This is a genomic window from Desulfovibrio litoralis DSM 11393, assembly GCF_900143255.1.
Classification (GTDB): domain Bacteria; phylum Desulfobacterota; class Desulfovibrionia; order Desulfovibrionales; family Desulfovibrionaceae; genus Frigididesulfovibrio_A; species Frigididesulfovibrio_A litoralis.
This window is the reverse complement of sequence record NZ_FRDI01000016.1, coordinates 1-57,671: the sequence shown is the minus strand read 5'-3', so window position 1 is coordinate 57,671 and position 57,671 is coordinate 1. Positions and strand designations below refer to the sequence as shown.

Below are 57,671 nucleotides of genomic sequence, written 5' to 3'. Positions count from 1 at the left end.
TCCAAGAAATAATCGAGCGTTCTGATAAAGCCAGTTCTGATTTTATATCGCCCTCTGACATTTCTTTAGCACCTTCTATTTTAATTTCTTTAATATAGAGGCGTTTCCCTTCAGTTATAGCGAGGTTTAAGATAACTCCGCCATCTTTGGTATCTTGCATACTTTGTTTTATTTCAACAAGATAAAATCCTTTTTTATGATATAGTTCTCTGATTTTGCGTAAATCGTCTGCCAGAACTTTGTCGTTTAATACTGAACCTTGGCGACTGGTCATAGCTGAGCTGACATCTTCTTGGTCTATTTCTGAAGTACCTGTAATATTAATTGATTCGAGGCGAGGTTTTTCTTTAACAGTATAAACAAGATAATGCCCGTCAGAGCGTGATTCTATATTTACGGAAACATCACTGAAATATCCAAGATCCCATATTTTTTTAACTTCACGGTCAATAGCGGCCGGGTCAACGGCGTCTCCCCTGCGAGAATTAATACGCATTAAAACGACTTCGGGGTCAATCGCTTTTGTTCCTCTTACTTCTACGCCTGCAATTGTTTCTTTGCTGACTAAAGTAGACATAACTTTTCCGGAAAGTTCATCAACTGCGTTTAAAACATTTTTATCTCCGCTTCTTTCTACAAAGAGCGGTTTACTGTTGATATTGGGGTTTGCACTCACTAAACGTGCATCTATACTGAAATTTGAGCCTATGGCACTAAAACTTCCGTAAACGGCGGCATCTGCTTTTGCTTGATTGGCTAAGCGTTTTACCGTATTAATATCTAAAGATTTAATATTCATTTTTTGTAAAAGCTCTACGGTTGTTCCGACGGGAATAACCTTAAAACCTTTCATAGCCAGACGTTCTTCCAACATATTTGGAATTTCCATATCTAGATTTTCAAATTCTGCACCGGCATTGATTTGAAACGGCACCATCATAATGATTGGTGCTCTTGCTTGTCTTTTAGCCTGAGCAAGCACACTGTTATCTTTACCGTGAAATAAAAACGGTAATGCCAGAACGATGAGCCAACTCAAAAGAAAAACTTTTTTGGCTGTTAACTTGGTTTTCATATTAATCTCCGACTTTTCATTTCGAGATGACGTTGCATAAGCACCGCTAGTTCTTGGTTGTGAGTAACAACTATTAGAGTCATACCTATTTTTTCATTTAATTTCAATAATAACTTTGCAATATGGCCACCGGTTTCTATATCTAAGTTTCCCGTAGGTTCATCTGCCAATAAAACTTTTGGTTTTAATAAAATTGCCCTGGCGATTGCCGCTCTTTGGCGTTCTCCGCCTGAGAGGGTTGTTACGTTATGAGTTAGCCTGTGTTCAAGCCCGACCAACTCTAAGGCTTCTTTTGCCAAGGCTTTGGCTTTATTTATGTTCATTCCTCCGATTAATGCCTGCATGGCTACGTTTTCAAGCGTATTAAACTCAGGTAAAAGGTGGTGAAACTGAAAAACAAATCCGATATTTTTATTGCGTATAGAGGCTTGTTCATTGGAAGAAAGCATATTTAAGTCTTTTCCTTGAAAATATACTTTGCCTGAACTTGGGTTGTCGAGTGAACCTAAAATATGTAACAAAGTAGATTTTCCAGAACCTGATGCACCAACAATGGCAATACTTTCTCCTTGTTGAATGGATAAGTCAATATTTTCAAGAATTCTTATTTTTTCTGATGGACCGGCATAGCTTTTACTGACCTGTTCCAATCTATAAAGTTCTGTTGTGTTATTAATCATTCTTGTCTTAATGCCTCCACAGGTTTTAGGCTTGAGGCTTGTTTGGAAGGGTATAAGGTCGCTAAAAAACAAATTAACATGGCTGAACCTGAAATAATAAGCACATCAGGGTAGTTGATCAAAATAGTAAGGTGGGTGGTGGGGTAGGCACCTTCGGGAAGTTTGATCAGTTGATATTTTTCTATGACGTAAGCTATACCGATTCCAAGAATATTGCCTAAGACGGTACCGATAAGCCCGATAATAATACCTTGGAGCATAAAAATATTACGCATATTTTGTTTGGTTGCACCCATAGACATTAAGATCGCTATATCTCGCTTTTTTTCCATAACTAACATAACTAAAGAGGTAACTATTGAAAAAGAACCAACTAAAACAATTAGGCTTAAAATAACGCCCATAGCCATTTTTTCAAGTTGTAACGCAGCAAAAAGATTGCCGTTCATATCCATCCAATGGCGAGAATACAAAGGGGAACTAAGCTCTTTGTTGATGTTTTGACTGACTAAATCAGCTTTATCAACGTTATCAGCCAAAACTTCCAGTCCAAAAACCTGATTGTCTGGAACTGATAAGAGTTCTCTGGCGTTTTCAAGCGAGATAAACGCCATGGAAACGTCGTATTCTATCATACCGGTTGAAAAAATTCCGGCTATTTCAAAAGGGGCAATTTTAGGTTGAAAACCGGCGGCATTTTTATTGCCACTCGGCGATAATAAAGAAACTCTGCTACCAACGCCAATACTTAATCTTTTCGCCAATTCTTTGCCTATAATTATGCGTGGAATAATTTTTTTGGTTTGGTTTGCTGTTGTATCATTATCGTTTTCAACAGGTGGAATTAAATCTTCTAGGCTTCCTTCCGTCATCAATTGAAAAATACTTAATACTTTACCGGCACCTTTAGGATCTATTCCTCTTAAAGCCAAGCCTTTTACCGAGCCGTGGGCGGAAATCATTACCTCTGAATAAATAAACGGAGTTACTCCGGCGACACCTTGGACATTTTCTACTATATCTATGGCATCATTATAATCTGTGATGTTTCCGGCATGAGAAAAAACTAAAATATGAGCATTTGCCCCAAGTATTTTATTGCGTAAATCAGTGGTAAACCCTGTCATAACTCCCATAACAATAATAAGAGAGGCAACCCCGATAGAAACTCCGGCGATAGAAAACGCCGAAATAATTGAAATAAAACTTCTGCGTTTTAAAGCAGATAAATAACGTAATGCCACAAAATTAACAAATGACATTATAATCTCTTGTTTTTAGATGGTTTTTCATTTGTTTTCCCGATGAGTACAAGTTGTTACAAAATTTCATTTTTCAATAGCGGAAATAAAATAACTTCTCTGATAGAAGCCGAGTCGGTTAAAAGCATAACCAAGCGATCTATACCAATTCCTTCGCCGGCAGCAGGAGGCATTCCGTATTCCAAGGCTCTTAAGTAATCTTCGTCCATTGGGTGGGCTTCGTCGTCTCCGGCTTTTTTTTCGGCAACTTGTTCTTCAAAGCGTACCCTTTGGTCAACCGGGTCGTTTAACTCAGAAAAGGCGTTGGCAATTTCACGCCCGGCAATAAAGAGTTCAAAACGATCAGTAACGCTAGGGTCTTCTTCATTTCTGCGAGATAAAGGAGATATTTCAGTTGGATAGTGATATATAAAGTGGGGCGTAATAAGTTTTGGTTCAACGTCTAGGTCAAAGAGTTTTGCCTGTAACTTTCCGATTTTTTCATCTTTTACGGCTTTTTCACCACGACTCTTGATAAAGTTTACCAATGCCTCATGGTTTGTATAAAATTCTTTTTTATGACCACCGATTATTTCTAAAGAGTCATAAAAAGTCATGCGTGTCCATTTTCCTATTCCAAGATCTATTTCATGTCCTTGGTATGTGATTTGCGTTGTTCCGCAAACTTTTTCGGCAATATAAGAAAAAAGCTCTTCGGTTATATCCATTAAATCAAGGTAAGTTGCATACGCCCAGTAAAACTCACACATAGTAAATTCCGGGTTATGTCTAACCGAAACGCCTTCATTGCGGAAGTTTCTATTTATTTCAAAAACCTTTTCAAAACCGCCTACCAAGAGTCTTTTTAAATATAACTCAGGGGCAATGCGCATATAAAGTTGCATATCAAGGGCATTATGGTGTGTCTTGAAAGGACGTGCGGTTGCACCACCCGGAACGGATTGCATCATTGGGGTTTCTACTTCCAAAAATCCTTTAGACTCCATAAAGTTTCTAAATTCTTTGACTATTTGGCTACGTTTATTAAAGATTTCTCTCGTTCGAGGAGTAGAAATAAGGTCAACGTAACGTTGACGATAGCGAGTTTCAACGTCTTTGAGTCCGCTCCACTTATCGGGAAGGGGACGCATAGAACGAGTAAGCAAAGTTAATTCAGAACATTCAAGGGTTAATTCTCCGGCTTTTGTACGAAATAAACGCCCTTTAACTCCGACAATATCACCTATATCAAGTTTTTTAAAGGTGGCGTATTGTTCTTCGCCAAGAATATCTCTGGCAACGTAACACTGAATTTTTCCGGTAATATCAAGTAAGTTAAAAAAGGCAACTTTACCCATTAAGCGATTAGAAATTATACGCCCGGCACACACAAAAACAGTTTCTAAGTTTTGAAGCTCTTCGTCTGTTTTATCGCTATATTGTAAAATATCCGTAGCGTGGTGTATTTTTTCAAAACCATTGGAATAGAGTTTGACATTATTGTCTAAAAGTTCGCAAGATTTACTTACGCGATTTTTTAAAACTTCGTTTAGCTCGTTACGCTTGGCAAAGTTTTGTAGCATAGGCATAAAATAAGATGCGTGTGGCGATTTTGTTGCTAATTTGATTTTATTGGAAGCAACATTTTTAGAATCTGAGGATTCAAAAGAATTAGAACCGTTATTAAATTGATTGTTTGAACTCAACTTTTTCTCCCAAATACATACCATAAAGCCAGTGTGTTTATTTATATAAAGAATATGAAACTTAAAGCAAAGCGGAGAGTATGCTACACTTTGTTTTTTAATTTAGCGCGTCAAAAATTATATTAAAACAAGACGTTAAACAATATATTAAAATATAATTTCTTTAGGATATAATTAAATTTAAGCTGTTTTGATGGTTTTTTGAAAGTTTTAGCTAGGTCTTAAAACTCTCAAACAACAAGCTTTAAGGTTATGATAAATCTTGTTTTGAGTCAAGCAAAGAGAAAAATAAGAATACATTTTGTGGCTTATTTTTTATGTTTAAACAATTCGGCAATATTTTTTTGGTAAGGATTCCTCAATACGCCGTTTTCTGTGATAATTCCGGTTATTAACTTAGCCGGAGTAACGTCAAAGGCAAAGTTAAAAACTTTTACGTTGTAGGGAATAAGCCTGTGTTCTCCGATATGACTAACCTCTTTTGAAGGTCTGGTTTCAATGGGAATATCTTCTCCGCATAACGTTTCAATATCTATTGTTGAACTTGGTGCGGCGACATAAAATGGAATTCCGTGTTCTTTGGCAATAATGGCAACGCCGTATGTACCTATTTTATTTGCAGTATCACCGTTAGCAGCGATGCGGTCTGCTCCGACAACAACGGCATCAACCAATTTTCTTTGCATTAACAAAGCACAAGCATTGTCGCAGGCGACGCTTACTTCGATTCCGTCTTTTGCTAACTCATAAGCGGTTAAGCGAGCCCCTTGAAGAAAAGGGCGAGTTTCGTTGGCGATAACTTTAATGTGTTTGTTTTGTTCTATTGCACCTCTAATTACGCCTAAGGCCGTGCCATATCCGGCTGTTGCCAAGGCTCCGGCGTTACAGTGTGTCATGATCGTCCAACCGTCTTGTAACAATTCTCCGCCGAAAAAACCCATTTTGCGGTTGTTTTCAATATCTTCTTGTTGAATAAGCCTTGCTTCTTTGAGCCATAAAGCCAAAAGATCTTTTGCCTCAATCGTATTATTTTCCAACCAAAGTTTACGCATTCTTTTGATTGCCCAACGTAAATTTACTGCTGTTGGTCTGGCGTTGGCGATATATTCCAAAAGGTGGGCTAAGGTAACACGCCAATCAGGAGTATTTAGGGCTTCATTTAAAGCAATGCAAGCACCAAAAGCCGCACTAACTCCAATAGCCGGAGCACCCCTTACGACCATAACCTGTAGTGCTTTCACTATATCGTCTGTGGTTTGGCATACAAAAAAATCTTCTTGAACGGGTAAAAAACGTTGGTCTAATAAAGTTAACGTTAAGGTATCATCAGAAAAATATATATGTTCAACCATAAAAGTTCCTCTCTGAGTTTATTGCAGGTAAATTTTTAATATAAGACCATTGCAAAAATACGTTTTGCGTACTTTTATCATCGTTTTATGTGTTGCACACACACCGCATAAAATGACTTAAGGCACAAAAAAATTCATTTCACAGGAAAAAATAAATTTTCCTTTGTTTTGAAGGATACCACCAAAGCCCCGCAAGCTTCTCAAGGTCCACGGCAGGCAAACCAGCCTATTGGCTTTATCCGTGATTTTTGGAGTGTCTTTCCGGAGTATCTTTCTGGCGAAAGCCACTTTGAAGCTATTGCACAATAGTCTCAATATAATTAAAACATTTTTAACGACAAGTAAAACCTAATTTTCAGATTAAAACAGCAAAAAACTTTTTATAAATCTTTTTTTCTTAAATTCGGCAAACTTGGCGGGTGATCACCATAAACAATTAATCTACCTTTTCCTGAAAGAGTAAGTTGTTTTTGTATTTTTCCAAACATTTTATCCATATTTTTCAAATGAATAAGATAATATTGTTCTTCTTGGCTGAAATTTTCTTGTTTAATGCCCAAAGGTGTAAAGTTTTCTTTGAAATATTCTTTTACTACATGCTCAGGCAGCCTGTTTTTTAACCATGGACCGTGTGCTTCCATTGTAATTACAAAACAAAACAGCGGATTTTTCGCTTGATTTATTTCAATGTTTATTAAATCAGCCAGAGCCAAATCGCTTATATATGGTCCAAATTTTTCAAGGTGATTTAATTCTTCCAAGGCTAAAAAACGTTCAAAACCAAGGTTAGGTATAACCAAAGAACGGTTAAAAAATTTTTTGGCATAAGGGTGGACACATAATGTTTCGTATCCTTTGTTTTTTAATTCTCTTGCAAAAGACCAGAGAGGGTGATTTTTTGCAAAAAGATAGGGGTTAAAAAAACAAGGGCCTAATTCTTCTTCTTTTAAACCGGTGAGAACGCTAAATTCGGTACGCATTGTATAAGCCCCAAAGGGGTTTGTTGTTAAACTTAAAACTCCGTTGTTTGTTTTTAAATTATCCCAATTAGGAAGCAGGTTTGTGTCTTTAAGATTATGAAAATAAGGGCGTATATCCCAAAAAGATTCGGCTTGAATTAAGATAAGATCTTCTTGATTATTGACATTTTGAGAGTTGAGGAATAGTTCTAACTCGTTAAGATAAATCGTGTTTTTAGGTTTTATCAACTCATTGTTGTTTTTAAATGAAGTAAAAATTTGTTTTTTAAAATTGCCACAAGCTATGGGGTGTATTAACGCCGCAGAGAAAGGTCCGTTGGTTTGGGCGTCTTTTACTGCGTTTGAACTAACCGGACAGCGTGATAAGATAACAGAAGCGAGTTTTGGCAATTTTGCATAAGACATCAATATTAATAATAAGATTGAAATAGTTACAACACAAAACGGTAATATCAGACTAAAAAATATATTTAAAGAGTAGAGCGGGGTTTCTAATAATATCGCCCAAACTAAAAATAACAAACTTACGCCAAGTAAAACAGATAATCTTTTTATAGGCAAAAATGGTAAATATAAATCGGGAAATTGCACGGCTTGTTTTAAAAGCCAAGCATCAGCCAAAACTATAGGTTCGTGTAAAATATTTTCTTTCGTCGAGTTTAAAATAACCAATAAACTGCCTATACCGAGAGTTAAAACTAAGGCACTGATCGGACGTTGCAAAAACAGAAAAAAGAAAAGAAAAAAAGAGATTCCGGCTAACCCCGTAAATATTTCTGCGAATAAAGTTTTGGGTTTGGTCTTGATAATTAAAGATAGAATATTGTTAAGCTTTAAAGATTGACTTTTTTCGCTTAAAATCATTGATATGCGTTGTAATACAATCATGATAAAAGCGGAGACTAAGCTAAAGCTAAAAAGATACAAAGTTTCAGACATAAATTTATTTTTTGGTTTTGTTCATGATTGATTCAGCATCGGGCTCAACGCTAAATTTGAAAAAATCCGCAAAAAAGTTGCTTAAAAAGTTTGGCATAAAGTTTAAACTCTTAATACCTAAGCTTAGTAAAAAAGGGAAGGAAATATGATCGTTATTTTTTTCCAATTGTTTTTTTATATAAAAAGCGGCTTTGTCGGCTGTCCAATAAAAAGGCTTAAACCCTTTAAGGCGTAAACTCATTGGTGTTTTGATATAGCCCGGACACGCAACACTTATTCTTATCGGAGTTTTTTTATAAAAGCTGTTCATAGCCAGAGCATAACTTAAAATAGCTGCTTTGCTTGCTGAATAAGCCGGCGATGAGGCGAGCGGAAAATATGCGGACAGGGAGCTGATAAACACAACTTGTCCTTTTTGTCTGGTGTTCATTTCTTTAAGTATTGTTGAACCAAGGGTAATGGAAGAAGTCGAATTTAGATGCATTAAACGATAAACGTCAGAAACCGCTTCCATTTCTCCATTTGGCAAAACTCCCGAGGAAATTCCCGCATTGATGAATGCCAAATCTATTGGCGTTTTAGCATCAATTTTTTTAATTGTTTCAATACTGTTTTCAATATCGTTTAAGTCGCAAAAAATACATTCGCTTTCTGCACCTTGTTGAGAACAAAGAAGCTTTACTTGGCTTAGGCGTTCCGTATTTCGCCCTAAAAGACTTAACTTAATATTGGGGCTTGCATATGCTTTTGCCAGAGCTGTTCCTAGTCCGCCACCGGCTCCGGTAATTAAGATATGTGTTTTCAAGGTGTTGCCCTATAGCTAAAAAGCAGATAAACGTTTTAGGCTTGGTTTTTGATTCTATTAAGCTGATATTTTGCTAAATAAAAAGATTATTAACAGGCTTTATATAACAAAACACCGCCTTCGTCGTGTCCTTTTATGGGAATTTCTTTTGCGGGAATTTCTTTATAAAGCTTAAAATTGTTCTTTTTATAAAAAGTTAAAGCTCTTTTGTTATCATTCCAACAAAACAAACTTATACCATTACAATTTTTTTCTTCCATATTTTGCAAAGCTCTTTTCATCAATAAGGCGGAGAAACCTTGACCTCTTAACTGTTCTTCAATCCAAATCGTATTAATATAGAGGCTGTTTGGTACAGCAGTTTCAAGAATAGGGCGTACGATTTTAAGGCGTTTATCAGAAATAAAATTTTCCATTAACAAAGGAATAAAATGATCTTTAGCCGGATAAGAAAACAAAAGGGCGATAATATTTTCTTCATAAGTTAAAAGAGTCATATTCTCCGATAAATATGGAGATTCTCCTTTCATTAAAGCCGTAGCTAAAATTTTTTCGGCTTTTAAAAAAGGGACTAAGTTTGAAAATAAATGTTCAACAACGCCTTCGCTTGTTTCGCTGATTATTTCGGCGAGCTTTTCTGCATCATCAGGACAGGCATAACGTATATTTAAAAAATCGGTTTCCAAGGCTACACTCTTTTTTTATTTTTGTACTTTCGGAAGTTCTTCCGCAACAATATCAAGAACTTTGATAATTTCGTCTTTTTGATGAACGGAAGATAAAAAGAAACGTAACCTTGCCAATCCTTCTTCCACAACAGGATAAATAATAGGCATTACATTAATGTTTCTATTAAATAGGTGAGTTGCCAAACGTCCGGCAATCAAAGAACTTCCTACAATAATGGGAATAATTCCATAACCTTGGGCATATCCGGTATTGAAATTGCGTTTTTTTGCTTCTTCCAAGAAAAATGAGCTGATTTCTTGAAGTTTTTGCACTCGTTCAGGTTCGGCACGCATTAAGTCAATAGCCTTGGCAGAAGCCGCCGCCAGCGGGGGAGACATTCCCACACTGTAAATAAAGCCTGCTGCACAAAAACGTAAAATATCAATTAATGTATTGCTTCCCGTAACAAAACCACCACAAGAACAAAGGGTTTTTGATAGAGTTCCCATCCAAATATCTACGTCAGATGGGTTAATATTAAAATATTCTGAACAGCCTCGCCCGCTTTTACCGAGTATCCCTAAAGAATGTGCTTCATCAATCATTAAAAAACTAACATATTCTTTTTTGAGCTCGATTAATTCATTAAGCTTTACGATACTACCGTCCATGCTAAAGATGCCTTCGCTAACGATTAAGGCTCGTTTATATTGAGAGCGAGTTTGTTTTAATAACTCTTCCAGTGCTTTGGGGTCGTTATGTGCATAAGAATAGCGTTTTGCACCTGATAACACAGCTCCCTGTATAATTGAGTTATGAGCCAAGGCATCGTGATAGATAACGTCTTCTCGTCCAAAGAGAGTTGAAATAACCGAGACGTTTGTGGCGTGTCCGCTAACAAAGGTTAAAGCGTTTTCAACTTTATAAAGTTTGGCAAGTTTTTCTTCAAGTTCTCTGTGGGGTGGGCGTTCGCCGGAAACCAAACGACTCGCTCCCGCGGAAGTTCCAAATTCTTCCATTGCCTTTATTGCGGCGGCATTAATTTGGGGGTGTCCGTTTAGTCCAAGATAGTCATAAGTAGAAAAATTGTAAAATTCTTGATCGTTAATTTTGGTCTTGTTTTTTGCCATAGTTTGATGACAGGCAAAAAAAGGATTTAAGACATTCATTTTTTCCGCAATTGCACGTTGAACTTGAAGTTGTTTAAATTGAGGCAATTCTTCAAATTGTGCGTAATTTGTCGGAATAGAGCTTGAACGTCTTGCTTTGGGTTGTAAATTTGTATTAAGTAAAGCTGGGTTTATTTTTAAAGTCTGAAGTAACTCTTGCTGTTTGTCCGAGCTAAGTTGATTTGAATTTTCCGGTTTTGAATTATTAGAAGTCGCCACTATTATGAATTCCTTAATATTTTCTCACGTTGTTGTTGGGTTAAATTAAGAGCATGTTGTTGATTTAGCTGTTCTAAAATCTGCTCTTCATTATTACTTTGCTCAACTTTTGCATGTTCTGTTTCGGTCTGTCCCGAGAGCATTTCATACATAGCTTTGGCAATACTTAAAGCTGTTGTTTTATCGTTTAACGCAAAAACATAATTATTAAGACCAAAACGTTGGTTTAGGGCTATTCCACACTCAACAGCCATTAATGAATCAATACCTTGTTGAACCAATGGGGTATCAATTTTAAAATAATCAACAGAAATCATTAAAACATTTGCTATTTCTTTGCAAACAATATTTGCAAATATTTGTAATGCTTCTTGTTGCGAAACCCCTTTAATCATTTCTTGAGGCGTTTTTTCCATACTTTGTTTGTTTTGTTTTTGTGAACTTAAAAATTCAAAGCGTGGCAAAGAAAAAAGATTTTCGCTTGATTTACCTTGCCAGTTGCAGGCAAAATAATGGCTTTGTTCAATCTGTTTCATAATACTGTTTTCAAGCCAATCAAGGGCTAGTTCTGATTTTAAACAATCAGCTCCAAGCATGTTGGTCAACATAAGCCTTGCTTTTGGATTATTTTCGAGCATTCCAACATCATCAACAGGACCCCAACCTATAAATTGAGCCGATAAATTTTGTTGTTTTCTTAAACCAACTAGGGTTTCAAGCATGCCGTTTGCGGCGACATAGGCGGCTTGACCCGGGTTTCCAAAGGCGGTTGTTGCCGAAGAATAAAGCACAAAGAAATCAAGGTTAGAGCTTAGGCTATAGTTGTGTAAGTTCCAAGCCCCGATACTTTTTGCAGATAAAGCATTTTCAAGGCGTTTGGGTGTAAGACCCGAGATTACGCCGTCTTCCAAAACTGCGGCGGCGTGGATAATGCCTTTAAGAGGTGGCATATTTTGTAAAGCTTCATCAAGTTTGGTTTGCAAAGCCTGATCATCTGAGACATCAGCCGAACAAATTTTTATCTTACAGCCTTTTTTGTTAAAGTCTTCAATAGTATTTTGAGTTTCAATATTTTTTACACCACTGCGACTTAATAAAATAAGGTGTTTTGCCCCTCTTTGAATAAGGCGTAAGGCTGTGGCAAAGCCAAAACCTGCCGTACCTCCGGTTACAAGATAAGTTGCATCAGAGTTTAGCGTGAGTTTAGCTTGTTTTTCAACAAGAGCTTTAATATCCTTTTGGGTTTCATCGCTCTCCATAGTAATGACCAACTTACCTATTTGACCGGCTTGTTGCATTGCTTGGAATGCATCAACGGTTTGGGTGCGTTTAAAGTTGGTATATGGTAAAGGTGTAAAGATTTTTTGTTCAAATAAAGTCATTAATTCTTGGAGCAGTTCTCTTGCCAAGATGGGTTTGTGTAATAAAAGTTGGTCAAGGTCAACACCGTAAAAGGTCAAGTTATTACTAAACGGTCTAAGACGTAAAGCAGAATCGGCATAAAAATCTCTTTTCCCTAGCTCTAAAAAACGCCCGAAAGGACGGAGCAAGGAAATGCTTGCCGAGATTGCCTCGCCCGATAACGAGTTAAGAACCGCGTCAACGCCTTCACCGTTTGTAGCTTCTTTAATTTGTTCCACAAAAGCTAAAGAACGAGATGAATAAATTCCTTTTATATTGAATTGTTTTAAGAACGCTTGTTTTTCCGTCGCTCCTGCGGTTGCGTATATTTCAAGCCCCAAATGTTGGGCTATTTGTATCGCCGCCAAACCAACGCCGCCGGCAGCACCGTGGATCAAAACTCTTTCTCCGGCTTTTAGCTTAGCAAGGTGTTTTAAACTATACCATGCGGTAGTAAAAGTTACGGGAATAGTGGCGGCTTCGGCAAAGCTGAACTGTGTTGGTTTTTTGATAATGGCATCGGCTTTCGTGGTTACTTGAGTTTGGAAACAAGAGGGGGCGAAACAAAGAACTTCGTCTCCGACTTTCCAGTCTTGCACATTTTTTCCAAGACTTGTAATAACGCCGGTACATTCTATTCCCATTCCGGGACCGGAAAAACCGTTTTCCAACGATTCATCAAGGAGCATTCCAAGGCTCCACATTACGTCTCGAAAGTTTAAGCCCACTGCTTTAACCAAAACTCCGACTTCGTCATCAGCAACTTGTTTTGCTTCGGTTTCACGCCAATAAAGGTTTTGTAAACGTCCGGGAATATCAAAGTCAAGCTTGGCACTTTTAATTGGTTTAGCTTTTTCTTGATAATTGTTAAGTTCTTTTATTCTCGGGCTAAGGCGTAAATCATCGGCAAAGACTAATTCACGTTCTTTACTTGGGGCTAAAAGTTCTTGCACAAGATTATTGATGCCTTGAACATTGTGTAGATCAAGCAAATGAACGTTTAAGTGGCGTAACTCAGACATTAAGACTTTAGTAAAACCCCAAACCGCACCTTGGGAAGGAATTAAACGAGATTGAGGAAGTTTTGATTTTGCAGTTTTGTAGTCTGTTAAACTTAAAGCTCCGCCTGTAATTACCCATAAACGCTCTTTAAATTTCAATTCATCAAGGGCGGTTGCCAAGGTTCCAAGGTTGTTTAAGTTTTCGGTTTGTTGTTTTAGCAACTCTGAAGGGTTATTAATAATATTTTCTTCAAAAGCGTTTAAAAACAAGATATTATAATTTTGTAAATCATAATTTGCCAATAATTGCTTCCAATCTTTTAGTTCAAATAAAGAACCAATATCTTTCTTTGTATTACTTTCTATGATTGTAACAGAAATATTGTTAATTGAGAGTTGTTCTTTTATCTGTGTGGCGAGTTTATATCCTGCTGTTTGACTGTCTTTTGTTAAGATTAGGTAATTTTTATTTTCCTGTTTTGCCTGTTCAACAATAAGTTCTTGTGTTGTCTCTTCGGGTTTTTGAGCTAATAAGATAAAGCCCGGTCCTGTTTGAGGGTCGTTTAAAGAAATTGTTTGTATGTTTTTAAACCCTGCTTGATTTAAGTGGGTTATCCATTCGTCTTTGCTTTGAAAACGTGAAACAGGGTTTTGATTATCGATGGAATCATTCCACCATTCCGGTTGAATTCCAAATATATAATCTGTAAAATTATCAGGTTCATGTTCGCTTAAACATAAAATTCCGTTTGGCGACAACATCTTAAACGCATTGTCCAAAATTTTTGGAGCTTGTTTACTTTCATATAAACAATTGGCAATCAATATTAAGTTATTTTGATTATAAAATTTATTTTTATAATCGTCTGTCAGCTCTTCTTCTAAATTCAGACTGAGTGATGTAATCGTTTTATTTTTGAAAAATACCTTGTTTAAAGCTTCCGCTTGATTAGCGTTATTTTCTATATTTGTATAAGAAATGTTAAGGTCGTCAAGCTGATATTTTACCGTGTTTAACAAAGTTTGAGAATCTTTTGCCAGTTGCAATATTTTTATTGCCTTTCCGTCTTTATTGCTATTTAGATAATTTGATAAACAAGTTTCAATCCCTTTAACAAAAGGAGTTAACATTACGGAATGATTAAAATATTGTTTTTGTAATGACTGTGGAAGAGTTAAAGGCGGATTTTCTTTTAAGCTTTTTTGGTTAAAGTTTATTAGGTATGATAAGAGAGCGGCTTCTGTTGCATAATTAGGATATTCGGCAATTAAAGTTTGCCAGAGCTGTGTGGTTTGCGGGCGATTTGGGTCGGGTAACAAACGCCAACCTTCGTTTTCTTTTTTTACAAACTCTGCTTGTTCCAAAACTTCCATGATAAAATAGAGCCAAGCTTCTTGTTCTGATTTTATTGTTTTTAAGGAAATTTGTTCGTTGATGTTAAAAAGTTCTTTTTGAGAAACTTTTAAGATTTCTGAAATATAATCATAAGCAGAGGTTAAAGAAATAAAACGTAAAAGAAGATAAGGCGATAAAGCGTTGTTGTTTTTTGTATTGAGTTTAGTAAATTCTTCGTTGACTGACTTTGTTATCTCTTCCGTTAATTTTTCCAAAGAGATCTTGGCGTTATGTAACTTTGACGAACTATGTAAGCTTGGTTCTAAAACTTGATGATAGGCTTTGTTTGGAATAAATTCACTTTCCAAGCTAAAGGCACGGCGGAAGCGACAGCCTCTAAGCTCTATTAAAGGTTTACCCGTTGCGTCAAAGAGTTTAAAGCGTGCAACAACAGAACGGGGGCTGATTCGTTCTATTTGTGTATGTACAAATTTGGCTTGTCCCTCTGCAAAAAGAGTAATTTCATCAAAAAATGAAGGCAAGTAAACCTTGCGTGCGTTTTTATCACGCTCTTTTCCCAAGAGTAAAAATAAAGTATGAAAAGCTCCGTCTAATAAAGTAGGAGCAATCAACATGCCCTTAGCAGAGTCGGCACAAGGTGTTTCAAGTTCGGCAAAAACTTCGGCATTTTCTTTGTTTTTATTAACCCAAGCCTGTTTAACCGTTTGAAAGTTTTCTTTGTAGTTAAGAAAAAAATCTTTGGCGGTTTGATATAAAGCGTCTTTGTTTATAATTTCGGCGTTTTGTTTAAATTTATCAATATCACTAAGTTCGCTTGGTTTCGGTGTGTTTGCAATAGTTTTGATACGCCCGGTAAAGACCGTGGCAAAAGGTTCTCCGCTCATATATGGGCGAGTTTCATATAAGAAACTTCCGTCTTCTTTGCTGATTTTAATTCTTGTGCTTTGAGTAAGATTTTTTGACAAGTCAAAAGCACGCAAAATAGAGAGACGTTCAATTTCTACTTGATCTTTTTGATAAGTTTCTTTTGCGGCGGCGAGTATTGTTTCAATCATTCCGGCAGCCGGAAAGATGGTCGAATTACCTGCGATATGTCCGTTTAACCATGAAAAATCAACGGTATTAATCACGTTTTCATAAACAGAAGGGTTAAGAGGTAAAGCCCAACCTAAAAGCGGGTGAAGCCTTTCGCCTTCGAAATAAGAGCGGTGTTCAGGTGTACGCTCAAGCCAACAATATTCTCTGTTCCATGTATAAACGGGTAATTCTTTACGTTTATATGGTTTTAAGAATATTTGTTTAAAGTCTATATTCCAACCTTTTAGCCAAGCAAGCTTCCAGTTATCTTGGAGGGTATTATATTCATCTGCATTATTTTTTAAAGCAGATAGGTAACAGCCGGTTACGGAATGTTGTGAAAAAATATTTCTTAGATAAGACTGTAAAATAGGGTGAGCGCCTATTTCCATAAAGTGGAGTATGCCTTGTGAAATGGCTGTTCCTACCGCTTTATTAAAGTTAACGGTGTTACGCATATTTTTCCACCAATAGTCGGCATCAAGCACTTTATTGTCTTGGTTGTAACCTTCTACGGTAGATAAAAACTCAATCGTGGGCTTTTGAGGTTTGAGGTCTTTGAGCGATGAAATAAATTTATCTTTTATTGATTCTACTAAATGGCTGTGAAACGGATAGTTGATATTGGTCATTTTTGCCGCATGATGCAATTTTGTACATTTTTTTACAAAAGCTTGCAAAAGCGTTGTTTCTCCGGAAACCGTCAAAGACTTTTCGGTATTAATAGCCGCAACGACCAATTCGCCATTATATTCCGCCAAGAGTTCTTGAGCTTGTTGAAGGCTGATATTGGCAACCGCCATATGTCCTAAATTTTTTAATTCGCCTAATAAATGACTGCGATAATGGATTACTTTAACGGCATCTTCTAAACTTAAAGCACCGGCCGTATAAGCCGCCGCAACTTCACCGACGCTGTGTCCGAGAACGGCCGTGGGTTTTATTCCTTTGGAAGCAAGATATTCAACGATACCGACTTGAATTGCAAACAGTAAAGGTTGGCTATATTCAGCCTGAAGATATAAATCTTTAAAGTCTTCGGGGTTAGAGATCATTTCGACTAAAGACCAATCTTGAAGCTTAGCTAGCAGGTTGTCAATTTTTTTGATGGTTTCTTTGAATAAAGGTGATTTGTGGAACAAATCTTTACCCATTCCGAACCATTGACTGCCGTTTCCGGAAAAAACGAAAGCACCTTGGGCGTTTTGGGCAACGGATTGAGCATAAAATTTATACTCTGTTGTATCTTGAACAAACGCTTCAAGTTGTTTAATTAATTCTGTTTTTGAATTGGCAAAAAATACGCTACGACTTTCTAAACTTTCTTTGTTAAAAGCGGCGGAACAGGCGATATTGTAAAGTTCGCTTTCTTCTGTTTCTTTAATTAAGTCGGCGTAAGCTTTTGCTTGTTGAATTAGGCTGTTTTTATGTTTAGCACTTAAAAAGAGAGGAGTTTCAGATACATTAAGGCTTTTTTCAGCAGTTTTTTGACTGCTTGCTGTAAATTCTCTTAATACGGCATGTGCGTTTGTTCCGCCAAAACCAAAAGAGTTAACGCTAATTAAACCGCCTTTTTCTACTTGAGGCAGTGGCGTTATTTGACTAGGAACTTTAATATTTAAAGCGTCAAAGTCAATGTTGGGATTTGGAGTTTTAAAATGAACGTTTGGCGGAATTTTTTTATGTTTAAAGACCAAGAGGCTTTTAATTATCCCGGCTATACCTGCGGCCGGTTCAAGGTGTCCAATATTGCTTTTAACAGAGCCGATATACAAAGGGCGTATTCCGCTAAGATGTTTTGCTAAGGCGTTTCCGAGAGCAGAGGTTTCAACGGGGTCTCCGGCGGCTGTCCCTGTTCCGTGAGCTTCAACGTAAACGAGTTCTTTTTTGTCAAGATTAAAATTATTATAAGTTTCTTCTAAAATTTTTGTTTGCATAGCCTCATTGGGCAAGGCTATTCCGTGAGAACGACCATCAGAATTTACGGCAGTTCCTTCAATAACTCCCATAATCAGGTTATTGTCTTTTATGGCATCTTGTAAGGGCTTAAGAATAAGACAACCCGCACCTTCACTGCGGGCATAGCCGTTTGCGGCGGCATCAAACGCCTTGCAGCGTCCGTCAAGAGAAAGCATTTGTGCTTTAGCAAATCCAATAAAGGGGTAAGGTGAAAGCAGGGCGTTAACACCACCCACCAAAGCGAGGTTAATTTGGCCGTTTCGCAAGGCTTCGCAAGCTATGTGTAGGGCTACTAAAGAAGAGGAACAGGCAGTATCAACGGTTAAACTTGGACCATGTAGATCATAAATATAAGAAATTCGGTTAGAGATAATACTTAAAGCAGATCCCGTCATGGAGTAAGCGGTGGTTTTTGTCGGAGCATCAGAACTATGAACACTAAAATCCATATTTGACGCACCGATATAAACACCGGTATTTGAACCTTTTATTTCTGATGGTTTTATACCGGCGTGTTCAAAGGCTTCCCAACTGGTTTCAAGCAACATACGTTGTTGGGGGTCTATGTTTATGGCTTCTTTATTTGATATGCCGAAAAAAGAAGGTTCAAAATCTTTGATATGGTTTACGATTCCGGCGGCTTTTGTATAACAATGTCCTTCTAAATTAGGGAGTTTAGAAAAAAAACGCTCTAAACTAAAACGACCAACAGGTAGTTCGGTAACGGCATCAACGCCATTAGCCAAAATATTCCAATAACTTTTTAAATCGTTCACTTCACCCGGAAGGCGACAAGAAGCTCCGATAATCGCTATATGGTTTTTCGCTGCCTTTTTTGTCATTATATAAACTCCGCCTATATGTATAAAATTATAATCTATAATAAGTTAAGGTGTTGGTCAATAAAAAGCTAAAGATTGATAAGCTGGATTACAGCTTAGCAATAGTTTATAGCTAGTTATAATATTGAGAACTATACGCTGATTTTGACAGCAACGCTACATAGAAACAACAACACGTGTTGCAACGGCAATTTGATAAAGAATTTGGGTAATGTCTTTTACAATTTGCATGTCTTTACTATCATATTTAGGCATAACCATTAATAAATCGCCGGGGCCGATTTTTGTATTACTGCTTGATGAAATAGCACCGTTGGCATGAACGATTAAAATATCGTTTTCATCAGCCCTGTCTGTGTAACCGCCCGAATTGTTAACATAGTCTTTAAGTGTATACTTAGAAGAATAGGCGACTGCCTTTGGCATCATGACTTCTCCGCTTACCTGAACGACATCAGAGAATTGCGGAATAACGATTTCATCTCCGTCTTCAAGAATCATGTCTGAAATTAAACCGTTATGAGTTACAACTACAACTCCGTCGGGTTCTACGGTCGCCGCTCTTTGAACAAAGTTTTGTACAAGCTCTGCCTCTCTTATTCTTATTTCCGCTTCATTCGCAGATGAAGAAGTAGCGGTTAAAACAGAGTGTTCAAGTCGCCAGAGTGAATCTTTAATTGTCTTTTTCTGTTGTTCGGCGATACTGCGTCTTTTTATATAGACGGCAGAAGTTTGAGCCAGATCAGGGTTAACGGCTACATAAGACAATAAAGTTCGTAGGGTGGTTGTATTGGTAACAGGGAAGTGAGATTGATTTAAAGTCGCACCGGATACGGAAACCATAATTGTTTTTCCGGCTTTATCCGCCAGATATTCCACAGAATCATTGGGATTTAGTTCAAACTTGTCAAACTCTTTTAATGTTAAATAAACATGAAAAGGTTCTGTGTTTCTTGTTCCCCTTATGCTTACATGAGAGGTGGCACTTTCAGGGTTGGTCAGTGCGTTTAAGTCTGATCCGGTAAATCTTTTGTTTAAGCTTTCAAAAACAGCATGTTGTGGAATTAAACCTGTCGCCAAAATACTTTTACCTTTAGGTCCGACAACAATAACGTCGCCGTCTTGCAGGTCGCTGTTAAAGACATTTCCTTTCAGAATAAAATTATATAAATCTATTGAGGCTATGGTTCTTCCGTTTCTTTGTATTTTTATATCGCGATAACTTCCGCGTTCAGGTAAAATTCCTCCGGCACGGTCAATATAATATAAAGCGGAATCAGTAGTTCCACCTGCGTAACGCCCGGGGTTTTTTACAAAGCCAGTAACATAAACCGCAACAGGTTGAGCCGACAATAATGTTGCATAAGCTTGGACGTTTGAGCGATAAGCCGCACTTAAACTGTCTTTTACCGCATTTTGCAACGAAGAGTTCGGGAGGCCGCCAACACGTACGGGACCAACCTCAGGTAAAAAGATATTACCTTGTTGATCGACCATTAATACTTCATCAAAAGCTGTGGCTCCCCAAATATGTACTAAAATTCGATCACCCGGAGTAATAATATATTTTTCGTTAATTCCGGCGTGATAAGTTCCGGCGAAGAAACCTTGGAATAAGTTGGCACCAAAAGGCGGTATTGATTTAAAATAAGTAGTATAAGCCCCTTGAGCCCAAGCCGGCTTTGAATTGTTGTTATATATTGTGGAAAAAGGAGAGTAACCCGGAACAAAGAGTGGGGATTGATTCATGTTCCCTTCATTTGGATTTATCGTTAAGGCTTGTGGTTTTTGTCCTGCTCCTTGCCCTGATGGCAGTGAACCGGACATAGGCATATTAGATGGTACGGTTCCACGCATGGCAGAAGGGCTTGTTGTCTGGGTAAAGCCGTTTCCGCTTAACCCGTTATCCAAGGTGGTCTGAGCCTTTGCTTGAGTAGAAAAAATAAAAGGTACTAAAATTAAGGCAAATACTATAAAAAAACGTTGCATTTAACTCTCCACATGATCTTTAATTGCTGCAACAACCAGCGATATAATTCCTAATGACATTAACAATCCAATAAACCCAAAAAAAGAAAAAAGCAACGGGCGAGGATAAAGCGATTCGTCAGGCAAGGTCGGTAATTGAAAGGGAATAATATAGCGAGACTGGCTGATTGCTTTAATTCTTGCACTTTCTAAGGTTGACATTGCTTTTACCAATTGTTCTTGAGCAAATTGTTCTTCAATTACTAGTTGTGAATAATTACCGATTACAGAGCTTAAAGTTTCATTGTTGTCGTTTACGCCGGCTAGTCGAGACTTTTCTTTGGCGATTTGTTCCTTTAACGCTTTGAGCTTATTTTCGAGCATAACTACATGGATATTTTTTTTGCTTTTTACTTGTATGGTGGCGGCGAGTTCGGCTTGAGTTGAGGCGAATGCAACTTCGAGGCTTGCGACAACTTCTTCTAATTTTTTTGCTGTTTCTTGTGGGTCTAAAAGTTCTTTTCCGTCTCTAAAGCCTTGTAACGCTATACGAGCTTTCGCCAGCCTTTCTTCGGCAAGTGTAACTTCTTCTTTGGTTAGCCTGATTGAATCTTGGTGAGCCCTGTTATTCATTTGGTTTACCAAAGCTTCACTGTTTTGTAATATTAACTTGTTAATAGTTTGTGCCATTTCCGGAGTATAAGCTTTAACATAAACAGTAATAAAGCCTTTATCCATGTCATAGGTAGCAGAAACAGCCCAATGCCAAAATTCTAAAAGTTCTTCTTGTGTATGGTTTCTTGAAAGGCGTGAAATAATGTCTCGAGAACGGCTTGAATAGTGCCCGACAAAGTCAACTTGTGCTTGGATATGATTTAACATATCCATTGATAAGATATATGCTTGGACTATGTGTGCGTCTGCAACGGTTGAAGTTGGGGCTGCGCTTAATGCCAAAAGCCCGCCTAAACCACCTGCATCGGCATTCATATCGTTACTGCGTACGGCAAAGTTTGACTCGGAAATATACATTGGCGAGTGGATGAAAAAAAGGTATAAAAAGATCAAAACAGTTGGAAAGTAAACAAAAACATAAAGCATAGATTTTGTACTACGTTCTTTAACTTTTTGTTTTAGTTGGTGTTTATAATGAGAAATTGTTTGTTTTTTTAACACTATTTTTTCCTTTTACAGAGTTCTTGATAGTCTTTTGCGGCTAAATCAAGGTCGTCATATTCTATAAACTTACCTTTAGAAAGTATAATCACTTTACTACAGAAATTTTTTATTGTGTTCATGCTGTGTGATACGACAATGAGGGTTGCAGTTTTTATCCGTTCTTTAAAAATTCTGTCACACTTTTCTCTAAAAGAAGCGTCGCCAACCGCCGTTACTTCGTCAATAAGGTAATAATCAAAGTGAAACGCCATACTTAAACCAAAGGTAAGTTTGGCGTTCATACCTGATGAATAGGTATAAACAGGCATGTCCATATATTCGCCGAGTTCGGAAAAATCTTCTACATAGGCGACTGTTTCTTCAAAAGGCTTGTTAAATAGCCTGCAAATAAAACGCATATTTTCTCTGCCTGAAAGCTTGGAATTGAAACCTCCGGCAAAACCCAAAGGCCAAGAAATGCGGGCGTTTCTGATAACTTCACCTTTGTCCGGCGGCTCGCTGCCTCCGATAATACGGATAAGAGTAGACTTCCCCGTGCCGTTTGGTCCTAATATTCCTGTATTTATCCCCGGTTTAAAGTCATAGGAAACATCATCTAGAATGATTTTTCTACCATGTTTTGTTTTATAAGATTTATAAATATTAGCTAGTTTTATCATAATATTATACCATTATAGTGCTAAGTAGGCTTTTTTTCTTGTATAACGTTCAAGGAGTAATCCTAAAAAAAGTATACCGATAGAGATAAGAGCGTGTGTTTTAAAATTTAGGCTTGGGTTTGGACTGTAATGTAAAAAAGAGCCTCTTAATATTTCTATAAAGGTTGCCATTGGGTTCCATAAAAGCACATTTCCTACACCGGGAACAGCTTTTGGAGAAAAGAAAACACCGGAAATCAGAAATAAGACACGCATTACCATCGGAACAAGTTTTTCAATAACAGGTATATATAAAGACAAAGATGCCAAAGTTAATCCAAGACCAAGGGAAAAAAATAAAATTAAAATAAAAGTCAGGAAAAAACTCATTGGGTCTAATATGGCTATGCTGAAGCCAAGATAATGGGTAAGGATCAAAAATGCACCCATCACTATAAATTCGGTTACAAAAGTAACGATAGTTGCCGATAAAAATAAGTCTAAAGGGCGAATATACGCATAGGTTAGAAGAGAGCGATTTGTTCTTACTGCTTCCATGCTGCGACTGATTGTATCAGAAAACATATACCAAGGACTAAAACCCATTAACAAAAATATCGGAATAGGCAGACCGTTTTGATATTGTAAGCCCATAGCCGCACGAATTCCCCAAAACACGCCTATTCCAAAAGCTATTTTGATGAGTTGCCACAAATATCCAAGGCGAGATTGACCATGTAACCCATGAATCTCTCTTAAAGATAAAGCCCAAAGAACCCGTCCTTGTAACTTTAAGCTGGATAAAAAATTTGTGCTTACGCTTTGGTTTTGCATCTTTTTTTATTGTACGGCAATATTTATTGCAGGGCGAAGAACCCAATCGGACTCGTTTTTATTTTCTTTTTGCTTACAAAAAGCTCTTTGAGAGTCTGCTTGATTTGCGATAGTCGCTTCAAAGCAGGCTTCGCCTAAGGCAGAAATATAGGGTTGCCCCAAGACAACAGTTAAAGTTTGACCTTTATCGTTGGTGGTAACGCTTTGACCTTGGTGCATTCCTTGATAGAGCTTGCTATAGTCTTCGTTTGTTCTTGGTGGAAGCTGATTTGAAGCTGTGTTAAAACGAGATGCGCAAGCACTTGTGCTTAAAATAGAAATGCCAATAGCAATCATTAAGATAATTCGTTGCATAGAACTCTCATTTTATAGTGTTTTATTGTTATATTTGTTTAAATTTAAAGTTGTTTTTATTAAATGTTGTATGTTTTTTAGTTTGCGGTTAGATATTTTATTCAAACTTAGTCAAAATGTCAAAGATATGATTTTGCTTGTTCTAAAAAATTGACTTTGAAAAACTGTAATCTTGATATAAACTTGATTCTCGGTTTAGGCAAGTTGTAAACTCTTTTATTTTTTTTCTCTTTTAATTAAGTTAGTTATGGAATATAAAACAAAGGCTTCTTTTTTTCGACGTTTTTATTCGGCGTTATGTGATGAGCTTATAGAGCTACACCCTGCCACAGGCGGTTGTGGGTCTTGTCTGGAAAAAATGTTGACTATAGACGAGCGTATTCAAAAAAAACTTGAGATAAAGTTTCCGATTGATGTTGTTTATACTTGGGTTGACGGAGGCGATCCGCTACACGCTGAAAAACGCAATAGTTTTTTACCAAAACAAAATAATATTCACCCAAACGGTTTAGAAAACGCACGCTTTAGAGACAACGAAGAGTTGCGTTATTCTTTGCGTGCTTTAGAGACATTTGCCCCTTGGGTTAGGAAAATTATTTTAGTTACAGATGCTCAAATTCCTAATTGGCTTAATACGTTAAACGGAAAAATTCAGATAGTGGATCATAAAGATTTTATTCCGCATGAATACCTTCCGACTTTTAACTCTCATGTTATTGAAGCTTTTTTGCATAAAATCCCGGAACTTGCCGAACATTATATTTATTTGAATGATGATGTGTTTTTGGCACGTCAGACAACAAAAGCGAGTTTTTTTAGTTCAAACGGGTTGCCTTTTGGTTTTGTTGATTGGCGGGCGAGGCGTTTATCGGGATATAAATTTACCAAAACTCCACATGCTCAGTCTTATTTTAATACGCTAAAATTTTTTGAACAAAAACACGTTGAGACAAACCCCAAATTTATTACGGCACATGGTCCTTATCCCGCAACTAAAACTAACGCAAAAGCGACTTTTGAGTTTTTTGATAAAGAAATTATAAGCTTTTTGAACAATAAATTTCGTACAACCGAAGAGCTGGCTTTTTATTCTCACGCTATGCCTTTATGGCTGTATTCTCAGAAAAAAATTATTCCTTGCGATGAAAAATATTATTATGTACAAACCAGACGGCGTGATCGTTTGGCTTATTATAAAGCTATTTTGAATTCTAAAAAAGATAATGTTGCTCCTTTGTTTTTTTGCATTAACGACGTTGGCAACAGTAAAAAAATAGCTAAATATCAGAAAGACTTACATAAAGTCTTAACGGCTTACTTTCCTCAACCTTCAACTTATGAAAAGTAATATAATAATATGCTGTTTTCTTTGCCCATTATTACATATCATTCTATCTGCAATTTTAAAGACAGGCTTTGTACGCCTGTTGAGTTATTTGCGGAACAGTGTGCAACTTTGGCAAAAAGTGGTTGGCGTGGCGTAAGCTTGGAAGAGGCAGAGGCATATTTTTTAAAGAAAAAACGCCTACCACGTAAAAGTTGTTTAATTACTTTTGATGATGGTTATTTAGATAATTACGTTTATGCCGAACCTATTTTACGCCAATATGGACATTGCGGAACGATTTTTTTAGTTACTGACTTAATAGAAAATCAAGCTGTATTGCGTCCAAACCAAGATGATTTAATAAAAGATCAAAGCCTGACAAGCCTGTTACCAAATGTTCATAACCCTTCGCTTGAGTTGCGCAATGGGCGTACCGTACGTAAGATTATTTTTTGTAATTGGGCTGAAATAAAAAAAATACAGGGAACAAATACAATGCAGTTTGCCCCTCACTCTTTAACCCATGGGCGTGTTGTAAAAAACTTAAGCTTTAGAGAACTTCAACGCCCGGAAGAACGGAGAGGTTTTTTTAGTGTTCCGCCTTATAAAGATATTTGGGGTTTACCTGTTTTTCCTTTGGCCCATGCTTTATTACAACCAGGATATAAACTTAACCCGGAGTTGTTTGAGTTAATTCAAAGTATGGTGCCTCAAGATTTACAAACCGCAAAAATATTTTTATCCGATAAAAAAAACTCTTCTGCTGTGATTCAAGAAATCAAAAAAATAAAAAACTTAGGTGTGTTAGAAAGTGAAAGCGAGTTTCGCCTAAGATTACAAAATGAATTTTCAGGTTGTAGAAATATTTTTAAAGAAAAGCTTGGTCTTGAACCCAAAAGCTTTTGTTTTCCTTGGGGCTCTTACAGTGATATTACCTTGGAAGAAGGACAAAAAGCCGGCTTTAAACTCTTTTATACGACTAAATTAGGCACGAATACTGCGAGTGATGTTTTAGAATTAAAAAGATTTTATGCTTCATACAATAACGGCAAAAAAATTGTAAAAATTTTAAATGCGTTGTCGATTGCACCGTTGGCGAAGCTATATTTTCGTTGGAAGAAATAAGAGGCTTGTAACGTTAACATATAATAATTTAGTATAATTCTTATTGTATTTTAACTCGTTAGATTTATATAGTGTTTTACTTCGCTCCGGCCTTGATTAATAGCTCTACAATTTTAGTGTGGTTTCGCTCCTTAGCGATTTCTAAAGCTGTTTGACCTTCCCCTTTATGATTTATATCCGCCCCTGCTTTGAGCAGTTCTATAATTATATCAGGCTCTTTATTCCAATAGGCTGCCCAAGTTAAAGCAGTACCGCCACCTTGGCAGTCTACCGCATTAACATTGGCTCCCGCTTTTATTAATTCTTTTATTTCAGCCGTATCTGCACCTGTATTTTGAACAGCATACATTAACGCTGTCGAACACCAACCGTCAGTCGCATTCACATCAGCCCCGGCTTTTATCAGTTCTGTTAAAACTGCGAGGTCTTTGTTGCCAAGTGCAAACATCAAAGCGGTTTGACCAAGATACTCTCTTGTCGCTATTCCTTTACCTTCGTTAGGGTTAAGATCAATAGTATTAACGTCAGCACCGTTGGCAATAGCTTTTTTGACTTCTGCTAAACTACCTTTTGCACATAAATCAAGAAATTCCTGCGAATTCATCGCAAACGCTGAAATAGAAAACAAAAAGTTTGATAATAATACTAAAATTAAAAGAGTTATGCGTTTTAACACTTTGTAATCCTTGTTTTTTAGCTGTTTAAAACTGCGAGGTCTTTGTTGCCAAGGGCAAACATCAAAGCGGTTTGACCAAGATACTCTCTTGTCGCTATTCCTTTACCTTCGTTAGGGTTAACATCAATAGCATTAACGTCAGCACCGTTGGCAATAGCTTTTTTGACTTCTGCTAAACTACCTTTTGCACATAGATCAAGAAATTCCTGTGAACTCATCGCAAACGCTGAAATAGAAAACAAAAAGTTTGATAATAATACTAAAATTAAAAGAGTTATGCGTTTTAACACTTTGTAATCCTTGTTTTTTAGCTGTTTAAAACATCTTTAAAACATCGCTGATCTTGTGTGTGCCTAATATCTATTTTTAAAATACAAAATCTTACTGTAAATTCGTTATTTTTTCTTCAATTTCGCTCATTTTAAGCAAAAGCTTCTCTGATTCGGCTTTACAGGCGTTATATTTAGCTAAAAACTCTTGCATGGCTTTTGGATCAGCGTAGGTTTCAGGTTCGGCGAGTTTTTGTTCCAAAGAACTTTCTTCTGTAATCAATAAATTCAATTTATGTTCTAATTTTTCATATTCTTCTTGAAGCGGTTTAACGAGGCGATAAGTTTTATTGCGTTGTTCCGCTTCTTCTCTTTTTAAGCGTTTTTGTTCTTCTTTGCTAAAAGAGTTAACCGTTAAATTGTTTTGTGTATCTGAGCTGTTTGTATTTTGTGTATTATTTTTAGTATTATTTTTTTCTAAGGATTTTCTGGCTTCGGCATATTCTAAAAAACCATTTTCATAAACTGTAAAACCATTGTTATCTAAAAGCCAAACTTGTTCCGCTACTTCTGACAATAAATAACGGTCGTGAGCAACCATTAAAATAGTGCCGGTAAAGTTATTTAGAGCTTCAACTAAAGCCTCTCTGCTTTCTAAATCGAGGTGGTTAGTGGGTTCGTCTAAAATCAAAAAGTTACAGCGTGCTAAAAACAGACTTGCTAAAATAAGCCTACTTTTTTCACCACCAGACAGCGAAGAGACGGTGCGTTCAAAGTAGTTTTGCCCGAGCATAAACAAGCCTAAAACGCTCATTAATTCTTCTTCGGTGAGCTTTGGGTCAGAGAGCCTGCGAATTTCACTTAAAACCGTGTTGCCCGCACTCAAAATTTCTAATTGGTGTTGGCTAAAAAAGCCAATTTTTACATTGTTGCCAAAAACAACACTGCCTTTTTCTTTTTCCATTCTGCCGACAAGCAACTTGAGCAAGGTAGATTTTCCACAACCATTATGCCCAACAAGAGCAATCTTTTGTCCTCTGTATAAAGAAAAATCTAATTCACCTTGCCAAAGTTTTGTCTGATCAGGAAAAGAAAAACTCAAATTAGAAACGCTTAAAACAAGACGTTCAGAGGTGGGTGCTTCCGGCCAACGAAATCCAAGTTCTCTTCTTTTCACTTCCGGTTGATAATTTTCTAATTCTTTTTCTAGTTTTTTCGCCATTTTTTGACGAGAACCAGCTTGTCTCGCTTTAGTCGCCTTAGCTTTAAAACGTCTGACAAAATCGAGTTTGTGTTCAATTTCTCCTTGTATCCTACTGGCTTCACGTTCTTTTTGCAGTTCGTGTTCTTCTTGTAAGGCGACAAACTTACTAAACGAACCCTTTCTAAATAAAGGTTTAGAAGCTCCTAGATAAAGAATATGATTACCCACCTTTTCCATAAAAAAACGGTCGTGGGCGACAAAGACTAAAATGCCTTCATAAGATAATAAAAAATCTTCAAGCCATTCAACAGCGTCTAAGTCCAAGTGGTTAGTTGGTTCGTCTAATAATAATAAATCAGAACCGGCAGTAATAACTCTAGCTAATTTAGCCCTCTCTCGCCAACCACCGGAGAGTTTTTCTAAAGGGAGTTGAAATTTACGCTCAGAAAACCCAAGACCAGACAAAACGCTTTTTGCTCTATGTTCGGGGTTATAGCCGTATAAATGTTCAAGTTCTACTTGTTTATCGTGTAAACTGCGTAACTTTTCTTCATCATTAGCGAGTCTGGCTTCTTCCCACTCTGCCCAAAAATCTTTCCAATCAGGGAGTACATCTACCACCCAATCGAGGAGCGTATTTTTTAACTCAGCTTCTTCTAACTCTTGTTTAACATAACCAATACGGCAGTTTTTAGGAAAAGAAACTTTACCCGCATCAGGGCTAGATTCGCCGGCTATTATTTTTAAAAGGGTAGACTTTCCAGTTCCGTTCGCACCGCAGACACAAAGACGCAATCCGGAATGTAAATCACAAGAAAAGTCATTAATAATATTATGACTGCCGTAGGCTTTGCTAAGGTTTTGAAGAGATATTTTCATTGTTTTTTAAGTTGATGAATTTATTTTTTGTTGTTTGGAATAAAGGGCTTAACACCACAGACAAAATTTTTATGAAAAAATATATTTTTGCCGTGTTATTTGTGTTAAACCCAAAATATTCAATAACTTGTCTTTTTAAGTTTACTCGCCTGATAAAATGTCGCCTGATAAAACCTCGCTCTCAGAGGCTTCTAAACGTTCTTTTTTTGCGGCTTCTTGTTTACGTTCTCTTGTGCCTAGAGGTTTTTGGCTATCCCAAAGCTCTGATCTTTTTTGATGTCTGGCAAAAATTAAAAAGCCGGTGTGTGCAATCATGCGGTCATCAGGACGGAGTCTGTCTGCTACTGGCTTCCACTTTCTTATAAGAATTTCGCTTACTTCAATGTCGTCAAAATCTTTTTGTTCCATTGCTGTAAGCAGTTTATTTATTTGATCAACAGTCGGCACTAAAAAAGCGAAAGAACCACCGGGCTTAACGGCGGCAAGAATTTTATCTAAATATTCCCAAGGGGTACGCACATCTAAAAAGAGTGCATCAGCATCGGTTTGTTCAAAACCTTCGGCAATATCCCTGTTGTACTGAACAACGTTGTGTCCGAGTCCTGCCCAGGCGAGATTTTTTTTACAGACGTTATAAAATTCTTCTCTGGCTTCATAGGTATAAACAATGCCTTTTTCACCGGCAAACCATGATAAAGCCAAGGTTAAACTGCCTGATCCTGAGCCGGCTTCAATAACTTTTTTTCCGTTACCAACCCCAAGACGCATACATAAATAAGCGGAATCTTTAGGATAAATAATTTGAGTTTGGCGTTTTAAACCTGTTAATAAGTCGTGTAGGGTAACTCTTTTAAGGCGATAAGGCACATTTTTAGAACTGATAAGCTCCGAACCATATTCAGCATCTTTAATATCAGAGGCAAGGATAATTCCGTCATTACCGTGAATATCTTGTTTTTCTTCCAAACGTCGTAAATAGCGTTTTCCCTTAGGGTTTGTTAGTATAATCAAATCGCCGTAATCTGGCATAAAAGCTCCGAATTATATTTGTGAAAGTTTAGTTTAAGTATAAATGAAACAAAAGATTATTGTAGTATTTTTTCTTTGTTTTGTCTAATTCTTTTAAATAATATAAAAATATTCATTATATTTTATTTATATTCTTGCATTCAAAATAATCATTGTGTAAACATAATCTTGTTACAAATTTTTGTAAGGTTTTTATTTGCATTAAAAATAAAAACTTTAACACTCAAACCGAAAGTTTTTTTTAGGGACGACCGTAAAAATTGTAGGGGAGAGACAATTATTATTTTACTATAAATATTTATCATTTTATTTGAGGAAGGCATGACTAAAAATGCAGACACACTTGGTTCAGAATTGGAATCAAATGTAAACACACCAAAAAACATTGACCAAGACAAAGACTCTAAAACTAATGTGCGTGATCATAAAAAAGATGTATCAAAACCCAAAAGAACTTATACAAGACGCACTCAACCAAAAGTAAAAGAGACTTTAACCCAAACGGAACAAAAACCCTTAAGCGAACAGACAAACACAACGAATAATTCCGTTGATTCCGTTCATTCCGTTGATATGCCAAGTTCTCAATCAACGGAACAAGAGGCTAAACCCGCCAAAGCAAAACGCAGTGGACGTGTTCCCACAAAAAAGAAAAGTTTAAACACGGCGGAAAGTGATAATATTGTTCAAGAGTTAGGCCCTGAGGCGAGTTCAAAGAAAACAAAACGCAAAAGCAATATAAAAAACACAAGTTCGCCTGTTGATATCGCAAGTAAAGTCGACAATATTGCGGGTAAAGACAAGATAGTTGTTGCTAAACCTGATAGCGAGTTGAGCGTTATCAATTATGAATTGCCGTTAACTATCTCTGCTGATTTGAAAAATGAGACGGAAGGCAACGAGCCAATCTTTAAAGAAAAATCGCAAACAGAACAAGATGATGTTTCGGCTGAAGTTTCGGAAGTAGCTGGTGAGCTTGATAATTCTCAACATAAAAAAACTGCATTAAAGAGAAAAACACCCTTCAAGTCTTTAAAAAGTAATAGAAAAACAGATACTAAAATTTCTAAAAAACGCAATGCTTCTCAAATATTCAACGAATATTTTGATGATGATGAAGAAGAAGACGGAGACGAAATAGATTTTTTATTCTCAGAATCAAAAGAGCTTGAAGAAGAAACAAGAGACTTTGTTCGTTCTCCCGAAGATACCTTTGAACATGTTGTGCGTTGGGAAGATCACGCACACTCTCAAAAAGATACGACATCGGCAAAACATAAAAGTGGAAGTTTAGACGCTGAAAGCGACCCCGACTCGCAAGACTCTCAAATTGCCTTCGCAGAATTTACTTCCGCAGATTATTCAAACGATGAATTTACCAACACCGATGAATCTTATGATATAGACGTAAGCCCCGATGATTTTCAGTCTTTTGAAGATAAAGCTGAAACAGAGTATGATGAGTCTACTTCAGAAGATGCATTTAATGATGACTTTGGTTTTATCGCCGAAGAGCCAGAAACCGATACAGACGCTTTAGATGACACTTTAGATGATTCTTTTGATGATGATTATGATGATGAGCTAAGTGAAGAAGAAGAGGAAGAAAGAGCTCGTTTTCATTATGCCAAGCGTGGCAAGCGTAAAATGTTTGTTAGCGTTTTACCAGAAGAAGAAGTTGAAGTTGTTCTTGCCGAAGAAGGTCAGGTTTTAGAATATTATGTTGAAATGTTACATCAGGCAAAGACCAAAGGTAATATTTACAAAGGGGTTATCAATAATATAGATGTTAACCTCCAAGCGGCTTTTGTCTCTTATGGTGCTGTGAAAAACGGATTTTTACAGATAGACGAAGTTCACCCGGAATACTTTTTATCACATCATGAACCGACTCGTGGGCGTAAATTTCCACCTATTCAAAAAGTTTTAAAAGCAGGACAAGAAATTTTAGTTCAGGTCGTGAAAGAACCAACCGGAAACAAAGGGGCTTTTTTAACTTCTTATTTATCTATTCCGGGACGTTTTTTAGTACTGACTCCCGGGCGTGAGCAAATTGGCGTTTCTCGTAAAGTTGACGAAGATGCCGAACGTTCACGTTTGCGTAACCTTTTGGAAGGGCTTAACCCCGGACCGGGTTTAGGGGTTATTGTGCGTACTGTAAGCATGGGGGCAAGCAAACTCAGCCTTCGTAGCGACTTACAATTTTTAAAACGTCTTTGGAATGACGTAAGAACAAAAGGAGCAGAGGAAGACGCACCTTGCCTAATTTATCAAGAGCCTGACCTTGCTTCAAGAGCTGTTCGAGACTATTTGACCGAAGAAGTTTGTGAGGTCTGGGTTGATGATGAACAAACCGCCGAACATATTCGTGGTATGGTAGAACTCTTATATCCTCGCCGTGCAAGTATTGTAAAACTTCATAGAGATTACAACCTGAGTATTTGGGAGCGTTTTAACATTCAAAAACAATTAGACCAAATTCAGTCGAGAGATGTAATTTTGCCTTCAGGTGGCAGGCTTGTGTTTGACCAAACAGAAGCCTTAATGGCGATAGATATTAACACAGCCAAATCAACGGGAAAAAGCAACTTTGAATCAACGGTCTTGCGTGCTAATTTAGAAGCCGCCGAGATTATTCCGCGTCAACTTAAGTTAAGAGATGTTGGTGGCCAGATAGTAATTGACTTTATTGAAATGCGAGACCAGAACCATTGGCGTACGGTTGAAAAAACTTTGCGTAACGCCATGAAACACGATAGAGCACGCCATGACATTGGCAGAATAAGCCGTTTCGGATTAATGGAAATAGTACGTCAACGTCTTGCTTCATCGGCTATTTCCGTTAGTAGTGAAGTCTGTCCGCACTGTGTTGGAACAGGTATGCGCAGAAACCTTGAATGGCAAGCACTTCAGGCAATGAGAGATATTAATCGTCAACTGCGTAAGGCACAGGCTAATAATCAAGTTAAATTGATTTATCAGCTTGAAGCCGAACTCGCACTTTATCTATTAAATCATAAGCGTGAAAGATTGCTTGACTTTGAGCGGAGCTATCAAGTTATTTTAGAATTACAGCCGGCTCCGATTGCTATTGCCTAAAATGTCTAAGCTTTTATTACACGTTTGTTGTGGTCCTTGTGCTATTATGCCAATTCTAAACCTGCGTCAGGCGGGTTTTGAGGTTTCCGTTTATTTTTATAATCCTAATATTCACCCACTTAAAGAATATTTAAGGCGAAGAGAATCTTTGGGATTATTGGCGGAAAAGCTTGAGCTAAATGTAATTTATAACGATGATTATGATACTGAAGCTTGGTTGTTAAACGCATTGGATAAAAAGCGTTTTTCAACACGCTGTGATTATTGTTATTCTGTCAGGTTGCAAAGTTGTTATGATCTTGCAAGGTCTGGCGGGTTTGATTATTTCAGTTCCAGTTTGCTTTATTCCATCAGGCAAAACCATTCTGCAATTTGTCATATTGCCCAAGAGCTAGAGGCGAATACGCTTGTTGACTCGACTGAGAAAAAAACAAAGTTTTATTATCAAGACTTTAGGTTGGGCTGGCAAGAAGGGATAGATATTTCCAAGCAATATGGCTTATATCGTCAAAATTATTGTGGCTGTGTTTTAAGTGAAAATGAGCGATTTTGGAAGGAATATAAAAAAATAACCCAAATCTGATTGCTTTTGACGTTTTAATGATTATTCTATAATTAAGAATAAGATAGATAAAATCAATTCAATTAATATAAAATTAAATTTATAGGAATGAATATATGTGTTATTCGAAAAAAATATTGCTGATGTTTGTAAGCATATTTGCTTTTAGTTTGTGTTCTGTAATCTTGGCAACAGCTCAAACGAGTACTCGTGATCAAATGAAACACAAAGAACAATATAATGATAAAACATTTTTATCTGCAATGGTTGCACATAGCAGGGCTACGATTGAGATAGCAGACCTCGTTCTTAAATCAGGAAAAGACCCTCAGGTGAAAAAGTGGGCAGAAGCAATTAAAATCGTTCAACTTGAAAACATTGAAAGAATGTCGGCGTTACTTATTGCTTTAGGTGGTGTTGATCAAAAAGCAGAGCAAGAAATGAAAGATTCTATGAAAGAGTTATTAACTAACCCTGTTAGTCAAAACCCTGATATAAACTTTGTTTCCATGATGATAGACAATAATGGAATGGCGATTGATATGTCTGTTCCTGCTGTGGTTTATTCTAAAAACGATAAGGTTGTACAACTTGCTAATTGGGCGATTAAAGCTGATCTTCAAGCAATTTTGTCATATAAAGCGTGGTTGGCAAAAAATACTCAATAATATTTTTATATCCATAAATTTTTAAAACCTGTAAAGATTACTTTGCAGGTTTTTGTGTTTTAAGACGTTTTCTATGTGCATACAGAGCATAAAACGATGAAAAAACGTAGTGTTGCAATGTCTTTAATAGTTAATTACTTGGTCGTTTTCATTGTAAAGCGTTTTATAACCAAAATGGAGAGAAGAAAAAACCGCTAAACAAACAGTTGTACAAATAGCGATCATAATTGCAATTTGATACATAATCGCCGTAAATGGTTCTGTTCCCGCTAAGATTTGTCCGGTCATCATACCGGGAAGCGAAACTATTCCCATTCCGAGCATAGAGTTCATAGTTGGTAAAAGAGCGGTTTCAAGAGCATTATTAACATAGGGTTTTAAAATATCTTTTGGGCTGACTCCAAAGTTAAGTAAGGTTTCGTTCTTTAAACGTCCGCTTTTTAATGTTTCGCTAAAAGTTTTTAACCCGAGAGATACACCCGTCATGGCGTTTCCAAAAATCATACCGCTTATGGGAATTATATATTGAGGATTAAAAAGATTTACGTTAATGACCATTCCCACAAAATAAACAATTACAAATAAACCAGAAAAGGCAATCGAAAGAGAAACCGCAACCTTAAATTGTTTATTAAGCGTTGGAGCTTTTGATAAAACTCGCCAAATCGAAAATATAATCATGGCTAATACATAAAGTATTGTGAAAATCGGCAGGGAATTGGCAAAAATATATGATAAAACAAAACCGGCAAGAATAAGCTGTAAAGTCATGCGAATACTTGCCATAAACAGTAGTTTTGTTTGATCTATTTTTGATTTTTTCATGATAATCAAAACAATAATCAAAAGCAGGTAAATCAAGCTGAATTGTAAGATGCTTAGTTTTACGACTTCTTGCATACTACTCTCCAATCTTGATAGTTTGCTGGGAAAATGTTTCAGTTAAGGCTTGATCATGGCTGATAATAAGCATAGTAAGAAAATTTTCTTTACTAAAATTCAATAGGTTCTCAATAAGTTTTATACTGTTTAGAGTATCCAAAGCGGCGGTGGGTTCGTCAATCAATAATACTTTTGGCAATAAAGAAATACAAATTGCCAGATAAACTCTATGTCTTTCTCCGCCCGACATTGAAATACAATCTTTATCAAGCGAAAAATCAGCACAGCATATACCTAAATATTTTTTTATTAAATCATCATTGGGCGTTTTTTTATCAAGATAGGTATAATATTCTGAAAAATTATCACGAATATTTTTATCAAACAAAAATACAGATTGCCCGACAAGTAAAATTTCTTTTCTGAGCTCAAGCGTGTTTAGTTCTGCAATATCGTTGTTATTGTAAAAAACTTTGCCTCGACTTGGATTTAATGTTTTATTAAATAGTTTAAATAAGGTGCTTTTTCCGCTTCCGCTTTTGCCTGTGATAAAGCTTGTTTGGTTGGGAAAAATTTTCATATCGGGATAAGTCAGTATCTTGTTAAATTCTAAATCTTTTGTTTCTATTAGTGGATTCATTTTTTTACTTTTATATAACTGTTTATAAAATCTGATTGTTTTTTAATTTGTGTTTTTTATCAAGTCTTTTAAAGCACGATAGTTGGTTTTGCCTGTTCCGAGTAGAGGAATTGTTTCAACTTGGATAATTTTTTGAATGGAATATAGGTTTGAGAGTCCGGCGTTACGCAGGTATTCGTTTACTTCTGTTTTGTTTAGAGTAAGAGGCGTAAACAAGATTATTTCGGGTTTTGTTTCGTCTCCGCTACTTTCAACGGCTAAAACAGGCCCTTCTTCCGGAGCATCTTGGTGTTTGGCGTAAGCTTCAATTAAAATGCTTTCAATTTGAGGCAGGGAAATCATTTCTCCGCCTAGCTTGATAAATCGTTTTAAGCGTCCTTTAAAAAATAAATGTCCGTTTTTGTCCATTGTTACAAGGTCGCCGCTTTTATACCATTTTTTACCTTCAAAAAAGATAAAAGGGTTTGTTTGCGTTCCTAAGTAGCCATTAAAAATATTTTTTCCTTTTATGAGTAACATGCCTGTTTCGCCACTTTTGACTCTTTCAAGCGTTCCTGTATCCAAAGTTTCTAATTTTATAATAGCAACGTCAACAGAAGGCAGGGTTTCGCCGATACTGCCGATTATGGCGTTTTCCGGTGTGTTTACGCTGACAACCGGCGAGCATTCGGTAATTCCGTATCCTTCGCATAAAGTTGCTTGAGGGCATAACTCGGTAAAGGTTTTATATAAAAGTTCGGGGCATTTTTCCGCTCCCATAAATGCAAGACGTACACTTTTAAGCGGTGTTTCATTATTGTTTTTATTTTTTGCTTTATCCAACATATTGCCCAAAAAGCTTGGAGCAGAGGCGAGAATACTAAGCTTATAGTCTTTGACCAAGCCGTTTAAAATTCCGCCTTCTGTCGGGTTTGGGTGAAAAGCGACTTTTAACCCCGAACTTAAAGGAAGCACAACGTTCACCATAAAACCAAAGGAGTGAAAAGGTGGAAGCATGGCTAAAATCCGGTCGGATTCGCTGACCGATAAAATATTGATCAGGTCTTTGGCGTTGGTCATAAGATTTTCTTGAGTTAAAGGAACGGCTTTGGGCAAGGTTTCAGACCCGGAAGTAAATAAAATAACCGCTTCATTGGGCACTTTATTGCAATTAAATTTTAACAAATTATAACGTATTAATTTTGTTTTGATAAAGCCAAAGATTTTATCTTTTATTTTAATTGTTGTGGCGAGTTTTTCAAGTTCAAGCCATTTTACGGGTAAGGCGTTTAAATTTAAACCGCTACGTTTAAGGCGTTCGATTAAACGTTCTGAACTGATAATAGTGTTGACCTCAGCGAGCTTTAAACAGTGGTTTAAGTTTTGTTCACCCACAGTCCAATTTAACATGACCGGCGTTTTTCCCGCAAGTTGCAAAGCGAGCCAGACGGGCGTAACCGCAGGAACGGCGGGTAGCATTACTCCGACTCTTTTCCCTTTGATTTGTTTAAACTTTTTACTTAAAATCAGAGCGGCGAGCAATAATTCTTCCCGCTTTTTCATCGTTGTTCTGTCAACGGTTAAAGGCAGGTCAGGCTTGTTTAACACTTGAGTAATAAAGGCTTCGGGAATGTTTTGGGCTTTTGGATCTATTGTTAATCTTGTGTTTTTTGAACTTTTAAACCAAGCTTTGGGAATTTCTTTGATAACTTCGCTTTCATTTAACAAGCCTGCTGCGGCGAGAACACAGTCTCCAACGGTTTCTAAAGATTCAAGATTTAACACGGCTTGTCCAAATTCATTTTCCAAAGCCGTGCTGAGTTCAAGCAGGGAGAGGCTGTCTAAACCTAAATCTTTTGTGAGAGAGCTGTTTAAATCAAGTTCTTGATCTTTTGGAAGTTCATAAAGTTTTTTTATCAGCGTTTTGACTTGTGTTATAAGTTCAAGGCTTTGTTCGTTTGGGTCTGATTTGTGTTGGTTTTTAGGTTCGGGCAGTATCTTGGGTGTGTTCCCTTGCCAAAAAAAATCCGGTATTCTTGTATTTTTTTGTTCGGCTAAACTGTAAAAATTTTCCAGGTATTTGTTGAAAGTTTTTTTATCAGTATCCCTCGGTAAATCATAGGCTTCGACAAACTCTATTTCAACTTTACGTTTTGGAATAAAGAATAAAAAGTTAAAAATCAGCATAAACAGGATCTTCATAATAAAACGCCAATCATTCAACTTAGGAGCAGAACCTGAATATGCGTAACTAAAGCGACTTCCCCACAAACCTTTTGTGCGTATCAGAACCACTCTTTGATTGGGAAGAGCTTGAATTATTTTAAAAACCCCTGACTTGCCGCTGATACTGCTTTGTTTGCTGCGATTAATCTGACCGGCGGGATAAATCAAAGCGTTTTTGCCTTGTTCCAGTGTTGAGATAAGTTTATCAAGTCCTTGTTCTACTGATTTTTTTGCAGAAATCCCATCTTTTAAAGGGTCGGCTATCGTAATAATATTCAGTTTTTTGACAAGGCGACGCAACAAAGGTCTTTTCATCTGTCTTTCATCAGCCAAAACAGCAGGATATAAATTGCCGATTTGTGAATATATTATAAGTGGGTCGATTAAAGCAGGGTGATTGGGTAAAAATAAAATTGAGCTGTCAGTCTTGATTTTATCTAAGCCTTTAATTTCAAGATCATAGCGTAGTGGCAATAAATATTTGAGTAAGCTACTGTAAATATTATTTTTATGTTTTTTCATTTTTTGTTCCTGTTTTATTCATACTAAATCGGAGTGAGTTTTTTGAACTTTTAAGCGAGTATTTTTTTTAACTATGGGTATGTGATTTATATTTAAGGAATGCTTTTACCGATGTAATAAATATTAAAGCAAAGATACCACATACTAATAGGGCTGTTGAGGGTAAAAGTGTTGCTAGGGGCAAAAATACAACTCCGGCAAACATGATTGCTACAAAACTGGTAAAATTTGAACAGCCAAGGGTTTTTCCTCTGGAATCAGGGCTTGGTCTGACCTGAATAAAACTGACGGCAGGAATTAGATAAGCCCCGGCGGCAACACCAGTTACAGAAAAAACAAGTAAAGTATAAAAAAAGGCTGTGTCAGGCGTAACAAGCTGTATAAGCGGAATAAACAACAAACTTATTCCCATTATAAAGCCAGCCGGAACAGCATAAGAATACCATTTACTCGGAAGACATTTTCTGGCAATGAAAGACCCCAAACAGATACCTACCATTAAAGAAACAGGCATCAGGCTGGTTTTGGTTTTACTAAACCCAAGCTCATTTAACCCTAAGTTATTTATTAATAAAACTGCGATTGTTGCAATAAAATAAAAAAAAGCTTCTACAGAGATAGCGGCAAAGAGTTTTGGGTCTTTTTTGTAAAAGAAAACAAAATGACGTACTGAGTCAATAAATCCCCATAAAGGGAATTTGGCTTGAGTAGGGTGGGTATTTGGAATACGTTTTAAAAACAAAGTGGCAATAAAACCTATTAATGCCATGCTTACTGCGATAATTGCAACAGTTAGTATTCCAAAAAGTTCCATGTTTACATATTCATTTAAAAAGGCGAAACTTTCAGGGGCATGAAGATCAAGAGAAATTCCGGAAAGGGCTATTCCGATTAAAATAGTAACGGTTGTAAAGAGTTTTAGAATGGCGTTTACGGTTGGAACGGTTTCTCGTCTGAAATTATCGGGAATAGAGCCGTTTAATGCGGGACTAAAAATAGTAGACTGTAACCCCATAATAAAAATTACCGCCATAACGCCGTTCCAGTTTGCATGATAAAATGAAACCGCACCGATGAGCATGGCGATAAGTTCTAAAAATTTTGCCCAGACTACAATTGTTTGCTTTGATATTTTATCGGCTAACCAACCTGCCCACGTTGAACACAACACAAAGGGCAGGGCAAATAAAATAGTGGCAGAAGTTTGAATGTCGGCAAAGCCTGAACTGGCAGACAATAACAAGGCGGTCTGTTTAAAAAAATTGTCGTTAAAAGTACCCATTCCAAAAGCGATGCCCATTGGTGCCAATGCCTTCCAGTTGTCTTTTTCAACGATTTTTGTTGTCTCATGTTGCTTGTCGCTATTAGTTTGTGTCATGATTAAATTCTTCTTGGATATAAATTTTAAGTTTGTCAACCGCTTCTAACGCCACTATGTAGTTTACTTTATACATTAATTCTCGCCCTTGTTTGCGAGGAACAAGCAACTTTGCTTCTTCTAAAATTTTTAGGTGGTGTACCACTGCACTTCGGCTTAACCCTATGGTTTCAACGATTGTTTTTATTGAAATTTCTTCATTTGGTTCAAACAACAATAAAATTTTTTGTCTTATTTGATCGCCTAAAGCGGAAAAGACTTTTTCTATAGGAAGCCAATGGTTAGGTAGTTCTTTTATATATCTTGTATTCATAACTATATAACTAGTTTTTTGGTTTTAAATAGTCAAGCATTATTTTTAATGTTTTGAGACTATTGAACAATAGTATCAAATTGGCTTTTGCCAGAAAAACACTCCGGAAAGACACTAGCCCAAAATGGTTGGAATTACCTTGTAAAATTAGTGGTTTTTGTGTCTTAAAACGTTTGATGCTATGTACATATAGAGCATCAAACGATAATAAAAGCACGCAAAACATAGTTTTGCAATGGTCTTGTTTTAAAAGATAATTTGTTCTGCCAAGTTGTTGGCGGATTTGTTTTTGTGATTTTTATGATAACAAAAGAATGCAAAATGGAGTTTTGCAATGGTCTTAATATGTTAAAAAAGTAATCTCATTTTCTAAACTCTTGTCATTTTTATGGCACTAAAATGTGTGTGTGTTTAATTTGTTTATGTAATGTATTTATTTTATTATGTTTTTATAATAGATCGGTTTGGCAAGCTCTTTGCATAAAGGTTCTGTGTTGTGGCAATATTTTAATATCTTTTATAGATTGATGAGTTGCTAAAATTTTCACTTAGGAGTCCGAAATGTTTTTTTTACTTGGTGGTGATAAAAAGAAACAAAAGCCCGCTGCTCGCAAGATAGAAAATCTTGAACGAGTAAAAGAGTTGTTTTTAAATGGTCGTTTCCCTGTTGTTACGACTGATGAACTTGATGATCGCAAAATAAGTAAGGTACTTGGGCTTGTTATTTGTCGTGGATATGATTCTGAAGAAGCATTTTTCGGAATGGCGGCAAGAGCCGTAAACAAAGGGGCTCAGGCGATTGTCGGATATAATGAAGCGATTGCGTTTCACCCTGATGGAAGTAAATTTTTTACTTGTTACGGTACGGCTATTCAATTTGAAAATGTTCAAGTTAAAAATCCTGAATTGTCTGTTGCCACAAGGATGAATGACGGTTTGCCAAGCCTTGGACAAAGAGCTTAATTGGGCTATAAAATAGGCGTGATAAATTAAGTTTGTCCGTTATTGATAACCTATTTGTATTTTTTGTATACAGACTATTTTTATATCTAAGGCAATAAATGTGTTGTCTTAGATATTTATTAATAATAAACGCATCAATAATACTAAAAAAATATAAAAAAGAGAAACTGAGAAATAACAGCTCAGCTTCTCTTTTTTTGTGCGATTTCCATAAATTCTTCGAGTATTAATATAATATCTATATCGAAAAAGTGGGACTTATTGCTAAGATAAGTCCCACTTTTGGTTGTAATAGCATTTTTTTATTTTATAGTATATAATCGCCTCATAGAGTATAAAAGAGATTTTTTGAGGTAAGTTTGTGGATAAAATAATGATTATTGCCGATGATTTGACCGGTGCAAATGCTACCGGGGTTTTATTGGCTCGCGAAAGGTTTAAAGCCATTACTTTGTTAAACTATAATGATAAAGAGTTGATAAAAAATTTTGAAGTTATTGCGTTAACAACCAATAGCCGAGGGCTTGAGCCAAAAGAGGCATATAAAAAAGTTGCTGATGCCGTTGACTTTTTATCGTCTGAACCGGTGAGCTTTTTTAATAAAAGAATAGATTCTACTTTAAGGGGCAATATTGGAGCAGAGGTTAACGCCATGCTCGACAAGTTGCCAAAACATATTGCTGTTGTTGTGGCTTCCTTTCCATCTTCGCAAAGGGTAAGCATAGGCGGTTTTTTAATGGTTGGTGATATTCCCTTAGAAATGACCGCTATCGCCAAAGACCCTAAAAATCCTATAAATACATCTTTGGTCAGTGAAATTGTTGAGTCTCAAACCAAGAGAAAAACAGCATATATTTCTTTGCAATCTGTTTTGCGTGGGCGTGAGTGTGTTTTAAAAGATTTAATTGAGCATGTTAAAAACGGTGCGGAAATAGTAATAGTTGATGCGTCTACTGATCACAATATTAAAACAATAGCCGAAGCCTGTTATCAGTCTCAGCTTAAAATCGTTACAGTTGATCCCGGTCCTTTCACTTATTATTACGCTAAAGAATTTATAGGACACACAGAAAGTAAACAGGCCGGAAAAAAAATTATTGCAGCAATCGGTAGCGTTTCTAATTTAGGTAGAAGACAGGTACAAGAGTTGCGACTGAACTATGATGTTTTAGTTGAAAAAATTGACAGTGAAAGCTTACTTGATTTAAACACTAAAGACAGCGAGATAGAAAGGGTCGTTAAGACAATTATAAAAGATATAGATAATTATCGTATGTTTGTTTTAGTAACTACGCTTGAAGAAGATGATGTATTAAACCTTAAACAAAAAGCTTTGGAGCTAAATTCTAGCGTAGAAGAAATTTCACAGACTATAAATAAGTCAATAGCTCAAATAACCCACGCGATTATTGATCAAACTTTCGGGAAAATCGGTGGAGTTTATACTTCCGGCGGTGATGTAACCGTTGCTTTTTGTCAAGAAGCAAACGCTAAAGGGGTCGAGGTTAAAGACAATATTATTCCTTTAGCCGTATATGGTAGGTTAATAAAAGGCAAATATGACAGGCTACCTATTATTACTAAAGGCGGTATGATCGGTGATGACCTTACTTTAGTAAAATGTATGGAATATTTATTGACAAAAACCTCTACGGAATAATTTCAAGTTTAAGAGATAGTTAATTAGTTTGTAAAAAATAACAAAGAAAATGAGCCAACAAAAAAAAATGAGCTTTATTATAAAAAAGGAGAAAATAAAAATGAATAGTACATATAAACCATTGGTTGGAATACCTATGGGCGACCCTGCCGGTGTTGGTCCTGAGATTGTAGTAATGGCATTAAGTAAACCTTTTGTGAACGCTATTTCTCGTCCTGTAGTTATAGGCGACAAAAAAACGCTTGAACAGGCGATGAAAATTACTAAGATTAACTTAACAATTAAAGAAATTACTAATGTTAATCAGGGCGATTTTAAAGACGGAGTTTTAAATCTTATAAACTTGAATAATATCGACATAAACAAGTTAGAGCTTGGAAAAGTTCAGGCGATGGGCGGAAAAGCCGCTTTTGAATATATTAAAAAATCAATCGAAATGGCTTTGGCTAAAGAGCTTGATGTGCTTGCGACTACTCCTATCAACAAAGAATCTTTTAAAGCGGCTAACGTGCCTTATATTGGACATACGGAAGTCTTGGAAGATTTAACAAAAACACATAATCCGTTAACTATGTTTCAAGTAAAAGATTTGAGAGTCTTTTTCTTTTCAAGGCATGTTTCTTTAAAAAAGGCTTGTGATTTAATTAAAAAAGATAAAATGGTTGAATTTATCGAAAAATGTACCGAAGCTGCAAAAATTTTGGGTATAGAAAATCCAAGGATAGCTGTAGCGGGTTTAAACCCTCATAGCGGAGAACATGGTCTTTTTGGCGATGAAGAAGTAAAAGAAATAGAACCGGCGGTTAAAATAGCCAGAGAAAAAGGAATTAACGTTGTTGGTCCTGTGCCGGCTGATTCTGTTTTCCATCAAGGTTTAATCGGTCGCTATGATTTAGTGTTATCTTTATATCATGACCAAGGTCATATTGCGACTAAAATGGTTGATTTTGAAAGAACGATTTCTTTAACCAACGGTATGCCGTTTTTACGTACTTCCGTCGACCACGGAACGGCTTTTGATATCGCAGGAACAGGGAAAGTAAGCTCGGTCAGTATGGAAGAAGCTATTCGTTTGGCTGCTGAATATGCACCAAAATTTAATAAAAGAGCGTAATAGTTTATCATTCTGTTGTAAAACTAGTAGTCAATAAGTAGTTAATATAAAAAGCCCCCAACAAGATTTATAAATATCTTAAAGGGGGCTTTTTGTTAAAGTTTTACTGTGTTTTTATACAATAAAACTGGCAATGATCAGAATTGTGCTGGCTACTGCCCAACAAATTGTTGTTGTAACAGACCAGATTTTAATTTGTTCTTTGACATTGCTAACGCCAAGTATACGGTTAACAACCCAGAAGTAACTGTCGTTAAAATATCCGAAGAATAATGAACCGGCACAACACGCCAACGCACCTAGAACAGGGTCTAACTCTAAAGTTGGAGCCATCGGTGCAACAATGGAAGAAGCTGTAATCATACTTACAGTCCCCGAGCCTTGAAGAAGACGTACTATCGTTGCAATAATTAAAGGCAGAAGAATAGGCAATAAGTTTAAAGTAGCAATAGCTTCCGCAACACTCTTAGCCGCTCCGCTATCACGTAATACGGCACCTAACGCACCACCGGCACCGGTAACAAAAAGAATAATCCCTGCTTGACGCACAGACTTATCCATTGCATCAACAACTTCATCACGAGAAAAACGCCCGGGAGTTAAGCCGTAAATAGCGATTAATAAGCCTATTCCAACAGCCACAACGGGGTGGCCGAAACCTTGTATTGTTGTACCAAGTACGCCTTGCAAGCCGAACATTTTGGCAAGAGTTCCCGCAACAATTAAACCAACCGGAGCTAAAATAGGAAGAAAAGACATAAATGCTGAAGGTAAAGTTGCGTCATCGTCTCTTTCTTCAAGCCATTTTCCACCAGCACCGACAGGATATGGTTGATTAACATAACCTTCTCCGTCAAGAGCCGGTAATCTAAAAATTTTATTTCCGATATAACGTGCATAGAGTACAGCGGATATTGTTACGGGAATTGCCAGCAACACACCCCAGATTAACATAACACCGATAGAAACCCCAAAGTTATTTGCGGCGGCAACAGGACCAGGGGTTGGCGGTACTAAGTGGTGAGTAACAACAAGACCGGCAGCCAAAGCAACACCAAGAGTTATTACGCTTTTTCCCGTGCGACGAGAAATTGCTTTTGCCAAAGGAGATAAAATAACAAAGCCGGAATCACAAAAGATAGGAACAGAAACAATAAAACCGGTAACAGCTAAAGCTATTTCTTCTCTGCCTTTTCCAAAAAAAGAGATAAAGGTTTTCGCCATTCGCTTTGCCGCACCTGAGATCTCAAAGAGTTCCCCCATCATAATTCCAAGACCAATAATTAAACCTATACTTCCTAGCGTAGAGCCAAAACCTTTAGTAATAGACTCCATAACCGGTAAAAAGCCCATGCCCCCAACAATTCCTGTTAAAATAGCGGCTATGAGCAGAGCAGGGAAGGCGTGAATGCGTGTCCATAAAATCAAAACGATTAAAGTAATGATACCAACAGTCAAGCTTAGAGCCATTTGATTACTGCTAATCTCCATTGAGACTCTCCTTTATTATATTATTTGTGTATTAGGTTATTTTATCTTGTTTTTTTAGCCAAATGTTAAACTCAAATCAATAATAGTTTACTTCTCTTACTTCCCTTTGGGGAGTTTAATTCCGGGGAAAACTTTGATTACGGCAGAATCGTCTTCTCTTCCAAATCCGGCACCGCTGGCATGTATAAATTGTTGATGTGCGGCGGCTGATAGCGGAGCAGGAAAACTTACTTTTCTGGCTGTATCAAGTACTATGTTTAAATCTTTAACAAAAATATCAACAGCACTGAGCGGAGTATAATCGTTTGCAAGAATATGCGGAACTCTGTTTTCGAACATCCATGAATTACCGGCGGCGTTGGTAATAACTTCATATACTTTCTCAGGATCAAGCCCCATTCGTATACCAAAAGCTAAGGCTTCGGCGGCGGCGGCAATATGTACTCCGGCGAGGAGTTGGTTTACAACTTTCATGCCCGAGCCTTTTCCCGCTTCTTTTCCTAAACAATAAACTTTTGCAGCAACAGCATCTAAGCCTTTTTGTGCTTTATCAAAAGCTTCTTGCGGACCTGAAGCCATAACCGTGATTTGTCCTTGAGAGGCTTTTACGGCACCGCCAGAAATAGGAGCATCAAGCATTAAAATATTGCGTTTTGCCAATCTTTCCCCTACGCTTTCGGCGTATTCAGGTTTGACTGTGCTACAAACGATTACTACAGCACCGGCTTTAATTTTTTCAAAAGCACCCGAAGTAAATAAGACGGCTTCAACTTGTTCGGCGTTAACAACAACCAAAAAAATAACATCTGCCTTACTTACCAGCTCATGAACATCTTTTGCAACTTTTCCGCCTGCTGCTTTAAATGTTTCCAGTGCCTTGGGGTTAAGGTCGCAACCCCAAGTCTCTAACCCTTCTTTTACCATTGATTGTGCCATGCCCATGCCCATGGCACCAAGACCGACGACCCCGTAACATTGTTTAGACATTTTTCATGCCTCCTTTTAGATTGTTTGATCTTTTATGCCGATTATTAAGTTAACATTAAAATTATTTTATAAGTTAAGTTTCCTAATTAAAGAGCGGTAAACCAAGAAAGTCCGTCAACGGTTTTTGCTAGAGGAATATATTCACAACCAATATAGCCTTGATAACCGAGTTCATCTATCAGGTTAAAAATATATGCATAATTAAGTTCGCCCGTGTTTGGTTCGTGGCGTTCGGGTACTCCGGCTATTTGATAGTGGGCGGTATAAGGAAAGAACTCTCGCAATTTTAAAGAAACAGCACCTTCTTCCATTTGACAATGAAAACAGTCAAATTGTAATTTAACATTATCTGTTCCGTGTTCTGTGTTGAGCTCTTTAATTATTTCAACCGCATCACCTTGCTTATTTAAAAAATATCCCGGCATACTGCGTTGATTTATCGGTTCAAGACAGAGCGTAATTCCGTGTGGTTTTAACAAGTTGGCAGCTTGAGCGATATTTTCTTTGTATGTTTTCAGTAAAGTTGCTTTTTCAATACCTTGCGGAGTTAACCCTGCCATTGCGTGCAAGCGTTGGCAAGAAAAAGCTTTGGCGTAAGGTATGGCTTTTTCGACACTTTTAATAAACTCATCTTCACGCCCCGGAAGACAAGCCAAACCACGTTCACCTTTTTCCCAATTACCGGGATAAAGATTAAAAAGAGCTTGGGTCAAATTATTTTTTTCTAGTTGTTTGGCTAAAAAATCAGGTTCAAAATCATAAGGGAAAAGATATTCAACGGCTTTAAAACCGGCATCCGCAGCGGCGGAAAAGCGATCTTCAAACTTATATTCATTAAACATCATGGTTAAATTGGCGGCAAATTTAGGCATTATATGCTCCGGATATTTTGTTATATTTAATAGTTTGAACTAGTTTTTGTTGATAAGAGCCAAGCGTTCTTCTTCTGTTAAAAGACGTACTTTGTGTCCTTTTAACATAAGAAAGAGGCGACAACTGTCTTCCAACTCTTCACTGTTGTTGGCGGCATCATCTAAACTTTTTCCGGTTACGACAGGTCCGTGATTGGCTAGTAAAACCGCAACTCGCCCGGGTAAAAGTGTTCTGATTTGTTCTCCGATAACCTCGCTTCCCGGTTTGATATAAGGAGCAAGAGGCAAAGAACCTATTCGCATTACAAAATATGGAGTTATTGCCGGTAAGCAGTCATCAGGTTGTAAGTCTGCCAAGCATGATATGGCAACAGCATAAGGAGAGTGTAGGTGTACAACGGCCTTACAGTCTGGTCTTGAGGCATAACAGGCTTGATGCATAAACACTTCTTTTGTGGGTTTATCACCTGAGATATGTTCTCCGTTTGGAGAAATTTTGCTTAAACGCTCGGGAATCAAGCCGCCCAAAGAGGAACCCGTCGGGGTTACCAAGAGACAACCGTCAGGTAATAAGGCACTCATATTACCCGATGAACCGCCTGATAAACCTCGTTCAAAGAAAGAACGACCTGTTTGAACCATTTTGTTTCTTATTTCATTTTCACTTTGCATAAAAGCCTCTTAAACTTTTTAATTAATTAATATATATTAAGTTGTTAGAAGTGATTTATTTAAAATTTTACTTAAGGTTGAAGGGCAACGGCTTGTTCAAAAAAGTCAATTCCGCCGAAGTTACCTGATTTTAAGGTTATGGCGATTTGTTTGCCTGCTGTGTCTACGCTAACCGTCCAAGGAACTCCCGGGGCTATTTGTTGACCTATTTGTAAGGCAGGAACTTTTAAGGCTTTAACAACCGCACCCGAACTTTCACCGCCTGCGACAATAAAGTGAGTCGCACCGGCTTGATATAAATCGGTTGCAAGTTCGCCTAAAGCGTTTTCTATTAAAGCTCCCGAGGCTTCTTGTCCTAAAGCTTTTTGAACGGCTGCGACTGCTTCCGGTGCATCACTGGCATAAAGTACGGGTATACGATTATTTAAAAGCTGTTCTTTTGCCCATTGTGCGGCTTGTTTTATAAAGTTTGGGTTTGTGGATATTTTTAAAGGGTCAAGTTGGAACATTGGGTAAGCAGGGGCTTTTGATGTATCTGAATTTTCTTCATTTTTAGCTGCAAGGCGTGCAAGTTGTCCTCTTGTTGCTTCTGAGCAACTCCCTGATAAAATAACAGTTCCGCCTGTGATTTTTGGAAGCGAGACGGGAGTATTGTAAGTTTTGAGCAACCCTTGCTTGCGATACATTTCAGGTAAGCCGAGTGCAATTCCGCTTCCGCCTGTGATCAAAGATAATTTTGAACAGGCTTCGGCTAAGGTAATAAGGTCTTTATCCTCAAGAGCGTCAGTAACAATATAGCGTACTTTGTTTGAGCTGAGTTGTGTTAATGCTTTATTGATGGCATCAGCACCTTGTCTTATTGTTTCCCAAGTGATTAGTCCGACTTTTTCCGTAACTTGTGGCTCTAAAAGTCGAATCAAGTTTGAATCTCTCATTGGTGTAACAGGGTGATTTCTCATACTGCTTTCGGATAAAGGAAGATCGCCGACAAAAAGTTGTCCTTTATATATGGTACGTCCGTTTAAAGGGAAGGCGGGACAAACAATAGTATAATCAGCTCCTAAGTCATTTAATAATGCTTCTGCTACCGGCCCTATATTCCCTTTTGGGGTTGAGTCAAAAGTTGAGCAATATTTCCAAAGAAAATATTGACAACCTTGTTTTTTTAACCAAGCTAATGCGGAACGGCATTGTTTTACGGCCTCTCTGGGGTCAATAGAGCGACATTTTAAAGAAACTATAATGGCGTCTGCGTCGGGTATTTTTAAGTCGTCGGCAGGTAGATCACAGGTTTGTACCGTTCGCATTCCTTGACGCACCAAAGTGTTGGCGAGGTCTGTTCCGCCGGTAAAGTCGTCGGCAATACAACCAAGAATAGCTGGCATATTATACTCCTTACTTTATTATGTTTTTTGTGGTTGCCCCGGGTACTATAGAAAAGTTTGTTTCTATACGTTTTAAGGGGATAGTTTTTTCTGTTAGGCGTGCAATAATTGTTTCGCCCGCTTTTATTCCCATATTGTACATATCTACTTTTGTGGTTGTAATTTGCGGATATGAATAAAGAGCAATATCAAGACCGTTAAAGCCCATTATTCCCATTGTTTCAGGAACGCTGATCTTAGCCTCGTTACAGGCAGACAAAACACCAAAAGCAGTGTTGTCATTAGTGCAAAAAACAACATCAGGCAGTTTGCCGGTTTGAATAATTTTTTGCATGCCCGTTCTACCTGAGATAATTGAAGAACGAACATCAATTTCGTATATTTTAGGCTGTGCTAACTTTTCTTGCTCTAGTCTTTGAGTAAAGCCTTTTATGCGTTGAGCGGCACGTATATCAACGTTAAGCTTGGCTGTTATGATATTAAAGTTTTTATAACCACAAGAGATAAGGTAGTCGCCAGAGGCGTATCCGGCTTGTTCGTGAGAAATTCCAACATTAATGTCGAGAGGGTTATCGAGTAGTTCGAGGATTTCAACAACAGGAACGTTATTTTTTTTTGCTATTTCTCTTGCCAAAGGGGGGAGTGTGCCTACCATAACAATTGCATCGGGCATCCAACCTAAAAAGGCTATTGCTTGATTTTCGGCTATATCAAGATTGTATCTGAAATTACCCAAAAGAATTTGAAAACCAGCCGGTTCAAGGATTTCCGTTAGTCCGTTTAGCATTGATGAAAAGACAGCGTTGGAAATAGAGGGAATAAGTACGGCAATTTGTTTTGTTGATGCTCCCGAAAGACTTCCTGCTAAGCGATTAGGTAGGTAACCTAATTTTTTTATGCTTGCTTGAATGCGTAGTAAGTTTTTTTTTGAAACTAAGTTGGGGGAGTGCAAGGCTCTTGATACCGTCATAAGACTAACGCCAATATCAACAGCCACATCTTTTATAGTAATGCGTCCGCTGTTTTTTTTGTTATATTTAATAGTGGTATTTGTTGGTTTGTCTTGCATTTTTGCTCTATAAAATTTGTTTTTATATTTAGCTTATATTAACTTATACATAGGGAAGATTTAAAATATGTTATCGTTAACATATTTTTTACAAACAAACTCTATTTAGTTTATGTGAATTTGTTGTTGTGTGTCAAGCTGCTTTTAAAAACTTGCTTTATATAGATTTGTTGTATTTGTTGCTTGATAGTTTTTATTTATTGCTGTATTATATAAGGCTGTATGAATTTATTATGAGCCTATTTTGCTTGCAAGCGTAACTATATAAATTATATTAATTTTTTATGTTTGTTTGATAAAATCTAAAAAAAATTAAAAAAAAATCATTTTTTTGCTTGCTTTTTTTTTTAGTCACGGTTAAATACAAATTCTTCGTTGCTGGTGTAGCTCAATAGGTAGAGCTCCTGATTTGTAATCAGGTGGTTGTGGGTTCAATTCCTATCACCAGCTCCAGTTTGGTGGAGTTCCCGAGTGGTCAAAGGGAACAGACTGTAAATCTGTCGCCGTAGGGCTTCGGTGGTTCAAAGCCACCCTCCACCACCATTTTTTTTTTTTTTGACGCTGTAGGAGACAGAAACCTGTCGGAGAACTACGGCTTGTGCGGGAATAGCTCAACGGCTAGAGCATCAGCCTTCCAAGCTGAGGGTTGCGAGTTCGAATCTCGTTTCCCGCTCCATTTTGTCCAAGGTTCTCCCTTAGGCTGTAGCATTCGCCCACATAGCTCAGTAGGTAGAGCACATCCTTGGTAAGGATGAGGTCAGCAGTTCAACTCTGCTTGTGGGCTCCATTGGTATTTTAATTAAGCGGAAGTATCAGTTTGTTACTGAACTGTCCAACACTACATTTGAGGGAGATACTCATGGGTAAGGAAAAATTCGCGCGTACGAAACCGCACGTAAACATTGGTACCATCGGTCACATTGACCATGGTAAAACTACTTTGACTGCTGCTATTACTAAAGTAGCCGGTCTTCTTGGAAACGGTAAGTTTGTTGATTACAATCAAATCGACAAGGCGCCTGAAGAAAAAGAGCGTGGTATTACTATTTCTACATCTCACGTAGAGTATGAGACTGCGAAACGTCACTATGCTCACGTTGACTGTCCGGGCCACGCTGACTACATTAAAAACATGATTACCGGTGCCGCACAAATGGACGGCGGTATCTTGGTTGTTGCCGCGACTGACGGTCCTATGCCTCAGACTCGCGAGCATATCTTGCTTGCTCGTCAGGTTGGCGTTCCTTCACTTGTTGTCTTTATGAACAAATGCGACATGGTTGAAGACGAAGAGTTGTTGATGCTTGTTGAAATGGAAGTTCGTGAACTTCTTTCAAGCTATGGCTACCCTGGTGATGACATTCCTGTTATCCGTGGTTCAGCTTTAAAAGGTCTTGAAACTAGCGATCCTAACTCTGCTGAAGCCAAACCTATCGTTGAACTTTTAGACGCTTGCGACAGTTTCATTCCTGAGCCTGTTCGTGATATTGATAAGCCTTTCTTGATGCCTATCGAAGACGTATTTTCTATTTCTGGTCGTGGTACTGTTGTTACCGGTCGTGTAGAACGCGGTATAATCAAAGTTGGCGACGAAATCGAAATCGTTGGTATTAAAGATACTGTTAAAACCACCTGTACCGGTGTTGAAATGTTCCGTAAGCTGCTTGATCGCGGTGAAGCCGGTGATAACATTGGTGCTCTTATCCGTGGTGTTAAGCGTGAAGACGTTGAACGTGGTCAAGTATTGGCTGCTCCTAAATCAATTACTCCTCACAAAAAATTCAAAGCAGAAGTTTACGTTCTCTCTAAAGAAGAAGGCGGACGTCATACTCCATTCTTTACAGGTTATCGTCCTCAGTTTTACTTCCGTACTACAGACGTTACCGGTATTATCGCTCTTCCTGAAGGCGTAGAAATGATTATGCCTGGTGATAACTCTGTATTTACAGTTGATCTTATTGTACCAATCGCGATGGAACAAGGTTTACGCTTTGCTATTCGTGAAGGTGGACGTACTGTTGGTGCTGGTGTTGTTTCTGAGATATTGGAGTAATCATGCGAGTTAATATTCTGCTTGCCTGCACTGAGTGTAAGCGTCGTAACTATGCTACTTCTAAAAACAAGAAAAATACTACAGGTCGTCTTGAACTGAAAAAGTTTTGTCCTTGGGATAATAAAGTTACAGTTCACAGAGAGACTAAGTAGTTTTCTATAGTGCAGGACAGTAGCTCTAACGGTAGAGCAGCGGTCTCCAAAACCGCGGGCTGGGGGTTCAAATCCCTCCTGTCCTGCCATTTAATTTTTAAGTAGAGGCAATTATGGCGGCAACCAAAGATAAAGACAAATCCCACAATAATTCATCTAAGACAGAAAAGTCTTGGTTTGAATCTGCCGGTGAGTTTTATAGAGGCTCAGTGTCTGAAATCAAAAAGGTTACTTGGCCAACTAAGCCGGAGATAAAAGTAACTACTTTCGCCGTACTCGGTTTTGTTCTTTTCATGACCGTGTATCTAGGTATTGTAGACTTTGGATTGTTTAACTTAATAAATTGGATTATCTCGTCCTTAAGTTAGTTTTATATTAAGTTAAAAGTGAGTTAAGCTAGAAATAGCTTGTCTTGAGAGCTTCTTCTGTTGAAGTTGCTTGTTTTTACAGCCCTTAAGCCAGAGTTATAATGATGAACGATGATGTCCAAAGCTCACCAAGCTCACGTTGGTATATTGTACACACTTATTCAGGTTTTGAAAACCGAGTTGTGCAGACTATCCGTGAGATAATGCGAACGGGTCAAGATGGCGGACTGATCGAAGAGGTCGTTGTACCTGTCGAGAAAGTCGTTGAGCTTGTTAAGGGTGCGAAAAAGACTTCCACTCGCAAGCTGTATCCAGGCTATGTAATGGTAAAAATGGTTATGACAGACCATTCTTGGCATTTAGTACAAAGCATTCCAAAGGTTACCGGTTTTATTGGTGGAAAAAATCGCCCAGCTCCTATGCCTGAAAGCGAAGCTATGCAATTACTTTCCACTATGGAAAGTCGCCAAGAACAACCACGTCCTAAGTTTAACTTTGAACATGGTGATGAAGTTAGAGTTATTGACGGACCTTTTGGCGGGTTTAACGGAGTTGTCGAAGACGTTAACTATGATAAAGGTAAATTACGCGTAAGCGTTTCTATCTTTGGACGTCAAACCCCCGTTGAGCTTGATTTTGTACAAGTTAATAAAGGCTAATCCTAAAGAGGGAAAACTCGGCGTTTAATAACCTGTTTTTGCCTTCATATTGTTTTTACAATAAGTTAGGTTTTTAATCTGTTTTTTTTATGAGTTACATAATTATAAACAGAATATAAAGGAAATATAATGGCTAAGAAAGAAGTTGCCAAAATAAAACTTCAAATTCCGGGCGGAATAGCTAACCCTTCGCCGCCGGTAGGTCCAGCGCTTGGTCAGCATGGTCTTAATATTATGGAGTTTTGTAAGGCGTTTAATGCTAAAACAGCTGATCAAAAAGGTGTTATTACCCCTGTTGTAATCACTGTTTACCATGACCGTTCTTTTAGCTTTATTACCAAAACCCCTCCTGCGTCTGTTTTACTTGCTAAAGCAGCTAAGTTGGAAAAAGGTTCAGGCGAACCTAACCGTAATAAAGTTGGTAGCATTACCGAAAAACAGCTTGAGGAAATAGCAGCTCTTAAATTACCCGATCTTACTGCAAAAGATCTTGATGCTGCTAAAAAATCCATACTCGGCACAGCCAGAAGTATGGGTATTGAAGTTAAATAGCGTTTTAATCAACTGTACTGCTGGATAATCTATAGCTATGTAAATGCAGATGTTATAAGTTTTAGCAGGAGATTGTGAACGAAGGAAAGTATAATGCCCAAGCATGGAAAAAAATACCGCAAAGCAATAGAAGGTCAAGAGAGTTTAGAAAAACTTAATATAGAAGAAGCTGTTAGCAAGGCTGTCGGTTCTTCTTTTGTAAAGTTCGATGAAACCGTTGACGTAGCTCTATGTCTCGGGGTTGACCCAAAATATTCAGATCAAATGGTAAGAGGTGCTTGCGCACTACCTCACGGACTCGGAAAAACAGTACGTGTTGCAGTTTTTTGTAAAGGCGATAAAGAAGCAGAAGCGAAAGCCGCCGGTGCTGATATTGCAGGAGCAGAAGAACTTGTTGCCCAAATTAAAGAAGGTAACATCAACTTTGATTCTGTAATAGCAACCCCTGACGTTATGGCTTTAGTTGGTCAAGTTGGTCGTATTTTAGGACCAAGAGGACTTATGCCAAACGCCAAAACAGGAACCGTAACCTTTGATGTTGCTAACGCCGTTAAAGAAGTTAAAGCCGGTCGTGTTGAATTTAAAGTTGATAAAGCCGGCGTTTTACACGCTCCTTTAGGCAAAGTCAGCTTTGGTTCAGAAAAGATTTTAGACAACCTTAAAGCCTTACTTGACTCAGTAAATCGTTTAAAGCCTTCTTCTGCTAAAGGTACTTATATGCAGAAAATGGCTGTTTCAACAACCATGGGACCCGGCTTTAAAGTTGACCCTACTGTGATTCGTAAGTTTATAGAAGGTTAATATATTTAAACTGCTTTATCCTCAGAGGTTGTTTTAGAATTTCATTTTTTGTTTTTTTGAAATATGAAATACAAGAAATAGTTTTAAAATAACCTTTGTTGTTAAAGTAGGGCTTTACAAAAGTTAATCTTTTGTTTGAGCTTTATTGGCAGATACAGGAAGTAGCTAGTTGAAGAAAGCAGGTGAATATTTATATATTCTTAATTTCCTGCCGAGACAGAACTTTGGCTTAGCAACTTCCACCTTAGGCAGCTGATTTTTTATTAAATCAGTGAACAGTCTTTAATTTTATTAAAGGCTAGTGTGTTTTACACACCCCAGGAGACAAATATGAACAGGTCTGAAAAAGCTACAATTATTGATGCAATTAAGTCAAAAGCCGATAAAGCATCAATCGCTGTAGTGACCGACTTCAAGGGTATGCCGGTGGAAGAAATGACTCGTCTTAGAGTTAAGCTGCGTGAACAAAATGGCGACCTATGTGTCGTTAAAAATACTCTCGCAAAGCTTGCACTCACTGACGGTCCTCATGACGTTATAAAAGACAACTTTAAAGAAAACTGTGCAGTAGCATTAGGATCAGCTGATCCCGTTGCTCTCGCTAAAGTTGTTACTGAGTTTGTAAAAACCAGTAAAACGCTCAAAATCCGCCACGCCAGCCTTGAAGGACAGTTCCTTAGTGTTGCTCAGTTAGAAGCTTTATCCAAGCTTCCGGGCAGACAGGAACTCTTGGCTCAGGTGCTTGGTACAATGAACGCTGTACCAACTAATTTTGTGTCTTTATTTGCAAACGTAATTCGTGGTATGCTCTATGCTTTAAAAGCAATAGAAGAGAAAAAGGCTACCAACGCTTAGTTGTCGTTTGTTTTAAAGATTTAAAGTTAAGCAAAGTTTTTTAATATTTCTAAATCTTCCAAGGAGAAGAAAATGTCTGTTACTAAAGAACAAGTTATTGAATTTATTTCAAATATGACCGTGTTAGAACTCTCTGAACTTATTAAAGAGTTAGAAGAAAAATTTGGTGTTTCTGCTGCTGCTCCTGCAATGGCAATGATGGCAGCTCCTGCTGCCGGTGCTGGTGCTCCTGCTGAAGAAGAAAAAACAGAATTTGATGTTATTCTTAAAGCTTCAGGCGCTAACAAAATCGGCGTTATCAAAGTTGTTCGTGCTCTTACAGGTCTTGGACTTAAAGAAGCAAAAGACAAAGTTGACGGTGCTCCTGCTTCTATTAAAGAAGCTGTATCTAAACAAGATGCAGAAGAAGCCAAAAAACAGCTCGTTGAAGCTGGCGCTGAAGTTGAAATTAAGTAATTTCAATTTGATTAATTTAGTATTATTAGAGACAGGTGAGAGCCTGTCTCTTTTTTGTTGTTATAGGCAAAAAAACGGTGTATTAAAGCATTGTATATTTTAAGACTATTACAGAAAATAACGCAAAACGGAGCTTTGCAATGAGGCTGTTTTAGAGGAAATTCACATGATTTCAATAAAACGATATTCTATAACTTGTCATAATCAATAAAACTAAGGTAATATAAGGGCTTTTATGGAGACTAATCAAAAACACGCTGTTACTGGTGCCTTTGGATTTTCAGGACGTTATATCTCTGAACGCCTTTTATCAAAAGGGCATGAAGTTATTACCTTGACAAACTCCCCAAATAGAAAAAGCCCATTGCAGGGAAAAATAAAAGCATACCCTTTTAATTTTGATAATTTAGCGGCATTAACACAATCTTTAGAGGGTGTTGACGTTGTGTATAATACATATTGGGTTAGGTTTAATCATAAAAGATTCAATCATGCAGATGCTGTAGAAAATACGCTTACTCTTTTTAAGGCTGCCAAAGATGCAGGAGTTAAACGTTTTGTGCATGTGAGTATTTCTAATGCGAGTTTGAATTCTCCTTTTGAATATTTTCAAGGAAAAGCCAAACTGGAACAAGCCCTAGAGAACTCCGGGTTAAGTTATGCCGTTTTACAGCCCACGGTGTTATTTGGAGATGAAGATATACTGATTAATAATATTGCGTGGACCTTGCGTAAGTTACCTGTTTTTCCGTGTTTTGGTGATGGTAGCTACTACATTCAGCCTATTCATGTTGATGATCTTGCGGATATTGCGGTAGAACAAGGAGAATCTCGCACTAATGGAGTTTTTCCTGCTGTTGGACCTGAGGATTTTAAATATAAAGATTTAGTAAAAATGATTGGCGACGAGATAGGCTGTAAAAGAGCTATTGTCCCTTTTCCTCCCAGCCTTGCTTATGCATTGTCTGTTGCTATAGGAAAAATAATTGGTGATGTGTTTATTACCAAAGACGAAATAAGAAGCTTGATGGATAACCTTTTGCATATTCCAACAGCAGAACGCACCGGCTCAATCTTTTTATCTAAATGGGTAAAAGAAAACAGTGCCAGATTAGGGAAGCATTATTCCAATGAATTAACGAGAAGAATTGATAAATTAAAGGCTTATTAAAAGATAAGGGTTCAATATTAGTAGGGATATAAATGTATATCTCAAAATTTACTCAAAAAATCGAGGAGTTAATAGCAAAAGACAAAGTTGACGGTGCTCCTGCTTCTATTAAAGAAGCTGTATCTAAACAAGATGCAGAAGAAGCCAAAAAACAGCTCGTTGAAGCTG

The 57,671-nt window shown here is 37.3% G+C and carries 48 protein-coding genes, 5 tRNA genes and 1 pseudogene (1 of these 54 running past the window's edge); 24 read left to right on the top strand and 30 right to left on the bottom strand.

The window, feature by feature from the left end; genetic code table 11:
- The 5 genes from bamA to mtnA form a co-directional block, all read right to left on the bottom strand.
- Window positions 1-1,075: the beginning of an outer membrane protein assembly factor BamA gene (gene bamA / locus BT999_RS11615; protein ID WP_072697954.1), read on the bottom strand. It extends 1,643 nt beyond the left edge of the window; the window shows 1,075 of its 2,718 coding nt (coding positions 1-1,075); it begins with the start codon at window positions 1,073-1,075; its stop codon lies beyond the left edge, outside the window.
- Window positions 1,072-1,755, bottom strand: coding sequence for an ABC transporter ATP-binding protein (locus BT999_RS11610; protein ID WP_072697953.1), 684 nt, complete (start codon window positions 1,753-1,755; stop codon window positions 1,072-1,074). The genes bamA and BT999_RS11610 overlap by 4 nt, the downstream gene beginning before the upstream one ends.
- Complete coding sequence (locus BT999_RS11605) at window positions 1,752-3,017, bottom strand: ABC transporter permease (protein WP_072697952.1); 1,266 nt, start codon at window positions 3,015-3,017, stop codon at window positions 1,752-1,754. Before BT999_RS11605 ends, BT999_RS11610 begins: the two co-directional genes overlap by 4 nt.
- A 56-nt stretch (window positions 3,018-3,073) precedes the next feature.
- Window positions 3,074-4,579: a lysine--tRNA ligase gene (gene lysS / locus BT999_RS11600; RefSeq protein ID WP_072697967.1), complete on the bottom strand. Its 1,506-nt coding sequence runs from the start codon at window positions 4,577-4,579 to the stop codon at window positions 3,074-3,076.
- Window positions 4,580-5,010: 431 nt separating this feature from the next.
- Window positions 5,011-6,054: an S-methyl-5-thioribose-1-phosphate isomerase gene (gene mtnA / locus BT999_RS11595; RefSeq protein WP_072697951.1), complete on the bottom strand. Its 1,044-nt coding sequence runs from the start codon at window positions 6,052-6,054 to the stop codon at window positions 5,011-5,013.
- A 168-nt stretch (window positions 6,055-6,222) separates the two neighbouring features.
- Between mtnA and BT999_RS12575 the strand changes: the two genes are divergently transcribed.
- On the top strand, window positions 6,223-6,363 hold the full coding sequence (locus BT999_RS12575; protein ID WP_178139352.1) for a hypothetical protein: 141 nt from the start codon (window positions 6,223-6,225) through the stop codon (window positions 6,361-6,363).
- Window positions 6,364-6,434: 71 nt separating this feature from the next.
- Here the strand turns inward: BT999_RS12575 and BT999_RS11590 are convergent, their stop codons facing one another.
- From BT999_RS11590 to BT999_RS11545, 10 genes are all read right to left on the bottom strand, one after another.
- Window positions 6,435-7,973 carry an LTA synthase family protein gene (locus BT999_RS11590; RefSeq protein WP_084650702.1) on the bottom strand — a complete coding sequence of 513 codons (1,539 nt, stop codon included), beginning with the start codon at window positions 7,971-7,973 and terminating at the stop codon, window positions 6,435-6,437.
- 4 nt (window positions 7,974-7,977) lie between these two features.
- Entirely contained in the window at window positions 7,978-8,778 is an 801-nt protein-coding gene (locus tag BT999_RS11585) for an SDR family NAD(P)-dependent oxidoreductase (RefSeq protein ID WP_072697949.1), read from the bottom strand.
- 89 nt (window positions 8,779-8,867) lie between these two features.
- A complete protein-coding gene (locus tag BT999_RS11580; RefSeq protein WP_072697948.1) occupies window positions 8,868-9,464 on the bottom strand; it encodes a GNAT family N-acetyltransferase in 597 nt (198 codons plus the stop codon).
- 15 nt (window positions 9,465-9,479) lie between these two features.
- Window positions 9,480-10,835, bottom strand: a complete 1,356-nt coding sequence (locus tag BT999_RS11575) for an aminotransferase class I/II-fold pyridoxal phosphate-dependent enzyme (RefSeq protein ID WP_072697947.1) — start codon at window positions 10,833-10,835, stop codon at window positions 9,480-9,482.
- Between the two features lie 2 nt (window positions 10,836-10,837).
- The gene (locus BT999_RS11570) at window positions 10,838-18,472 is read right to left on the bottom strand and encodes a type I polyketide synthase (RefSeq protein ID WP_072697946.1); all 7,635 of its coding nucleotides are present in this window, start codon (window positions 18,470-18,472) and stop codon (window positions 10,838-10,840) included.
- 156 nt (window positions 18,473-18,628) lie between these two features.
- Window positions 18,629-20,461 (bottom strand): polysaccharide biosynthesis/export family protein, encoded by a 1,833-nt coding sequence (locus tag BT999_RS11565; protein WP_084650701.1) that lies wholly within the window; start codon window positions 20,459-20,461, stop codon window positions 18,629-18,631.
- The gene (locus tag BT999_RS11560; RefSeq protein WP_084650700.1) at window positions 20,462-21,616 is read right to left on the bottom strand and encodes a KpsE/RkpR family capsule polysaccharide export protein; all 1,155 of its coding nucleotides are present in this window, start codon (window positions 21,614-21,616) and stop codon (window positions 20,462-20,464) included.
- A complete protein-coding gene (locus BT999_RS11555; protein ID WP_072697945.1) occupies window positions 21,616-22,278 on the bottom strand; it encodes an ABC transporter ATP-binding protein in 663 nt (220 codons plus the stop codon). Before BT999_RS11555 ends, BT999_RS11560 begins: the two co-directional genes overlap by 1 nt.
- Before the next feature lie 12 nt (window positions 22,279-22,290).
- Window positions 22,291-23,091 (bottom strand): ABC transporter permease, encoded by an 801-nt coding sequence (locus BT999_RS11550; RefSeq protein ID WP_072697944.1) that lies wholly within the window; start codon window positions 23,089-23,091, stop codon window positions 22,291-22,293.
- Between the two features lie 6 nt (window positions 23,092-23,097).
- Window positions 23,098-23,445, bottom strand: coding sequence for a hypothetical protein (locus BT999_RS11545; RefSeq protein ID WP_072697943.1), 348 nt, complete (start codon window positions 23,443-23,445; stop codon window positions 23,098-23,100).
- A gap of 247 nt (window positions 23,446-23,692) precedes the next feature.
- Between BT999_RS11545 and BT999_RS11540 the strand changes: the two genes are divergently transcribed.
- Complete coding sequence (locus BT999_RS11540) at window positions 23,693-24,793, top strand: stealth family protein (protein ID WP_072697942.1); 1,101 nt, start codon at window positions 23,693-23,695, stop codon at window positions 24,791-24,793.
- A gap of 21 nt (window positions 24,794-24,814) precedes the next feature.
- Window positions 24,815-25,897 carry a polysaccharide deacetylase family protein gene (locus tag BT999_RS11535; RefSeq protein WP_178139351.1) on the top strand — a complete coding sequence of 361 codons (1,083 nt, stop codon included), beginning with the start codon at window positions 24,815-24,817 and terminating at the stop codon, window positions 25,895-25,897.
- Between the two features lie 76 nt (window positions 25,898-25,973).
- Here BT999_RS11535 and BT999_RS11530 read toward each other — a convergent pair whose 3' ends face one another.
- The 4 genes from BT999_RS11530 to BT999_RS11515 all read right to left on the bottom strand — a co-directional run bounded on the left by BT999_RS11530 (window position 25,974) and on the right by BT999_RS11515 (window position 29,954).
- Window positions 25,974-26,573 (bottom strand): ankyrin repeat domain-containing protein, encoded by a 600-nt coding sequence (locus BT999_RS11530; RefSeq protein WP_072697940.1) that lies wholly within the window; start codon window positions 26,571-26,573, stop codon window positions 25,974-25,976.
- Window positions 26,574-26,590: 17 nt separating this feature from the next.
- Window positions 26,591-26,863, bottom strand: coding sequence for a hypothetical protein (locus BT999_RS11525; protein ID WP_072697939.1), 273 nt, complete (start codon window positions 26,861-26,863; stop codon window positions 26,591-26,593).
- A 91-nt stretch (window positions 26,864-26,954) separates the two neighbouring features.
- A complete protein-coding gene (locus tag BT999_RS11520) occupies window positions 26,955-28,925 on the bottom strand; it encodes an ABC-F family ATP-binding cassette domain-containing protein (protein ID WP_072697938.1) in 1,971 nt (656 codons plus the stop codon).
- A 141-nt stretch (window positions 28,926-29,066) separates the two neighbouring features.
- On the bottom strand, window positions 29,067-29,954 hold the full coding sequence (locus BT999_RS11515) for a tRNA (adenine-N1)-methyltransferase (RefSeq protein WP_072697937.1): 888 nt from the start codon (window positions 29,952-29,954) through the stop codon (window positions 29,067-29,069).
- Between the two features lie 321 nt (window positions 29,955-30,275).
- On the opposite strand from BT999_RS11515, the gene BT999_RS12680 reads away from it, so the two are divergent.
- The 3 genes from BT999_RS12680 to BT999_RS11500 all read left to right on the top strand — a co-directional run bounded on the left by BT999_RS12680 (window position 30,276) and on the right by BT999_RS11500 (window position 34,283).
- Window positions 30,276-33,053: an Rne/Rng family ribonuclease gene (locus BT999_RS12680; protein ID WP_245791017.1), complete on the top strand. Its 2,778-nt coding sequence runs from the start codon at window positions 30,276-30,278 to the stop codon at window positions 33,051-33,053.
- 1 nt (window position 33,054) lies between these two features.
- Complete coding sequence (locus BT999_RS11505) at window positions 33,055-33,636, top strand: epoxyqueuosine reductase QueH (protein WP_072697936.1); 582 nt, start codon at window positions 33,055-33,057, stop codon at window positions 33,634-33,636.
- 95 nt (window positions 33,637-33,731) lie between these two features.
- Window positions 33,732-34,283: a DUF305 domain-containing protein gene (locus BT999_RS11500; protein WP_072697935.1), complete on the top strand. Its 552-nt coding sequence runs from the start codon at window positions 33,732-33,734 to the stop codon at window positions 34,281-34,283.
- A 123-nt stretch (window positions 34,284-34,406) separates the two neighbouring features.
- Here BT999_RS11500 and BT999_RS11495 read toward each other — a convergent pair whose 3' ends face one another.
- From BT999_RS11495 to BT999_RS11475, 5 genes are all read right to left on the bottom strand, one after another.
- Window positions 34,407-35,183 (bottom strand): ABC transporter permease, encoded by a 777-nt coding sequence (locus BT999_RS11495; protein ID WP_072697934.1) that lies wholly within the window; start codon window positions 35,181-35,183, stop codon window positions 34,407-34,409.
- Window position 35,184: 1 nt separating this feature from the next.
- Window positions 35,185-35,805, bottom strand: coding sequence for an ABC transporter ATP-binding protein (locus BT999_RS11490; RefSeq protein ID WP_072697933.1), 621 nt, complete (start codon window positions 35,803-35,805; stop codon window positions 35,185-35,187).
- Window positions 35,806-35,847: 42 nt separating this feature from the next.
- A complete protein-coding gene (locus BT999_RS11485) occupies window positions 35,848-38,532 on the bottom strand; it encodes an AMP-binding protein (RefSeq protein WP_072697932.1) in 2,685 nt (894 codons plus the stop codon).
- Window positions 38,533-38,599: 67 nt separating this feature from the next.
- Entirely contained in the window at window positions 38,600-39,910 is a 1,311-nt protein-coding gene (locus tag BT999_RS11480; protein ID WP_072697931.1) for an MFS transporter, read from the bottom strand.
- Window positions 39,897-40,223 carry an ArsR/SmtB family transcription factor gene (locus tag BT999_RS11475; RefSeq protein ID WP_072697930.1) on the bottom strand — a complete coding sequence of 109 codons (327 nt, stop codon included), beginning with the start codon at window positions 40,221-40,223 and terminating at the stop codon, window positions 39,897-39,899. The genes BT999_RS11480 and BT999_RS11475 overlap by 14 nt, the downstream gene beginning before the upstream one ends.
- 561 nt (window positions 40,224-40,784) lie before the next feature.
- Between BT999_RS11475 and BT999_RS11470 the strand changes: the two genes are divergently transcribed.
- From BT999_RS11470 to pdxA, 3 genes are all read left to right on the top strand, one after another.
- Window positions 40,785-41,186, top strand: a complete 402-nt coding sequence (locus tag BT999_RS11470) for a hypothetical protein (RefSeq protein ID WP_072697929.1) — start codon at window positions 40,785-40,787, stop codon at window positions 41,184-41,186.
- 361 nt (window positions 41,187-41,547) lie between these two features.
- On the top strand, window positions 41,548-42,846 hold the full coding sequence (locus tag BT999_RS11465) for a four-carbon acid sugar kinase family protein (protein WP_072697928.1): 1,299 nt from the start codon (window positions 41,548-41,550) through the stop codon (window positions 42,844-42,846).
- Between the two features lie 100 nt (window positions 42,847-42,946).
- Window positions 42,947-43,960: a 4-hydroxythreonine-4-phosphate dehydrogenase PdxA gene (gene pdxA / locus BT999_RS11460; RefSeq protein WP_072697927.1), complete on the top strand. Its 1,014-nt coding sequence runs from the start codon at window positions 42,947-42,949 to the stop codon at window positions 43,958-43,960.
- Between the two features lie 114 nt (window positions 43,961-44,074).
- On the opposite strand, the gene BT999_RS11455 is transcribed toward pdxA, so the two are convergent.
- From BT999_RS11455 to BT999_RS11430, 6 genes are all read right to left on the bottom strand, one after another.
- Window positions 44,075-45,451, bottom strand: a complete 1,377-nt coding sequence (locus BT999_RS11455; protein ID WP_072697926.1) for a GntP family permease — start codon at window positions 45,449-45,451, stop codon at window positions 44,075-44,077.
- Window positions 45,452-45,547: 96 nt separating this feature from the next.
- Window positions 45,548-46,438 carry an L-threonate dehydrogenase gene (gene ltnD / locus BT999_RS11450; protein ID WP_072697925.1) on the bottom strand — a complete coding sequence of 297 codons (891 nt, stop codon included), beginning with the start codon at window positions 46,436-46,438 and terminating at the stop codon, window positions 45,548-45,550.
- An 86-nt stretch (window positions 46,439-46,524) separates the two neighbouring features.
- Window positions 46,525-47,310, bottom strand: coding sequence for a 2-oxo-tetronate isomerase (otnI, locus tag BT999_RS11445; protein ID WP_072697924.1), 786 nt, complete (start codon window positions 47,308-47,310; stop codon window positions 46,525-46,527).
- Window positions 47,311-47,349: 39 nt separating this feature from the next.
- Complete coding sequence (gene otnC, locus BT999_RS11440; RefSeq protein ID WP_072697923.1) at window positions 47,350-47,982, bottom strand: 3-oxo-tetronate 4-phosphate decarboxylase; 633 nt, start codon at window positions 47,980-47,982, stop codon at window positions 47,350-47,352.
- Between the two features lie 71 nt (window positions 47,983-48,053).
- Window positions 48,054-49,367, bottom strand: coding sequence for a 3-oxo-tetronate kinase (gene otnK / locus BT999_RS11435; RefSeq protein WP_072697922.1), 1,314 nt, complete (start codon window positions 49,365-49,367; stop codon window positions 48,054-48,056).
- Window positions 49,368-49,377: 10 nt separating this feature from the next.
- Window positions 49,378-50,436 carry a LacI family DNA-binding transcriptional regulator gene (locus BT999_RS11430; RefSeq protein ID WP_072697921.1) on the bottom strand — a complete coding sequence of 353 codons (1,059 nt, stop codon included), beginning with the start codon at window positions 50,434-50,436 and terminating at the stop codon, window positions 49,378-49,380.
- A 377-nt stretch (window positions 50,437-50,813) separates the two neighbouring features.
- Here BT999_RS11430 and BT999_RS11425 point away from each other — a divergent pair.
- The 15 genes and pseudogenes from BT999_RS11425 to BT999_RS11355 all read left to right on the top strand — a co-directional run.
- Window positions 50,814-50,889: transfer RNA gene (locus BT999_RS11425), tRNA-Thr, on the top strand.
- Window positions 50,890-50,893: 4 nt separating this feature from the next.
- Window positions 50,894-50,979: transfer RNA gene (locus BT999_RS11420), tRNA-Tyr, on the top strand.
- A gap of 57 nt (window positions 50,980-51,036) precedes the next feature.
- Window positions 51,037-51,112, top strand: a tRNA-Gly gene (locus tag BT999_RS11415).
- Window positions 51,113-51,147: 35 nt separating this feature from the next.
- Window positions 51,148-51,223: transfer RNA gene (locus BT999_RS11410), tRNA-Thr, on the top strand.
- Window positions 51,224-51,295: 72 nt separating this feature from the next.
- The gene (tuf, locus tag BT999_RS11405) at window positions 51,296-52,489 is read left to right on the top strand and encodes an elongation factor Tu (protein WP_072697920.1); all 1,194 of its coding nucleotides are present in this window, start codon (window positions 51,296-51,298) and stop codon (window positions 52,487-52,489) included.
- Between the two features lie 2 nt (window positions 52,490-52,491).
- Entirely contained in the window at window positions 52,492-52,641 is a 150-nt protein-coding gene (gene rpmG / locus BT999_RS11400; RefSeq protein WP_072697919.1) for a 50S ribosomal protein L33, read from the top strand.
- A gap of 13 nt (window positions 52,642-52,654) precedes the next feature.
- Window positions 52,655-52,730: transfer RNA gene (locus BT999_RS11395), tRNA-Trp, on the top strand.
- 24 nt (window positions 52,731-52,754) lie between these two features.
- The gene (gene secE / locus BT999_RS11390; protein ID WP_072697918.1) at window positions 52,755-53,009 is read left to right on the top strand and encodes a preprotein translocase subunit SecE; all 255 of its coding nucleotides are present in this window, start codon (window positions 52,755-52,757) and stop codon (window positions 53,007-53,009) included.
- Window positions 53,010-53,113: 104 nt separating this feature from the next.
- Entirely contained in the window at window positions 53,114-53,668 is a 555-nt protein-coding gene (gene nusG / locus BT999_RS11385) for a transcription termination/antitermination protein NusG (protein WP_143145570.1), read from the top strand.
- 129 nt (window positions 53,669-53,797) lie between these two features.
- On the top strand, window positions 53,798-54,220 hold the full coding sequence (rplK, locus tag BT999_RS11380; protein ID WP_072697916.1) for a 50S ribosomal protein L11: 423 nt from the start codon (window positions 53,798-53,800) through the stop codon (window positions 54,218-54,220).
- A 93-nt stretch (window positions 54,221-54,313) separates the two neighbouring features.
- Window positions 54,314-55,021, top strand: a complete 708-nt coding sequence (rplA, locus tag BT999_RS11375; protein ID WP_072697915.1) for a 50S ribosomal protein L1 — start codon at window positions 54,314-54,316, stop codon at window positions 55,019-55,021.
- Between the two features lie 330 nt (window positions 55,022-55,351).
- Window positions 55,352-55,876 carry a 50S ribosomal protein L10 gene (rplJ, locus tag BT999_RS11370; protein ID WP_072697914.1) on the top strand — a complete coding sequence of 175 codons (525 nt, stop codon included), beginning with the start codon at window positions 55,352-55,354 and terminating at the stop codon, window positions 55,874-55,876.
- 72 nt (window positions 55,877-55,948) lie between these two features.
- Window positions 55,949-56,332 carry a 50S ribosomal protein L7/L12 gene (gene rplL / locus BT999_RS11365; RefSeq protein WP_072697913.1) on the top strand — a complete coding sequence of 128 codons (384 nt, stop codon included), beginning with the start codon at window positions 55,949-55,951 and terminating at the stop codon, window positions 56,330-56,332.
- Window positions 56,333-56,567: 235 nt separating this feature from the next.
- A complete protein-coding gene (locus BT999_RS11360; protein WP_072697912.1) occupies window positions 56,568-57,503 on the top strand; it encodes an NAD(P)H-binding protein in 936 nt (311 codons plus the stop codon).
- Between the two features lie 74 nt (window positions 57,504-57,577).
- Window positions 57,578-57,671: pseudogene (locus BT999_RS11355) on the top strand (ribosomal protein L7/L12); the annotation flags it as partial.

Excerpts from the sequence above, each read along its gene's own strand:
- BT999_RS11610 (WP_072697953.1), bottom strand. The coding sequence starts at position 1,755 with ATGATTAATAACACAACAGAACTTTATAGATTGGAACAGGTCAGTAAA.
- BT999_RS11605 (WP_072697952.1), bottom strand. The coding sequence starts at position 3,017 with ATGTCATTTGTTAATTTTGTGGCATTACGTTATTTATCTGCTTTAAAA.
- lysS (WP_072697967.1), bottom strand. The coding sequence starts at position 4,579 with ATGCTACAAAACTTTGCCAAGCGTAACGAGCTAAACGAAGTTTTAAAA.
- mtnA (WP_072697951.1), bottom strand. The coding sequence starts at position 6,054 with ATGGTTGAACATATATATTTTTCTGATGATACCTTAACGTTAACTTTA.
- BT999_RS11590 (WP_084650702.1), bottom strand. The coding sequence starts at position 7,973 with ATGTCTGAAACTTTGTATCTTTTTAGCTTTAGCTTAGTCTCCGCTTTT.
- BT999_RS11570 (WP_072697946.1), bottom strand. The coding sequence starts at position 18,472 with ATGACAAAAAAGGCAGCGAAAAACCATATAGCGATTATCGGAGCTTCT.
- BT999_RS11565 (WP_084650701.1), bottom strand. The coding sequence starts at position 20,461 with ATGCAACGTTTTTTTATAGTATTTGCCTTAATTTTAGTACCTTTTATT.
- BT999_RS11555 (WP_072697945.1), bottom strand. The coding sequence starts at position 22,278 with ATGATAAAACTAGCTAATATTTATAAATCTTATAAAACAAAACATGGT.
- BT999_RS11550 (WP_072697944.1), bottom strand. The coding sequence starts at position 23,091 with ATGCAAAACCAAAGCGTAAGCACAAATTTTTTATCCAGCTTAAAGTTA.
- BT999_RS11545 (WP_072697943.1), bottom strand. The coding sequence starts at position 23,445 with ATGCAACGAATTATCTTAATGATTGCTATTGGCATTTCTATTTTAAGC.
- BT999_RS11540 (WP_072697942.1), top strand. The coding sequence starts at position 23,693 with ATGGAATATAAAACAAAGGCTTCTTTTTTTCGACGTTTTTATTCGGCG.
- BT999_RS11520 (WP_072697938.1), bottom strand. The coding sequence starts at position 28,925 with ATGAAAATATCTCTTCAAAACCTTAGCAAAGCCTACGGCAGTCATAAT.
- BT999_RS11515 (WP_072697937.1), bottom strand. The coding sequence starts at position 29,954 with ATGCCAGATTACGGCGATTTGATTATACTAACAAACCCTAAGGGAAAA.
- BT999_RS12680 (WP_245791017.1), top strand. The coding sequence starts at position 30,276 with ATGACTAAAAATGCAGACACACTTGGTTCAGAATTGGAATCAAATGTA.
- BT999_RS11505 (WP_072697936.1), top strand. The coding sequence starts at position 33,055 with ATGTCTAAGCTTTTATTACACGTTTGTTGTGGTCCTTGTGCTATTATG.
- BT999_RS11500 (WP_072697935.1), top strand. The coding sequence starts at position 33,732 with ATGTGTTATTCGAAAAAAATATTGCTGATGTTTGTAAGCATATTTGCT.
- BT999_RS11495 (WP_072697934.1), bottom strand. The coding sequence starts at position 35,183 with ATGCAAGAAGTCGTAAAACTAAGCATCTTACAATTCAGCTTGATTTAC.
- BT999_RS11490 (WP_072697933.1), bottom strand. The coding sequence starts at position 35,805 with ATGAATCCACTAATAGAAACAAAAGATTTAGAATTTAACAAGATACTG.
- BT999_RS11485 (WP_072697932.1), bottom strand. The coding sequence starts at position 38,532 with ATGAAAAAACATAAAAATAATATTTACAGTAGCTTACTCAAATATTTA.
- BT999_RS11480 (WP_072697931.1), bottom strand. The coding sequence starts at position 39,910 with ATGACACAAACTAATAGCGACAAGCAACATGAGACAACAAAAATCGTT.
- BT999_RS11475 (WP_072697930.1), bottom strand. The coding sequence starts at position 40,223 with ATGAATACAAGATATATAAAAGAACTACCTAACCATTGGCTTCCTATA.
- BT999_RS11470 (WP_072697929.1), top strand. The coding sequence starts at position 40,785 with ATGTTTTTTTTACTTGGTGGTGATAAAAAGAAACAAAAGCCCGCTGCT.
- pdxA (WP_072697927.1), top strand. The coding sequence starts at position 42,947 with ATGAATAGTACATATAAACCATTGGTTGGAATACCTATGGGCGACCCT.
- BT999_RS11455 (WP_072697926.1), bottom strand. The coding sequence starts at position 45,451 with ATGGAGATTAGCAGTAATCAAATGGCTCTAAGCTTGACTGTTGGTATC.
- ltnD (WP_072697925.1), bottom strand. The coding sequence starts at position 46,438 with ATGTCTAAACAATGTTACGGGGTCGTCGGTCTTGGTGCCATGGGCATG.
- otnI (WP_072697924.1), bottom strand. The coding sequence starts at position 47,310 with ATGCCTAAATTTGCCGCCAATTTAACCATGATGTTTAATGAATATAAG.
- otnC (WP_072697923.1), bottom strand. The coding sequence starts at position 47,982 with ATGCAAAGTGAAAATGAAATAAGAAACAAAATGGTTCAAACAGGTCGT.
- otnK (WP_072697922.1), bottom strand. The coding sequence starts at position 49,367 with ATGCCAGCTATTCTTGGTTGTATTGCCGACGACTTTACCGGCGGAACA.
- BT999_RS11430 (WP_072697921.1), bottom strand. The coding sequence starts at position 50,436 with ATGCAAGACAAACCAACAAATACCACTATTAAATATAACAAAAAAAAC.
- tuf (WP_072697920.1), top strand. The coding sequence starts at position 51,296 with ATGGGTAAGGAAAAATTCGCGCGTACGAAACCGCACGTAAACATTGGT.
- rpmG (WP_072697919.1), top strand. The coding sequence starts at position 52,492 with ATGCGAGTTAATATTCTGCTTGCCTGCACTGAGTGTAAGCGTCGTAAC.
- secE (WP_072697918.1), top strand. The coding sequence starts at position 52,755 with ATGGCGGCAACCAAAGATAAAGACAAATCCCACAATAATTCATCTAAG.
- nusG (WP_143145570.1), top strand. The coding sequence starts at position 53,114 with ATGAACGATGATGTCCAAAGCTCACCAAGCTCACGTTGGTATATTGTA.
- rplK (WP_072697916.1), top strand. The coding sequence starts at position 53,798 with ATGGCTAAGAAAGAAGTTGCCAAAATAAAACTTCAAATTCCGGGCGGA.
- rplA (WP_072697915.1), top strand. The coding sequence starts at position 54,314 with ATGCCCAAGCATGGAAAAAAATACCGCAAAGCAATAGAAGGTCAAGAG.
- rplJ (WP_072697914.1), top strand. The coding sequence starts at position 55,352 with ATGAACAGGTCTGAAAAAGCTACAATTATTGATGCAATTAAGTCAAAA.
- rplL (WP_072697913.1), top strand. The coding sequence starts at position 55,949 with ATGTCTGTTACTAAAGAACAAGTTATTGAATTTATTTCAAATATGACC.
- BT999_RS11360 (WP_072697912.1), top strand. The coding sequence starts at position 56,568 with ATGGAGACTAATCAAAAACACGCTGTTACTGGTGCCTTTGGATTTTCA.